Consider the following 46,758-nt stretch of genomic DNA (forward strand, 5'->3'; position numbering starts at 1 on the left):
AAGAATCGCATCACCGGCAAGGGCTTCGGCGAGGCCGAGCCGAAGGTGGACTGCGGCGAATCGTGCACCGAGGAGCAGCACGCACAGAACAGACGTAGCGAGTTCCTTATTGTGAAATAATGTAACTACATTATATACCAAAAGCCCCCGATACAACGGGGGCTTTTTTATTGTACACCGGTGGTGTCATGGTACTGGCTTTCGGCAATAGTGTTAATCGGTCATTCTTGTAAACGAGAAAGCATTTTGCTAGAAGCTTTATACGCGACTATTCTTCGACCCTTTGTCCAACAGATTCGAAAGATTATTCTTTGACGATCTTGACGACCGATTTTTTGTCTTGCGCTGTGATTTCGAGAAAATAGATACCCGATCCGCCTTTGATTTCCAGTTCTGGTTTATCGGTCGAAACATTGCTTTTCTTCCATATTTCTTGTCCATGGATGTTGCGCAGCACCAAAGAAACCCCTTCGGCATCGGGAATGCCCGCGAGGATAAATTTGTCTTTTGTAGGGTTCGGATACACACTGAAAGGGTTTTCGAATCGGTTGACCTCGACGCCCAACAGATGCGATAGGTCGTAGATCCTGACGTGTCCTGCTTCGTTTCCGTTGCCATCGTTTTGAATGGCCCCGATGGCAACGGTACCCGGGTTGGGCATCGAAACCGAATGTCCCGACTGGTCCAAAGGCGCCTCACCGTCTATATCGACGCCCACTTGCATCCAGTTTGCGCCATTCCAAGCGTAGATTCGGGTGTGGCCGGCTTGCCCGTTGTTGGCGATGGCACCGATGGCTACCGTGTTGGCATTGGGCATGCTTACCGAGTCTCCTGATTTGTCGTTTTGTGCTTCGCCGTCTATGTCTGCACCTTTTTGAACCCACGACGAACCGTTCCATTGGAATATGCGAACATGGCCCGCCTGCGGGAAGCTTCCGTCGTTGTCTTCGGCACCTATGGCGATGGTGTTGTCGTCGGGCATGCTGATCGAACTGCCTGAATAATCGGCATTGGCTTCCCCGATAATGCTGTTGCCCTTTTGGATCCATGACGCGCCATCCCATTGATAGATCTTAACCTGCCCCGTATTGCCCGTCGTACCGCCTTGCGAAGCGATGGCCACCACGTTGGCAGAAGGCATGCTGATCGCGCTTCCCGAATAGCTCGCCACAGCGCCGTTGATGGAAGTGCCCCTTTGCACCCAATCGCTGCCGTTCCAATCGAATACCTCGACCTGACCCGAGAAAATGCCGTTGGCATCATGCCAAGGGCTGCTCACGCCGATTGTATTGGCGTCGGGCATGCTCACCGAACTGCCGAACAGGTACCCGAAGAACCCGGGAGAAGCCTCGCCTTGTAATACACTTCCTTTGAGTTGCCACGCCGATCCGTTCCATGTAAATATCTTTACTTGTCCGGCATCGAGGTCGGTACCGTCGTTTTGCGGCGCCCCAATGGCTACCGTATTGGCATCGGGCATCGAAATCGTACCACCAAATAGATCGTTCGCGGCATCGCCGTCGAGGTCCAATCCTTTTTGTGTCCAGGCCGAACCAGACCAGTTGTATATCCTGACTTGGCCTGAGCTTCCGCCGTTGGCATCGTTCTGCGGCGCGCCGATGGCAATGGTGTTGCTGTCGGGCATGCTTACGGCAAATCCCGAGCGGTCGCCGGTGGTTTCTCCATCGATGTCGTTTCCTTTTTGAATTTGGGCATCGGCGAATTTGCCGCAAAGCAAAACCCCCGAAAGTGCGATGGTTCTTAAAGTTACTTTTTTCATTATGTAAGAATTTATAGATTATTTGCAAGAAACGAAGCATTTGACCAAGAGGCAATGGGTCATTTGTCCCAGATTGTGGCGTTGCACCGTGCTTGGGGTTCGAACCGCGGCGCGAAAGATTAGGTCTGCCTTTCCCAAGCATGCCATTGTTGTTCTTTTTGCTCCTGTATCCAATTTGACAGAACTTCTGTTGTAAAAAAACTGTTGTGATTTTTTTACAACAGATTTTTCACAACAAGTTTGTTTGAATATTGGTTTAGGAATACGCCAATCAAATCGTTCTTTCGGTAGAAGGCGTACAAGGAAGGGCATGCGTGCGCTAGGAAAGCCCTAAAGGCGTACATATGTCCGAAATCATAGAAACAAAAAAAGAGGCCCTAAAGCCTCTTTTGTATTGGTACCAAAAATACTTAGTTGATCACGATGTCGTCGATACGTGCGGTTGTAGTAATGGTGGTTGTCCCGACATGCTCGAATACAAAGAAGCCATTACCGGTCAAGCTTGGCGGAATGTTAAACGTCGCGTTCTGCAGAAAATCATTTTGACTTCCCGAAGCAGGATACTGGATGTTGAAGCTGGCCGTGATATCGGCAAATGTACTTACATCGAACGGATCGCCCGCAGCGTATTGATCGCCCGTGACATAGTAAACCTTTAAGGTTTGGCCGGCCATGAACCTGAACTGCGACTTAAACGTCATGGTGCTGGCCGCATCAAAATTAACAGGGACAAACAAGTAGGCCTTGGCGTTGATGCTGCTGCCGTTGGAACCAAATGACGTCATCTCGATATACTTGTTGCTCGAAAACTCTTTTACCTGCCAATACCTGTTGCCCTCTGTACGGTCGTTGACGTATTTAGGGAATTCGGTAAAGTTGGTTGCATAGCTCGTAAAAGGCTCGTTGAGCGTACTGTCGAAAGTAACAGCCGTTCCTCCGATTGGTGCATGGGGAATAAAGCGATCGCCAGCGAGTTTGATGTCGTGGATCGTACGCGGTAAGAATTGGTAGGTGCTGCCGAACTTGGTCAAAACGCCTCTGATGGTTCCCGATGCATTAGGGATGACATCGCCTGCAAAATTGGCGAATTCGCTGATACGTAAAATGACGGAGCCGCCCAAATCGTCGTTGAGCGTGTGGTTGGTTGCGCCACCGATTGAGTTCACGCTCGGGTCATAATACTTCTTGCCCACCGAGGTGCTTGAAAGTTGTACATTTTCGAATTCGATCAACTTGTTCAAATTGGCGTCGTCGAGTGCTTCGGCAATCGTCATATGGTTTACAAGGGTTTCCTCGTCAACCTTGTCGCAAGAACGAAAAATCACGTTTTGATACGTCGCGCCCGAGAGACGGCCTACGGCATCGTCGTCCGGATCATCGGGTGTGTTGCCGTTGTACAAGCCGCCGGCCTGGTAACCGTTGTTTTTGATCAAGTAAAGATCTTTGAGCTTGATGAATACTTTTCTGCCCGGCTCGTATTGCGTGTACAGGTTGTAATTGTCTACCGGGATGCTGAAGCCCATCGCGCCGTCTACAGAGACGAATGAAATCGATTTGTAAAAGGTGCCCCCTTCGTCGCTCGACGTAACATAAGCTTCGATGGTTTTGTCATCGGTATACTGAACCGGTAGGTCTGGCCAGGCAGGCAAGGCCGATGTAAAAATGTCAGAAACCGCGGCGGTCACCGGAATGGTGGTACAATAACCAGACAAATCCGGTGTATTGTAAACGTCATCGTTAACGCAGCCCGAAAAGGCAGCAACCAACGCGACAACGGGAACTATTTTAAAAACTTTCATAAGCTTATTTTGAAGTGTAAACATTTAAATCATTAATCTGGTACAAACCGTCGAGCGCAGTGTTCGATCCTGAACCGATTGCCTTGAAACCGACACTGATGTGGCTTTGTCCGACGAACGAAGACAAATCTATTTCTCCTGAACGAACCATGTCATAACCGTCATCGTCGTTGGTTGCGAATTTGGCGTCGAATTGGGTCCATGTCGCTTCTTCGAAATTGGTACCATCGAAATCAGAAGAAACCCAAAGTTCGACGCGGTTGTTTTCTGGATCGGAAACAAAATTCTGGGCAGAGGTAAACGACATCTTGATGTTGTTGTATTGCGCAACAGGAATCTGCGGCGAAATGGCCCACGAAATATTCGTAGACTCGCCATTGCCGTATGGGTTAAACTGGATGGTTCCGTCGCCGTCGAACATTTCTTCAGTCCAAAGTTCGGTGCCCACCTCTGGGTAGTTGGTCCAACCTTCAAAATCAAAGACGGTGTTGTCTACGGCTGTGTTGAAATTCTCGGAGAAAAACGCCTCGTTGATTGGCGGGATCGCGAAATCATCATCTTCCACGCAGCTTGCGAAGCCCAAAGCGAGCGCCACAAACAAAATTGGTTTTACAAATTTATTTTTCATCGTGCAATTTTTAGAAGTTAACGTAAAGGTTTACGAAATAAGTCCGTCCGTAACCGTAGAAATATTTAGGACCAAAACCACGGGTGCCGCTGGCGGTGTCCTGTACATAATCGGGGTAAGTCGCTTTTCTCGATTGTTCGAATCCGCCGCTCTTGTATATTTGGTCCAACACGTTGTTCACCGTTGCAAATACACCAAAGGTAGTGCTCTTGATTTTCCATGATTTACCACCGGTAAGGTTTACAAGGTAGAAATCGTCGAATTTTTCCTGCTGCAACGCTTTTCTCACGTTGTCGGGCGAGGCACCGTCAAACGATACGCCGTTCGGGCCGATCGTGAAATTGTCTGTTCTCAAAACGCTCGATACGTCCAAATAATTGTCGGCGAGGTAGTTTCCGTTGACGCCTACCCACCAGAATTTAGGACTTCTGTATTCTATTCCCAACGAGTAAGCCTGTTGTGGTGTTCCAGAAACACGGTAGTCTTTGATATAGGCAGGGCCAAAATCGGTAATCGCGCGGTTGCTCAATGCCAAGGCGTCGTCGTTGATCTTGAGGTTCGGGTTGTTGGTGTAGGTATATTGTCCGTAGTTGGCGGCAGCGTTGATTTCGATCGTAGGCGTAATCTGGTATTCGATACCCAATTCTACTCCGATGTTTTGTTTGTCGATACCGGTCAGCAATTCGCTGATGAACGAGTCTTCGTTGTCGGTTTCGTCCGAAATGTTTTCGGCATAGTAGAACTGCAATTCAGCCGTGTTTTGGATCTTCGAGTAGAAAGCGGTCAAACGCGCCTTGAGTTTTGGTGCACGCAAGATGTAGCTCAAATCACCCGCCGTTACGGTTTCGTCGGTTACACCTGGTGTAAAGGCGTTGTTGTTACGCGCGTTGGCGAAGGTGTTTCTAAGGCTAGGTGCCTTGGTCATGTATACGGCGTTCAAGTCGAAGAAACTTCTGCCCGACATTTTGTAGGTCAAGCCACCTTTGAATCCAAAGTTCTCGTAAGAGATTTTCGCGCCCTTGCCGAATGAAGTGTTCGGATAGTGTCCGTTGCGGAACAAACCTTCTCTCTGGTACTCCGATCTTGAATATGTTTGCGCCAAATAGAAATCAAACACGCGGTAGTTGAACTTAAACTGTGTAAAGGCATCCCAAGTGGTTGCGAACAAGTTGTAGTTGTAACCTGCTTTCCCGCCTTCGTAAACCTTCCCGTTCGGGTTGTTCAAATCGAATTGTGCTTCGTCGCCCACAAAGAAAGGATCGACGTTTAAGTAATAGTCTGCGCCCAACAAATCGGTTACCACTGCATAGTTGTGCGATTTGAGTTTACGGAACGTAGCCCCCGCGTTCAAGCTGATGTGGTCGGCCAATTGCGAAGACAAGATCGAGTTGGCCGTAAACTGGTCGTCGTCGTTGCGTTGCTCGGTAAGCATGTGGGCCGCTTCGCCCGTGGCGGTATTTTGGTTGGCCACATACATCGAACCCCAGTCTATCTGGCGGTTCGCAAACAATTTGATCAGGTTATTGTTGGCCTCAACATAGTTCGGCTGCCACTGTCCTTCGAGCGGGCCCGAAGTGGCATGATAGTTCAAGTAATAACTTGGTAATTTTCTGTAATAGGTAGGGTCTGGATTGTTACCTATCGGATTCTCCAAACGCGAGTTGGCCACGCGGCCGGTTTGGTAGGCCACATTGGTATTGAGGTTCGTGCGCGGAGAGATTTTCCAGTAGTGGCTCAAGATGTTGATCGGCTCCTCGACGTCTTTGTCACGCGAGTTGCGTTTCTCGCCACCTTGCCAACCCCAGTACGAGTTGTATTTATGTCCGAGCAAATCGGTAACTTCCTGCGTGTTCGGCGAGTTCTTGCCGCGGCTGTTTTGCGCGTAAATCGACGTGAAGTTCAAGGAGTGTTTGTCGTTGAATTTTTTCTCGACGCTCAAGAACAAAGAGTTCGCGGCATAGTCGGTACCGTCAAAGTAGCCTTCCTGTGCCCATCTTCTCGAAGCCGAAACCACAAACGCCCAACCGTTGGTGTTCATTCCAGAGGCGTGGGTTCCCATCATCCTCCAGCTGTAGTTGGTGTTGGTTCCCGAGAATGAAATCCTCGAGCCCGGACGATAAATAGAAGCGCGGGTGTTGATTTCCTGCGTTCCGAGGATACCGCCAAAGGTATAGTCTGACGGATGAGAACCCATGGTAAACTCCTGGTTTCTCGTGGCGTCGTTAAGACCACCCCAGTTGCTCCACTGCGGTCTTCCGTCGTATAGTTTGTTCATCACCACGCCGTTGATCATTGTGGTGCCGTATTCGTTGTCGAGTCCGCGGATCCTGAAACGCGCTTGGCCCCAGTTGAATGCGGCGGCCTGTTGGTAGGCATCGCGGCTGGCCTGGAGCAAGCCCGAGGTACTTTCCGATCCCGAGTTGTCGTCACCCAAGTCGTTTTCGGTGATGGTGATCAACGCGAGCTGTTGCTCCTCGGTGATGTCCTCTTCGAGTACCACCACGCCCAAATCGAGAATGTTTCCGGCAGTGAGTTCTACCTGAAGCAATTGCGCCTTGTAACCTTGTGTCTTGATTTCCATGACCTGGCTTCCTGCGGCAAGGTTGTTGAACGTGAATTTACCAGTGACATCGGTAACCTGCGTCAGGTTGGCATTCTGGATCGTAGCGACCACATTTTGCATCGGTTTTTGCGTCTTGGAGTCGACGACCTTTCCGGTAACGCCTGTTCCCGATTGCGCGAAACCAACCACAACTTGCATCGCAATTAGAATACTTAAAACAAGTTTTTTCATAAATAAAAATTAGTTAAAATTTTGAATCTTAAGTCTTAATAAAAACTTAACAGCCCGCAAATGTACATCTTTTAATAACATTACATACCTTTGGCCCGAAATTTATAGCAAAGTTCACCGTAATTTAATATACGTGTTTTTATGAGGATTAGCAGATTTATTGCCGTGTTTATTGTATTATTCGCAATTCAAGCGTCTGTTGCACAGCAAAAAAAATTTATTGTGCATACCGTTGCGTTCTACAATCTAGAGAACTTGTTTGATACGATCAACCAGTCCAACAACGACGAAGAATGGTTGCCGAAAGGGTCGCAAAACTGGACCGGCGCCAAGTACAAGCAAAAAATAAAGAACATGGCGCGTGTCATTTCTGAAATCGGCACGAGCGAAAACCCGAACAATTCGCCTACGCTTATCGGCGGAGCGGAAATAGAAAACCGCGGCGTACTCGAAGACCTGGTCAAAGACCCGCAAATCATCCGTAAGGATTACGGCATCGTACATTTTGATTCGCCCGACAAACGCGGTATCGACGTGGCTTTGCTCTACCAAAAGAAATATTTCAAGCCTACGAGCTACAAAAACATCCCGCTGTACATCTACAGCAACGCCACCGATAAGGAAAAGGAGAAAGAAAAAGAAGACAAAGACGACGAAGCCGATGACAAACCCGCTGCGCCAACGGCAGACAAGCGCGTCTACACACGCGACCAGTTGCTCGTGACTGGAATGCTCGATGGCGAAGAAATCCACGTGATCGTCAACCACTGGCCTTCGCGCTCAGGTGGCGAGAAGAAAAGCAGCCCGTTTCGTGAGGCGGCCGCGAGGCTCAACCGCAAAATCATCGACTCGCTGATCCAGATCAACCCCGATGCCAAGGTCATCACCATGGGCGATTTGAACGACGGGCCGTACAACAAAAGCGTCAAGGTCGAGATCGGTGCCAAGCTCAAACGCGACCAGCTCAAGGAGTCCCGCGACGTGTACAACCCGTTCGAGCAAATGCAACGCGAAGGGAATGCCACGCTGTTTTACCGCGACGCCGGCGACATTTTCGACCAGATCATGTTTACCGAGCCGCTCGCGCGCAAGGATTTTTCGTCGTTCCGTTATTGGAAGGCGGGCATCTACAACAAACCGTACCTGATCACGACCACCGGACAATACAAAGGCTATCCGTTGCGTCATGGGGCCAATGAAGTAGGGTACAGCGACCACTTTCCGGTGTATATTTATTTGATCAAAGAGTCGAAGTAAGTCGTAAAGTCATAAAGTCATAAAGTCGTAAAGGCGTGATGACAGTGCAAAATGAGATCGGTTCGCCGGTCTTTTTTTGTATCTTAGCGTTGACTAAAGCACCTGCTTTTTAGACTTTATGACCTTTAGACTTTACGACTTTCACCATGAAACCTTTCAACCTGAACCGCTGGATAGACGAAAACCGCCACTTGCTCAAACCGCCTGTGGGCAATAAGAACCTGTACGCCGAATCCGAAGACTATATCGTCATGGTCGTGGCCGGCCCGAACGCGCGTAAAGACTACCATTACAACGAGACTGAGGAATTGTTCTACCAGCTCGAGGGCACCATTAAAGTCATCATCCAAGAAGATGGCCGGCGCAAGGAAATGGAACTCGGCCCCGGCGACATGTACCTGCATCCGGCCAAAACCCCACATTCACCGGTGCGCTCGGCCAATTCAATCGGCTTGGTCATCGAACGCAAACGGGCGGGCAAAGGCTTTACCGACGGGTTGCTGTGGTTTTGCGAAAACTGCAACCACAAACTCCACGAGGTGTATTTTGAACTTAACGACATCGAGAAGGACTTTTTGCCGCATTTCAAACATTTTTACGGCAGCAAGCCCTTGCGCACCTGCGACCACTGCGGTACCGTGATGGATACCGATCCGCGGTTTATCGATTAGTTTTTATTTTCTTGGGCGTGCCGGCGCAACAAAATGGTCGGAATTGAGACATGCACGGGCGCAGTCGGGCTTTCCGCTCACCCGAGCGATAGCGAACCGACCGAACACCAATTAAAATAGTAAGTTGGCGAGGTAATCTTTTGCGACGGTTGAGCAAGTCGCAAAAGGATGCCGCTGTCCCCGAAGCGTCGGGGCCTCAGGCAACCGAGAAACTTAGAACGATTAATTGTCAATTGTCAATAATCGAGTACATTTGTGGAATAAATAATAAGAATAAACAATAAATAATAAAATATAATGACAATAGCCCAACAATTCGGCATGACCGAAGCACTGGCCCAACTCGGCATCAAAGCCGTCAACGAAGGCACCTCGACCGGACAAAACAACTTTGCTTCGGGCGACATCCTCGAATCGTATTCACCCGTAGACGGCCAACTCATCGGCAAGGTAAAAATGTCTACCGCCGCCGACTATGAAAAAGCCATGCAGGCCGCGACCGAGGCTTTTAAAACTTTTCGATTGATGCCAGCCCCGCAACGCGGCGAAATCGTACGCCAGTTTGGCGAAAAATTGCGCAAGCGCAAGGAAGCGCTCGGCAAACTCGTTTCGTACGAAATGGGCAAGTCGTTGCAGGAAGGCTATGGCGAGGTGCAGGAAATGATCGACATCTGCGATTTCGCGGTGGGTTTGTCGCGCCAATTGCACGGGCTTACCATGCACTCGGAGCGTCCGGGGCACCGTATGTATGAGCAATACCATCCGTTGGGTATCGTCGGGATCATTTCGGCGTTCAACTTCCCGGTGGCGGTTTGGTCTTGGAACACGGCACTGGCCTGGATCGCGGGCGACGTGTGCATCTGGAAACCTTCAGAGAAAACGCCTTTGTGTGGCATCGCGTGCCAGAACATTATTGCCGAGGTCCTCAAAGAAAACAACCTGCCCGAAGGCATTTCGTGCCTTGTGAACGGCGACTATAAAATCGGTGAACTCATGACGGCCGATACAAGGGTTCCGCTTGTTTCGGCGACCGGATCGACGCGTATGGGCAAAATCGTCGCGCAGGCCGTGGCGGCCAGATTGGGTAAATCGTTGCTCGAATTGGGCGGCAACAACGCCATCATCGTCACACCCGACGCCGACATCAAGATGACCGTCATTGGTGCGGTATTCGGCGCGGTGGGTACGGCAGGACAACGTTGTACGTCTACCCGTCGACTGATCATCCACGAAAGCATTTACGACAAAGTGAAAGATGCCATCGTGGGTGCTTATGGGCAGTTGCGCATCGGCAACCCGCTCGACCAAAACAACCACGTGGGCCCGCTGATCGATACGCATGCCGTCGATTTGTACAAAAAGGCGCTTGAACAAGTGGTGGCCGAAGGCGGAAAAATTCTCGTCGAGGGCGAGGTTTTGTCTGGCGCGGGATACGAAAGCGGCTGTTATGTCAAGCCGGCCATCGCCGAGGCAAGCAACGATTTCAAGATCGTCCAGCACGAAACTTTTGCACCGGTGTTGTATTTGCTTAAATATTCGGGCGATGTAGAAAATGCGATCGAATTGCAGAATGGCGTGGCGCAAGGGCTTTCGTCTGCCATCATGACGAACAATTTGCGCGAGGCCGAAAAATTCCTTTCGGTGGCGGGATCTGATTGCGGGATCGCCAACGTCAACATCGGTACTTCGGGCGCCGAGATCGGCGGTGCTTTCGGCGGCGAGAAAGAAACCGGTGGCGGCCGTGAATCGGGGTCGGATGCCTGGAAGATCTACATGCGCAGACAAACCAATACGATCAATTACACCACCAACCTGCCGCTCGCGCAGGGCATCAAATTTGATTTGTAGACGCAACCTTTTGGACACGTCCACATCATAGAAGCAGTTTAAAAAATTGCTTTACTATTCAAAGGAAGAACCGGCCGTCAAAAAGCCGGTTTTTTTTGCAACCTTTTTTTGTAAATTGTATCTGCAAGTAGTACAACCAAAAACAACAACCATGAGAAAATTACTGCTGCTTTTTGCCTTGACGCCACTGTTGATGGCACATACCTGTGAAGACGACGATTACCACCGCCACCATCATCCTTGTACGACCGAGGCGCGGGCGGGAATCAACGTGACGGTTACGCTAAACGGAGAGGCCATCACGACACCGTCGGGGATCGTGGTCACGGCGCGTGACGGGAACTACATCGAGGATTTGCAGCCCATCATTCCAGACACGCCCACTTTTTCGGGTGCATGGGAACGTCCCGGGTTGTATATTGTAACCGTTTCAAAGACGGGTTATCAAACGTATACATCCGAGCCGCTGCCCGTACATCGGGACGAGTGCCACGTGATTCCGGAGCACCTGACAATCAATTTGGTGCCCAACCCATAAAAAAACCCGCTTTTAAAGCGGGTTTTCTATTTTATGGAACGTTTCGGTTAAAAACCAAACGAGGCACCAATGTTAAAAACGAATTGGTTGTTGTAGGCCTCTACACCCACGACATTCTTGTCGTACTTGGCGATAGGAAGCTCGGCTTCTGTAAACACACCGAATCCGTCGCTAAAGAAGTAGCGCGCGCCCAAGTGCGTACCAAAATTGCGCAAACCGACGTGCAAACCTGGATAAACATCCACAGCCGACGGCAAGCCCATCACGCTGCCCAAATTCGCGCTGAAACGCGCCTTGGCATCGAAACGGTCCTGAAACTCGGGCGCATCGGGAACGGTAACCGGGAAACCAAAAAAGTTGTTTTCCAAACGGTACGAATCGTCGGCGGCGAGCAAATAAGTAGCGGTGAATCCGTAAGAGATGTTCTCGCCCAACCCGAAATCGGCAGAAACACGGATACCCGTACCGCCACTTTGGATGTTGGCCCCTACTTGAAATTTCTTGTCGCCCTTGCCTTTGTAGGCCTGTGCATTTACGCCCAGCGCAACGGCCAAAGCGATCAGTGTAATGATTTTCTTCATGTTACTTGTTTTTGAATAGTGCGGCAAATGTACTGTTTTTTACAAATTCCGGCCATTTTCCTCGGGGTAAAGTTGCGGCAACGGGTCGCTTTGCCAGAATTTTTTAGAATCGACGTCCATAATGGTGAGCGGTCCGTGAAAGGCGGCGCCGGTGTCTACGTTCCAAATATTGCCCCTTTTGACGGGAACGGTTTGCCCGATACGCGTCACGGGAGTGTGTCCGAGGAAAATCTCTTTGTACAACAACAGGCGTCGCGGATAGGCCAAATCGTCGGTCTTCATGGTCGGGTCGAGCGCAAGTGCCGTTTCCCAGAGTGTTCGGTCCCAATACAGCATGCGCGGAAAATGTTCGAGCGTGACGCCGTGTAGGCTCGTAAAGCCCGCGTGTACAAAAAGTCGGTTGTCTTCGTCAAGATGGTAGTCCTGTAGCGACCCAAGAAAATCGCGGTGCTTTTTGCGGATGTCGCTGTCGATGGTTTCATAGGCGGCTATGGTGACGCTGCCGCCGTGTTTGTTCCACAGCAGGTTGTCTTTGGCGCCGCCCAGCCATTGCCACAACAATTCGTCGTGGTTGCCGCGCATAAAAATACAATCGTGGGTTTTGCGGAACTCGATCAAAAAATCGAGCAATTGCGGGGTTTGGCTCCAGCCATCGGCATAATCCCCCAAAAAGATAAGTTGGTCGCTGCGGTTCACTTGAGCGCGCTCCAAAACCTGCTTGAGCGCAATCAATGCGCCGTGAATATCGCCTATGACTAAGGTGCGGTTCATCTCTTAAAGCTAGCTATTAGCAAAAGTAGGCGAAAATAGTTTAACTTTTTATACAGAAAATTAGTGCTAAAAAACCTGCGGGATCAGTCTTTTTTTTCGGCTTCTTTTAGATTCAGTTTGGCCTGCGTTGCCATCAGCGAGTTCGGATGCTTGGCGAGAAAGGCGGCCGCGCTGAGCTTGTTCCAGTCGGTGAGCTCGGTTCTGATGGTATCGACATTGGTCAAGCCTTTTTCGACCTTCATCATGTTGCACAACGCATAGACCATATCGAACATCAGGTCGAAATAGAACTTTTTGTTGGGGTCGAGCGCGCCGTATCGGCAAAAAAACTCGAGCCGGTTGACGCCTACGGTTTCTTTGAGTTCGCCATTTTCATACAACTGCGTTTTCAAATGGCCCTCGGGAAAATCAAGCTGGATGTAGGCCACGCCAAAGTAATTGTCGCTTACGCTGATACCTGTCGCCTTAGAAAGATCGATGTTTTCGGTCAAGGCCAGCACTTCGGTATCGCCGGTTTTTTTGAAGACCGCCTTAGACGCCATTCGGTCGGCAAACCATATTTGGAAATTCTCCTCGGGGAAGCTTAGCGTTTGCAGTTGGCCGCTGGCATCTTTGTAGGTCGTGCCTTCGGTCATCGCCTGCCATTTCGAAACAACCACCGACAGCGAATCGAGCGCTTCGAACGATGCCTGGGCATGTCCGACACTTGAAAAAAGCAAGAGGAGTAGCAGGCGTTTCATCAGTTGGTACATTTGGCGTCGGTACTAAAAATCCGGTAACCTTCGATGGTTTGTTCGGTGTCGAGCGAAAGATTGAGGACGTATTGTTTGCACGGCACCACAAAATTGTCCTCGCAACCAAACGAATAGCCCGATCTTGGCCGTGTAATTTCGGTAATGGCCGAGGCGCGGTCGGTATACATGATCGCGCGGAATTCGACATCGGCCCAGTTGCGCACGAATTCGGGCTCGGCCTGGTCGATGTAGACATGGATCTGGTTTTTCGGCCACGAAACCAGCGAAAATTCCTTGACGCCGCCAACGGTCATTTCCTCGCCGTATTGGTTGAGTATGAGGTTTCGGAATTTTGTATAGCTCTTGTCAGAAAACGTCAATGAAAAATATTTCGAGTTCTCGATTTGGCGAAATGAGCAAGAATACGCGTCGTGTTGTTTTTCATAAACGACGAGGGTGTCGATCTTGAATCCGTAGGTTTTTTTCTTGTTGTCGACAAACGGTACAATTTTTAGATCGACATCCTCGACAGGACCGCCGCTTTCTTTGACTTTGACCTTTCCTTTGTCGGCCAAACTGCGGTATTTTTCGATCATCGCCTGACGCGCCTGGCGGTCTTTTTCCTCCTGCGCTTTTTTGCGCGCGAGCGCTTCAGCTTTGCGTTGCTGTTCTTCCTTCCAGGCTTTTTCTTTCGCTTCGGCGTCGGCTTTTTGTTTGGCGAGCAGGGCATCGACGCGGCGTTTTTCCTCGGCCTGTCTTGCCTGGTGCTCCTTTTTTGCTTTGACCGCGCAGGCTTCGCAACCACATTCGTCGAGTGCACGGCCTTTGACGGGTGCGCGGTTTTTCGCAATGTTGTACGGGCTGTATTTGCAGCGCATGCATTTGGTGTTGTGCGTTTGCGCGATGGCAGGCGTCAGAGCCAGAAAAAACAGGAGTAAAAAGAGGTGTCGCAGCATGTTTGGGGTAAAAGCTAAACTTTGACGTCAAATATAGGGAATATCAGCGGTATACGGCGGCGCAAAACGTAGTCCGTTGGCGCCCTGCGGATTAAGTTTTAACAAAATGTACAGAAAAACTGTAAAGGAATGAAAATGGGGTGACGTAAGTTTACAGTATCAAAGCCGGCTAATTTGTTTAATCTTAATTTTTACGCCATGAAAAATTTTATTTTAGGACTATGTGCCACATTTTTGTTTTCTGTTGCCGTGCAGGCGCAGCACAACACGTACACCAAATCTGCAATGGTAGTTTTGGTCAGCGGAGCCAAAAGTACTTACACCAAAGGGATGACCTACAAGGATTGGGTTGCCAATATAGCGGGTAAATCGGCGGTTCCGTCGCCACAAGAGGACAAGGTGCTCAAGGATGTGTACGGATTTTTATCGGTCAATGCCAATCCGGAAACCATTTCAAGGAACTACAGCGGGCAATCGCTCTTGGAGCTGGCCAAGACAAAAGGTAGCCTTGGGACGTTGTCGGCGTCCAACGCAAAATGCGGATTTTGGTGCGAGTTGCTCAATGCCGTAGTCAGGGCAATCATCGACTATTTATCGGAGAATCCACCGGTTGTGAACCCTTAGTAAAAGAGAAGTCAATCTGTCCGAACTCGGCCTTGTCGGATTCGGACAGATTTAAAAATCAACGCCATGAAAACAATATTTATCTTATTTACAAGCCTTTTTACCGTGATGTTCCACGCGCAAAACAACCATTATGCGAAATCGGCAATGGTAGTCTTGGTCACCGAGGCGAACAAATCCTTCGCTAAGAATATGACCTTTGACAATTGGAAAAAACAACAACTGGGTACCGCCGCGCGTACCACCGCTGAGGATAACTTTTTGAAGGACGTCTATCGGTTTTTGGACAGCGACGCAAGCCCGGAAAACATCTTCAAGAACTATGACGGCGCCTCATTGGTAGCTTTGGCTAAGTCCACCGTCGGCCCTGGTGCGCTCTCGGTTTCTGCCGAGCGATGCGGATTCTGGTGTCAGCTCTTTGCGTATTTTTTTACAGATTATAGAAGTTATATACAAGAAATTGTCTTTCCGTAAACCAACCCGATACTTATGAAGAACCTTTGGCTGTTATCATTTTGCACCGTTTTGATTTCCTGTACCGCAGTCAGACAAATCAAAGACCAGGAAATTGTCCATAAAAAGCAATGCGAGTCCTTCGATTTGAGCGACGGGGCAATTGTGCTCAAAACAACAATCGATGGAAAAAAACACGATTTACTGGTGGACACCGGAGCAACCCTTACCATAATCAATGATACGACGGTTATTACCGATTTGTATAAAAAGGAGGTGGGTTCGCTGGGAACGGTTGTTGGTTCAGACCGGAAAAATGCGGTTGCCAGGCGCAGCGTAACGGTCGATTTTGAAACGACGCTTTTCGAGAGCAAGAACAAAGTCGTGACTTTGATTTCGAAACCTCAGTCAAAGTGCGGGTCTTCGTCAATAAAAGGGATTATTGGGACCGACTGCTTTTTTGGGCAGGAGGATCCATTGTTTTTGAATTTCACGGATGGCAAGATATGCCTCATCGACCAAGCGCAAATGCAAAGCCGATTGGAAAACAAAGGATACAGGGAGGTTAAGTCGACGTGTAGTTTGGGTAAGGTATACATCTATTTGACTGTTGCCGGAACCGAGCATAAGTTTACTTTCGATACGGGCTACACAGGCCAGATTGTGATGCCCTACGATGAAAAATTAAACTGGGACAACTACAACCGAATGGAATTGGATGGGTCGGCGTTTGCAACGGCCATTTCGCAAACGCAAGGAACGGAGACATATTTCGAAAAAGTCCCGGTTTTAATCGCGGGTCACAAATTGAACGCAAAACCTATTCTTTCAGGCACGATCAAATCGCAGGTCGTCGGCATCCAATTCCTAAAAGGGTTCGATTGGATCATCGATTACAGCAATAATAAAGTTTACGCCAAACGCAATCATCTTAAAATTGAGGACTTGTTTTTGCAAAGAGTCCAATACCAAGTGACGGCCAAAGACAAGCTGCTTGTCACGCTCAAGGAACGAAAACAAACCCGATACAACCTCGGCGACGAAATAGTTTCGGTCAACGGACAAAAAGTCACCCCCGAGAACAATTGTGAGTGGCAGGCGTTTTTGAACAAGACCGAGGATTGGAGCGCCATCGATTTGCAAGTAAGTCCTGTGGTGAAACCCTAAGAAATGACACACCATGAAAACACAGCGGTATTGGGTTGTACTCTTGCTTTTGCAGGTCCATCTGTCGTTTTCAAGACCGAATACGTCCGATCCGGGCCAGATCATGCGCGAGATGCACCAAGCGATCCACAGCACGAATTGGAATTATGCGGCGTTGCGGTTCGACAAACAAATCGAGCTGAAGCAGGTGTGCGGACGCCTGTATTTTGCCCAGACCACCGAGGCGAAAGTCGAACTGTTGGCGCATCGGCTAAAAATCATGGACGAAATGACGGCGTTGGCCGACGAGAACACCAACGAAGTTTGCAAGATCCGGTACCTCAAAGGTTTGCAGGTGATCAAGTCGTTGTATGAAAAAGTGCTCGGGCTCGACCATCATTTTGCTTCGGTAAGGACGCTGAGCGAGATCAACCGCATCTCCAACCCGAACCAGTACCCAGAGTACACCAAGCTCAAGGAAGTGGTTGCCGCCAAAAAGGACAAAAAGTTTGCCGTCGATTTGACCGGCGTGCTCGGCACCAACACCATCGTGTCGCTGGTACAGACGTTCACCAACATGATCGGATCGGCCCTGACCAAAGAAGAAAAGGAAAAAGAATTGGCCCGCGTGGAATGCATACTCGATTTTACGTTGCGCATGCAAGGCGACCTCAATACGATTTATTTCGAGACCGCTTTTTTGCAGACCAGCAACAACAAAGTCAAGGAAGATATCGAAACGTTGTTTCGCGACTATACCAAGCCCATCGGCTACATGCCCTCGCTCGAGGAATGTCGAAAAAATGACGACTGGGAAACCGTCACCCAAAAAATGAACGAGTATCTGTCGCGTATGAAAAACGAAAGCGGCAGCGCGCAATACAGGATGCAGGTGAACGTCGAGTTTCCGATCGATCGGTTGTTGCAATTCATCAACCAGTACAATAGTTTCATAGACCAAGGGGCCAAGTTCTACGAGAAATTCAAGATCATCCTCGACAGCTATGAAAACCAAAAACAGTGCGAAAGCCAGCTGCCGCACGAATACAAAAAACTCCGGTCGGACATCGAGCTGGCCATCCAAAAATTCAATACGGCCTACAAACCCGTAGAAATCAACGGGACCAAGATGAAGGAAATCCTTTATGGGCTCAACGAATTTGAATAGCTACGTTCTTATTTGATCATAATTTAGTGAATTTGGGTAGGGGAGGCCGCGTCGGTCTCCCTTTTTTAAAACTTTACGCCATGAAAACTTTTTTATCCGCCTTGTTGGGTTTGTGCAACAGCGGCCTGTTTGCGATTCACATCCACAACGTACAGATTACGCCCATCGATCTGCAAACGGTAAACGTCAGCCTGACCACAGAAGCCGAGGAATTGTATTATTTCGATTCCTGGAATTATGTGCTCGCCGGAAACGTGCTTACCGTAAACGCTTTTTTTATCGAAGGGTTCGGGTCTACGATCGCCTATTTGAACAACAATTTTGCGGTTCCGCTATCGGTTCCGCAGCAGTACACGGTGATCATCAGGGTTTTTTACACCAATACCGTTTATGCGTTCAAAACCTTGAAAGACATGGTTCGCATTCCTTACCGGCATCCAAGGCGGCTGCCAGAGGTATTACGCGGATAGTTCGGCCAACCGCTGCAAAAAATCGTCTTTCCTGCGCGTAGAAACGGGCAGTTTGGAATTGTCCTTGAGCACCACAAAGCTGTTCTTGCCGTTTTCGAATCGTTTGACATAATCCAAATTGACCAAGTGCGCGCTGTGGATCCTGAAAAAGCCGTGCTTGGTCAAGATCTCGTCGTATTTTTTGAGCGTACGCGAATCCTTGAGCGGTTTGCGGTTCTTGAACGTAAAAATGGTGTAGTTGCCGGCCGCTTCGCAATGGACGATGTCGGGGATGTCGAAAATTTCTTTCCCTTCAGACGTTGCGACCGTGAGCTTGCCGTTCTTGAGGTTTTGAAAGTGGTCCGAGGCAATCTCGAACGCGCCGGTCGATGGTTCGGCGGTGGTGCGTTGCGAAAGCCTTTCGACCGTTTGCACAAAATCGTCTGGATCGACGGGCTTTAGCAAATAGTCGATCGCGCTGAACCGAAAAGCCTGGATGGCGTACTGCTCGTATGCCGTGGCGAACACCACCTGAAAATCGATTTTTTCGAACCGTTTTAGCAAATCGAAACCCGTCTGGTCGTGGATTTGTACATCCAGGAAAATACAGTCGGGCTTGTGGACATTGATGGCGGTGTAGGCCGCGTCGATGTCCGATGCGGTGTCTACAATTTCGATAAGCCCCGGCGCATAATCGGCTACCAGTCGCTCGATACGGCTTGTGCAATGGGCTTCGTCGTCGATGATGATGGCCCGGATCATACTTCGGATTCGTTTAGCGGCAACAACACTTCGACGCGCGTTCCTTTGTCGAGGTCGACCAAATGCACCGATGCGTTGGTGTTTTGCATTTTGTTGAGCAATTCGATCCGGTCCTTGGTGATTTTCACACCATAGGACTTGCCGTCTTTCTTGGCCGTGTTTTTTCGGCCCGAGCCGTTGTCTTCGACTACGCACTGCAGCATGTCGTTGCGGCGCGTGGCTTCGATGGTTATTTTTCCGGGCCCTTGGTTGTCGGTCATGCCATGCCAAATGCTGTTTTCGACAAAAGGCTGCAGGATGAGCGGCGGAACCAAGGTCGTTTCGGGATCGATATCGGGGTCTACCTTGAACTCGAACGTAAATTTTTGGTTCAAACGCACCGCTTCGAGTTGCATGTACAAATCGAGCATCTTGAGTTCGTCGGCCAAAGGAATGGTGGTTTCCTCTGAATTTTCGAGCGTGCCGCGCATGAGTTTCGAGAATTTGGCCAAATAATAGTCGGCCGATTTGATGTCGTTCTTGCCGATGTAGTCGCTGATCGAATTGAGCGAGTTGAAAATGAAATGCGGATTCATCTGCAACCGCAAAACCCGCGTACGCAAATTGGCCACGGCCGCGCGGTGCTCCGACGATTGACGTCGGCGGTAGCCCGTAAAAAGCAAAAAGCCCGACAACAGCAAAACCGCGCTGCCCCCGATGGTTCCGTAGCGGATGACTTTTTGACGTTCGATTTCGGCTTCGGCCGCGGCCTGTTTTTTGTCGGCTTCGAATTGCACTTCCTTGCGCGCGATTTCTTCTTTTTTCTCCGATCCGATGATGCTGTCGCGTAGTTGCGCAAAATCTTTGTATGTCGTATAGGCGCGGTCGTAAATCTTGAGGTGGTTGTAGGTTTCGGCCAGGATCCCGAGTGTCTGGTATTTGAGCGAACCCAAATCGATCGCCTTGGCCGTTTCGAGTCCGCTTTCGAGGTGTTCGCGTGCCTGCGCATATTGTCCGCTGTAGTAGTAACATTCGCCGAGCGCGATGGTGATTTCGGCGACCATGTCGGCTGCGCCGAGCTTCTGGGCCAGATCCAGCCCTTGTTTGTAGAACGCAATCGCCTCGGGATATTTTTTTTGCTGGTTGCGGATGTTACCCTTGTTGCTGAAGTAATACAGATACGCAATGATGTATTCCGTTTTTTGCGCCAGTCGGTAGGATTCGTCGATGGTCGATTCGGCCAACTTGAGATCGCCGCTGTCCATATAGGCCGACGACAGGTTGATGTACCCACCCGCGAGCATTCGGTCGTCGCCCATTTGTTGGAACAACGCGATCGCTTTTTTGTTGGCGGCAATGCTTTTGTCGAACATGCGCATGCGGGTGTAGCAAATCGCGAGGTTATTATAAACCGTCGCCTTGCCAAGGATTTTTTTCTTCGGATCGGCTTTGACTTTTTCCAGGCTGGTCATCGACTGCAGGTGTTTTTCGATCGCCTTGTCGTAAATTCCGAGGGCAGCATAAATCGTCCCCAGCTGACGCAAACACGAAAAAACGCCGCGTTCCCACTGCAGTTTTCGGCTGAGGTCTGTGGCTTGTTGCGTGATGGCCAACGCTTGTTTGGCGTCGGTGCGTTGCAACAGGTCGCCTAGCGCAATCATGTTTTCGGCGCGTACGGTATCTTGTTTTGTGTGTTGCGAAAGATCGGTGCGCAACGAATCGATCATCTTGTCCATGGGCTGTTGCGCAAATACAGATGGCGTGACAAAAAAGATCGCCACAAGCGCTATTTTCTGAAACATAACGGTCTCGGATTATACGTTTTAACAAATATAGGAAAACATCTCAAAGTTGTACAGATAATCAACCGCATAGCGCGCGCAATCAAAAAGGCGTGCGTGGCGCGACCAACCGCTACATCTTGCACAAAAAAACCAAGACCATGACCGTAATCCGAACCCTAAAGGCAATCGTGTGCTGGAATGCGCTGGGGACTTTCTTTTTTGATTTTGTGACGGTCGATAACCGCAGACAGTGTGCTTTTACCGGACTCGATTTGGTTTTCGGAAGATCGATGGCATGTATGGGGCTGTTTGAGCTCGAGCCCAACCTGTGGGGAATTTTGTTGCTGGCCGTTACGGTTGCGGCACTATTTTGCGCGATGGTGCACCGTTGCGGTAAAGGGATTTCGATGCTTTTTTCGGCCATGGGCATCGTGATCCTGGTGTTGCTTCAGCTTTCTTTCGTGGGCAAACCAGCCATTGAAACGATGCAAATGGCGTTTGGTTATTGGCTTTGTTTCGGGTTGTTTTTCGTGCTGGGTTTGCTGGGCTTCTTCGAGGCAAACGGCAAAGACAAACGGCAAAACGACGCGACGGTACACATCAACATCTTTACCAACGGGTCACGGAACCCAGGCCGGGACATGGGATAAATGTCGTATTTTGAGATAGATAGCGTCGGAGTGTGCAAAAAAATCATATATTGCTTCACGAAAGCCCCTTCACTTACACGTTTCCGCATCGCATGCCTCCCCAATCGACTTTTTCCGCTTTACTGATCGGGTATGCTATTGCCCAATTTTGATGCCGCCGCACATAATCAATGAAAATGGGCAGGCACTCAACCGATTGGTTGTGGGTGGAAGCTTTGGGATAGATTTGAATTAAATTAACATTAAAACAAAACACAATGAGAACAATTACTTTTTTGGCTTTCCTGTTGGTCATTTTTTCAGGTAATGCCCAGCCGCGCAAGTGGCGCGTAAACAACAACCCTTCGTACAACATTGCGCAAAATGGCGTGACCGTATTCAATGATTTGCAACAGGCCGTAAGTACTGTACAGTCGGGCGACACGCTTTATGTAGAGGCTTCGGCAATGGACTACGGCAATGTGATCGTGCAAAACAAGGCCATTCACTTTGTGGGCAGCGGGTACTTCCTCAACGAAAATCCGAGCACCCAACACAATACGCTCGCGGCGCGTATCAGAAGGATTACTTTTGATGTGGGTTCAAGCGGATCGAGTGTATCGGGGTTGGAGCTTACCGCGCAAGGATCTGTGGCAAGCATCGTTTTTACAAACACCGATTTGAGTAATATCACAATCCGTCGTTGCAACTTGGAGCAAGAGCTGGACTTTAACAACAACGCCGATCATTTGATAACCAATATTTTAGTTGAGCAGAGTTTCGTTAACGACATTGCAGTATTTGTGGGGCCAGTAACGAATGTCGTTCTTACAAATAATTTCTTCCCGAATTTGACGATTCCAGAACATTTTATCGCTGTAATATCACAAAATGTATTCGGGAATATTGTCAACATCCAAGGCCAGCCGTTCTACAACAATATTGTTTTGGGCAGTTCGATCAACCAAAACAACAACAGCATCAACAACATCCACCACAATTTGTTCGATTTTGCGCAGCCTGCGTGGCTCAACGGCGGCACCAATGTGTTTGGCGTACCACAAGCGAACATTTTTGCCGATCTCAATGCGTCGAGCGACAAAAAGTACCAACTCAAGCCGCAAAACGAATGTCCAGGCTGTTACCAGGGAACCCCGGCGGGGCAGCAGGTGGGCATGTTCGGCGGATCTTCTCCGTACAGGATCAGCGGCGTTCCAGCGATTCCTGCAATCTACAACATTCTGTCACCAACCGGCGTTGCAGCCGGCGGACAACTCAATGTCACTTTGAGCACGCGCGCAAACAACTAAGCCATGAGAACAATTGCAATTTTTTGTGCGCTTCTGGGCTCGTTGTCGGGCTTCGCGCAATCGATGGTCAAGATGGAATATTTTATCGATTCTGATCCGGGCTATGGGCAAGCCACGACGCTTATGCTACCCGCTCAAAATCAAGTGGCCGATTTCGGGTTCAGCATTCCGATTCCAGCAGAAACAGAGATCGGTCTTCATGTGGCCGGGTTTCGCACTTGCGATTCGAATGGTGTATGGGGACAGACGAACTTTCATACATTTCAAACCATAGATGCTGCAGTCCCTGCGATTGTTGGTATGGAGTATTATTGGGACGCCGATCCGGGGTTTGGCAACGGTCAGTTTCTCTCTGTAAACAATGAGGTTCAGCCGCTTTCGATTTCGGCACCGTTTGATTTGACGCCGGGCCTGCACAACGTTTTCTTTCGGGCCATCGACAGCAACGGGCGGTTTTCTCATACCAATTATAAAATTGATGTAGAAGTTTCGGAGAATATGGGAATCGCCGAACTCGATAAGATGGGCATTAAGGTATACCCCAACCCCATCCAATCCGAACTCAACATTCAACTCGATTCCGGCAAATCACGCCTGATCATCCACGACATCCACGGCAAGCAAATGCTCGATACCGTGGTCGATCAAACCGCAAAGATTGATTTGTCGCATTTGTCGGCGGGGATTTACACCGCTTACTTTTGGAAGGAAGCCAATAAAATTTATGTTGTTAAACTAATCAAACAATAGTCATGAAAAGAACAGTCGCAATAGCTCACCTTTTTGTTGCTTGTGCACTCGCCGCCTTGCCATTGGGCTGCAGCGGTGACGATTCGAGCTTAGCTAACCCAATACCACCAACAACACAAATGGGCAACACCATGAAAGTGCGCGAAATCTCAACAAGCGGCAGCCATACGTTGGCGATCCAAACCGATGGTACGCTTTGGGTCTGGGGAAACAACTCCTCTGGCGGTTTCGCCAATGGCGTCAAGAATGGCAGCCAGTTAAGTACACCCATACAAATCGGACTCGACAACGATTGGAAGCTCGTGGTGGCCGGTAGTCCGTCTTTTGCGATCAAGAACAACGGGACGCTTTGGGGTTGGGGCCAAAACAACAACGGACAACTCGGCATCGGCAACCAAACCGACACCTATGTGCTTACACAAATCGGTACCGACAGCGATTGGAAGACCGTCGATTCAGGCTCCAACATGACCATTGCCCAAAAAACCGACGGCACTTTATGGGGTTGGGGCAGCGGTACTTCGCTAGGCATGGGAACCCAGTTCGCACTCGATAATCAAAATGTGTTGACGCCGTTTTTAATTTCGACGGACACCGACTGGAAGCAATTTTCGGCCAACCTCCATGTATTAGCGGTAAAAAACAATGGTGAACTGTGGGCTTGGGGCAATGACTTGCTGGATGTGTTTGGTAATCCGGGTCAATTGATTACACACGATCGCGTTAGGGTTGGAACCGACAGCGATTGGTCGCAAGTAGCGGTGTCACAAGGAATGTCTATGGCCATCAAATCCAATGGCGCTTTGTATACTTGGGGGTCGGGGCAAATGGGAAGCCTGGGCAGAGCAGGAAGTGGCGACACACCAGGGCAAGTAGGAACCGATTCAAATTGGATTTCGATAGCCGCCGGGTATTACAGTTGCCTCGCATTAAAATCTGACGGGAGCGTTTGGGCCTGGGGTTTACGGGCTAATGGCGGCGGAGCGAACAATTTATATGATGCCGCGCCGGTCCAACCCAATACAGATACCCATTGGACCAAAGTAGCCATGGGCGGCGGGCTTTGCTATGTCGTTAAATCAGACCAAGCCCTTTACGGATGGGGTGCCCGCTATCATTTGTTCGGCTACGCCAACGACCGTCCGGCCGACAACCCCGTTCCCATGCATTGGCCTTTGTAAAAGCTAAAAAACCAAAATCATGAAAAAAACAATCTTAATCCTGCTGCTCGGCATCGGCCTGTCGGCCAACGCCCAGAAAAGCAATACCCAAGCCTACGATCTGATCCTCAAACTGATCCCCGACGCGGGCAAAACCACATCATGGCAATCTGCAAAAGACGCGACCAAAGGATTGGTCACCTGGACAAAAGCGACGCCGAGCAAAGAAATAATAGAATACAACATCATCGGACAAGCGATGCTGGGTTACGATTCCCAACAAATAAAATGCGATGGAAAACCATGTGAAACTAGTGTGACACTGTCAGGCCCGACCACCAAGACCTACAATTTGATTGTATTGGAGTTGCCTCCCGATGGGCTTCCCGCCATCCAGCTCGAAAAGTTGTTTGGGAAAAAGCAATTTACCGCCAAAATAGTCAAGAAAGAAATAGATGAGGGTCTGGGTGGTGTAATCTACTATGAGGTGCAGTTTCCCGGGAAGCCGTTGGTTTGGATACAGACGTCTACTTTTCCTGCGTACCGTGAAGAGCAATCGAACGACTTTTCAATTACAGTATTCCTATCGAAAAAAGACATGCTTTCCCGTATGTAATTGCACTTACTCAACCTGTTTTTAGGACGAGACAAACTAATCAAGTTTAACTAACAGAATAAGAATGATGAAAACAATTAAATTATTTGCGATGTGGACGCTCTTCGGGTCGTTAACCATCGGACATGCGAACAACATTGCCATTACCGGTATTTCGTCCGGAACACAAAATACCGCAAACCATACGTTGCCGGTCAACCTGAGCATCAGCTGGGAAAACAGTTGGCGCACTTTGACCAATGAAAGAAATTACGACGGCGCATGGATCATTATCAAATACAAAAAGGGCGGGTCAGATATTTGGCGGCATTGTACCCTGAAAACTTCAGGATTTACAGCAGCGGCCGGAAGCGAAATAAAAGTTGCGCCCAACCCCACAGACAATACACGCGGAAAAGGGGCATTTCTTTATCGCGCGGAAAACAATACCGGCATCGGCAACGTGGCGTTCAATAACAACCAATTCATTTGGGATTACGGGATAGATGGCGTGGCCGATAGCGACACGGTAGAACTCAAGGCTTTTGCGCTGGAAATGGTCTACATCCCGGCGGGGGAGTATTGGTTGGGCAGCGGGGGGCAAGAATCCAAATGTTTCACGGGCGTGGGGTCGACCAACGGCGCGTATCTTGTAACCGGTGACCATCCGATAGTAATTGGAAATGCTGATGGGAATCTCAATCTCAACGGCGGCGGAACGGGAACATCAATTCCGGATACTTTTCCCAACGGATTCAATGCTTTCTGGATCATGAAATACGAATGTAGCCAGCAACAATATGCCGATTTCTTAAACAACATTGAAGCCACTCAAGCCGCAAACATGAATGCATCGACAAGTGCTAATTTTGCAGGAACGTCTCATCCTAACTTCCAGCCGATGGTTCCCGACCGCGCCAACAACAATCTCAATTATGGGGAATTTGCCTCGTTTGCAGATTGGTCTTGCCTTCGGCCGATGTCCGAGATGGAGTTCGAAAAAGCATGCCGGGGCGTCATCGAGCCATTTCCCAATGAATTTGCATGGGGTACAACAGCGTATACACAACTGACAGCCATAAACAATATAGGACAACCCATTGAATCGGTTGCGACAGAAGGTGCCAATTGCCACATCAAAAGCACCAACGGTAATTTTCCTTTGTCGCTTCCAACGCGTGTCGGTATTTTTGCAAGACCATCAGGTTCCACCAGAGCGTTGAGCGGTGCCACCTACTACGGCGTGATGAATATGTCTGACAATCTTTTGGAGTTTACGGTATTTGCTGGAACCCCGGAGGGACGTGTCATTACAGATACAGTGCATGGAGACGGCGCACTAACTGCTAGCGGCAATACAGACATTTCTGCCTGGATAAGTCCCGAGGCACTCGGCGTGCGCGGCGCGCGCTTCAACGGTGGGGCAGGAGAACTAGAGAGAGGTAGGATTTCCGATAGATATTATGCCAATACCCCTACAATAGGCAGTGGTCATGTGTCGAGAGGTATCCGTTTGGTAAGGACTGCGCCATGATTTCAAAACTAGTAGATATGAGAGCAATTATTTTTGCAATAGTGTCGCTTCTTTCTGTTGGAACGTATGCGCAAAACGCACCAAACAACGCTATTTTCGACGGCGGAATTGGCGACGGCTGGTCAACAGCGATGTATTCGCAAACCGCCAACAACATTTTTACCGGAGGCCAAGGCGATGGTTGGGCGGCGGCACTTTATGCACAGCCCGGAAATAATATATACAATGGCGGTGTAGGTGACGGCTGGGCTTCGTCAGAGGTTTGGTCAATCGAATTGCTTAAAAAGGAAGCATTCGATTTTGGATCGGCGTTCAAGGTATATCCCAATCCGAGCCAAAGGATGCTATACGTAGAATTAGGACAACCTTATGACTCAACAACGATAAACATTATCAACGCAAATGGGCAACGGGTTTGGTCTAAGAATTACGGCCCTTCACAAATACTGGAAGTCGATTTCGAAAGTCCGGCAGGTGTTTATTTTATGCAAATCAACGCAGGTCAAAAAAGAGCATCTGTCAAACTAATCAAACAATAGTCATGAAAAAATTAACTTTAATCCTGCTGCTCGGCATCGGCCTATCGGCCAACGCCCAAGCCCCCAAAATTGAGCTCTACGATCTTATGTCAAGCCTGATTCCCGCCCAAGGTCAAACCGCTTGGGCACAAACTGGGCAACTGAACCCGAAGCTCAAATTTTCGAAAAAGAAAATCGATTCCTTCACCAAAAAGCACACACAGTCTGCGGCTGCGGTTGTCGCGGTCCAGGGGGAAACCATCGACTGCGGCGGAAAGAAGACCTGTACTTGGGATGTAGAGCTAAGCGGCAATGCAAAGTCGGTCAACCAGTTTGTAATCAGTTCGGGGTTGAGCAACGATTTGATGGATATGGACGAATCAACCGATTATACCAACCCGAAGTTTTTGTTCAAAGGCAAAAAAGTCGAATCGAAAGTCTTTAAGGACTGCGAAGACGGAAATGTGTTTTATGAACTGAAATTTCCGGGAAAGGTTCCGGTTTGGATGAAGATTTATACCGAGGGCGGCGCGCACGGCGTGTCTTTGTGGATTGAATGTTACCTTGATAAAAAGGACATCCAATGTTTCTAGATCGACTTTTGTCGGGCATTTAATCAGTCAGGCGCCACGTCTACTCAAAACAGCCCCCGTATGGTTGGAAATAAACAGACATTTGAATCAAATAAAAAAGCATTATCAACTTTAAACCATATTCTTATGTCATTTTCAACCCAACCCAAAAAAGGCAACATGTTCACCACTTCATTTTTTACTGGAACCGTGGCCCAAGCCTCCAAAAATATGGAAACCAAAGTGCACGGCGGTGGCGGTGGCGGATTCACCTACAAAGGAACCGGTGCCAGTTCGAACGTCAAGATTACATCGACCACGGTGGTGCACGACGAACTGTTTTTGATTGCCGAAGACGGATCGGAACGCGCCTTTCAACTCCAGGACATCAACATCGCCTGTCGTGAAGGCAACCGCGTGACGGTGGTCACCGCGCAAAACGGATCCAAGACACAGTATGTGGGCGTAATTAACCACAGCACCGGCAATGCACATTACAACGACAAAGTACTGATCAAGTTTTTTGTCAGCACCGTGACGCTGGTTTTGTGTTTCGCTGTACTTTTTGGCGGATTGATTCTCATCATGACCATCATCGCGCCTATCGCGGCCGGGGTTTTCATTTACTGGATCAACAAAGGCATTAAAGAAGAAATGCGACAGTACAAAGATGCGGTACGGCAAAAGCTGACGGCGGCGTAAAGGCTCCGACCGAAAAGAAGAACACCGATTTTTGCTTGGACATTTTAACAGGTCATCGCCCTACAAGATACCATTCCATTTTCTTTGCTCGGCGTGCGCTTGTTCCGATCGTTGGCGAAAAATCAAAAAGGGCATACAAACAATTTTAATCAAGAAAATTATGAGAAATATACTATTCGCAGTGCTTGTGGGTGCTTTGTTTTCGTGCAGCAGCGACAACGACAACATGCAAATTCCCATCGTGCAACCGCCCGACCAGGAAAACTATTTTGTCAAGTTTAAGTTGAACGGCGAGCCGATCGAGTTGTCGGACATCACCTACGCCAGCATGGACATGGCGTTTACCGAAGGTACGCAAACGTGCTATTTTGGCGGCGGATTCTACGACCCGTCGCAAGTAGAAAGCATGTCGTTCCGAACATACACCTATGGCGCGGTAGCTACAGGCGTGGAATACAACAGCGACCATATCTTTGCGCCGACGACACTGCCCGAAACCTATGGCGTGTACAAAAACGCCGATGGAAAAACCTTTACCAGCGCGGCCAATTCGTTGTCGATTTATCCGTTCAGGCTCACTTTGACCTCGCGTACCGATACCGAAATCCAAGGAACGTTTGAAGGCACCTACAAATCGACCTCGGATTCCGAAACCATCGAAATCACCGAAGGTAGTTTCAAGATCGATACCACGTCTTGGCCTTAACCCACATCGTATTTCATCTTCCGCAAAATCCGCATCGCTTCCTTAAACGCGACATAAGCTTTCGGGAACGGTTTGAGCAGCAATTTGGCGTCGATGAGTTTTTGCTTGGCTTCGTCAAAACCGTTGAGGTAACAAATCATGAACGTCGACGGCAGGTTGTACAAATCGCGCAACTCGCGCTCCGAGAGGTCAAACCCTTTCTGGAGTTTGTCGATCAGGGCCTGGTTCGAGTTGTAAATGTGAAACAGCATCTTGCGGCTGTATTCGGGCGGCTCGAACAACATCTGCCGGTCAATTTTGTAATACCCGTTGTCAAAAAACCGGATGGTTTGCTTTTCTAAAGGATAATAGCTCGTCTGGTCGTTCAAACCCAACGGCACATATTCGATGATTGTAAACGTGTCGTCGTTGTACTCGATTGTCACATCGTCCTGCGCCGAGTAAAACAGCTTGATCTGCTCGTTGATCAGCGCAATATCGACACGTGACAAAAACGTCTGCTCGCGCACCTTGCGCTTGGTTCCGGCCCAGCAAATCACGAACAATTCCTTGAACACCTTGTATTTGGGCGAAATGTCCTTGTGTTTGACATTCATGAAGTCGATCACACCGTCGAGCGTATAGGCAATCGAATTGCGCGAATTGTTCTCGATCCCGATCACCGTTTCGGTGTTCTGGTAATTTTTCTCGAACGGCCCGTCCAGCGGCATCGAATTGCTGCCCACGCGCACAAAAACCGTATCGGGCATAATGTTGTAGATGCCTTTCTTGAAAAACGACACCTTGTTTTTGGGCCGAATCGTCACCAGCCCCACCACGCGGTCCTTGGGCAAATTTGGGAACGGCACGTTCTCGTACTGAATTTTAGGGGGATTCTCCAAAAAGGCATTCACGAGGTTCTGGATGCGGCTGTCGTCAAAAAAATCGTCGCCCACAATCTCGTTGTCCTGGTCCTCGACGCCCACCACGATGTACGAATTGTTCGTCGGATTCGAATTCGACAACGCGCAAATGTGCTTCAGGAATTTTGCCTTGCCTTCCTTGGTGTGCAGGTTCAACTGCCGCTTCTTGTCATAAAAACTGCTCTCGTCGTTGTGCGCGAGCAGGTTTTTGATAAGGAGGCGTTTGTTGATCACCGATTATTCTTGATTTTTTATTGTTATTTTTTATTGTCGAATTTAGGACCGAGACGTTTGGAGGATTTTAGATAATTGATGAATCGGGAAATTTGTTCATTGATGTTTTGAGCCGATTGGTTCAAACTGGCGAATTTTGTTTCGTCGATGTGCCGGCGGTCGAAAGCACGCCTCAGCTGCGACCGATATTCACAGCAAGATCCGCGCGAGTAACTCAAGAAAGCAATGAATTCCTTGTTTCCGCCGCGGCCAAAACCTTCGGCGATGTTATCCATAATCGAGCCAGAGGATCCATTCATCTGGTCCTTTAACCTAAAATCCTTAGACAACGGAGACAAAGTCATAATTTCCCAAGTTTCCTCGCACAAACGGTGTGCTAATTTGTAAATCTCTAATTCTTCGAATGATTGATATTGCATGGCGTGTAAAATTTTGAATGGCTAATAAATAATAAAAATAAAAAATAATCAATCTTTTTTAACGATAGTAGCCGTAGCCTGCGCCGTCGGCGTCACCACCAAATCACCAATGTTCACATGGTACGGACGCGTCACGACAAACGCAATGATATCCGCAATATCTTCGGGTTTCAAGGGTGTAAAAGACTGGTACACTTTTGCCGCGCGCTCCACATCGCCCTTAAATCGCACTTCGCTGAATTCGGTTTCCACCATGCCCGGATGTATCGCACCCACGCGAATCCCGTGCTGTACCAGATCGATCCGCATCGCCTTGTTCAACGCGTCCACCGCATGTTTGGTCGCGCAATACACGTTCCCGTTCGGGTACACCTCCTTGCCCGCAATCGAACCCAGGTTGATGATGTGCCCGCTGTTGCGCGCCACCATCCCCGGAATCACCGCACGCGACACATACAACAGCCCTTTGACGTTGATGTCCATCATCGCATCCCAGTCGTCCAGATCGCCCGTTTGTATTGGGTCGAGCCCGTGCGCATTGCCCGCGTTGTTGATCAAAATATCGATACTGGAAAAATCGGCAGGCAAACCCGCGATCGCATCGGCCACGGCCTGTTTGTCCCGCACGTCAAAAAGCAAGGCATGCGTCGGTGTGGCCAATTCGTTTTGCAGTTCCGTCAAACGGTCTTGGCGGCGTCCGCACAAAATCAGTTTATAACCCAATTTGGCGAAGGCGCGCGCCGTTTCCCTTCCAATGCCGCTGGTTGCCCCGGTGATTAATGCTGTTTTCAATTATTATTTATTATTTATTGTTCTTATTTATTGGGGCGTTGCGCTGGCTGGGAAGTCTGTCTACATTTGAAATTTATTCAAGCCAGCGCCGGGCTATTCGCTGCAATCTTTTTCAATTCCGCTACGCTCCATCAAAAAAGGATTTTCGCTGCTATCCCTAACGCAGCATCTCGAAACGACAACGATTTATTTTTATCACGGCACTTTCTTCCCCATGCTCTCGGTCCAAATCGCAAACCAATCTTCCAGGTCGAGTTTGATGTCGTCGAGTTTTTTGAGGTATTGTATGCGCGCCACGTTCACCGTTCCCGCCACCGGAATGACACCTGCCGGATGCTGCAAGATCCACGCGAGCAAAATCAAATCAGATCCGACGCCGTATTTCTGGACCAAGTCGGCCAGCAGTTTCTTGAGCCGACGCGTTTGTTCGGTATCCTCGCGAAAAATGGTGCCTAGCGGGTTCCACGCCATCGGACGGATGTTGTGCGTTTGCATGTGATCAAGGCTGCCGTCGACCATGGGCGCAAAATGTGTGGCCGAAAACTGGATCTGGTTGTAGTCTACCTGCGTGAACTTGCGGATCAAATCGGTTTGTGAAGGCGTAAAATTCGACAACCCAAAACTTTTGATCTTGCCTTCGGTCTTGAGCTTGGTCACGGCCACGGCGATTTCCTCGGGAATCATGAGCGGGCTCGGGCGGTGCAACAAAAGCACATCGAGGTAGTCGGTTTGTAGGTTTTTTAGCGATTGTTCGACGCTCCAAACAATGTAATCCTTCGAATAATCGTAGTGTTTGAGCGCAATGTCGCGCGCGCCGCCGGGGTTTTTGATGCCACATTTCGAGATGAGCTGGATTTTCTCGCGACCGATGTGGCTTTGCGCAAAAGCACGCCCAAACTCGGCTTCGGTGGTGTACCCGCCGTAAATGTCGGCATGGTCGAAAGTAGTAATTTGGTTCTCGACGCAAACGTGTATGAGTTGCGCCATTTCGGGAGTGCTCAGTTTTTTGTCCCAGAGCCCCCAATTCATGGTGCCCGCGACGATTTTGGATAAAGACATCTTGTTGGCTTTTAGTGTGGTATAAAGTTACGGGCAAAAAACCAAAACGACAATTTAAAAAAAGCGCATTTTTGGCCGCCGCGAATCGGTCTTAAAAATATAAAAACGAAATCACAAATCATCCTTAAAACCAAAGGCTTCACGGATATTTTAACCATTTTTTAACATCTGATTTTTAAAAAAAAATTCAATTTGCACCCTCGAAAATAACCAGCAAACAAAAGCACACCATGGAAGAAAACTCGGCCACTCTGGACATCAGGGCGATCAATGAAAAAATAGAAAGGGAGAGTGCGTTCATCGAACTGCTCAACATGGAAATGAACAAGGTCATCGTGGGCCAAAAACACATGGTCGAGCGTTTGCTCATCGGGCTTTTGGGTCAAGGGCACATTTTGCTCGAGGGCGTTCCGGGATTGGCCAAAACCTTGGCCATCAACACGCTTTCGCAGGCGGTGCACGGCAGCTTCAGCCGTATCCAGTTCACGCCCGATTTGCTGCCCGCCGATGTCATCGGAACCATGATTTACAACATAAAGGCCAACGAGTTCTCGATCAAGAAAGGCCCGATTTTCGCCAACTTCGTCCTAGCCGACGAGATCAACCGTGCGCCGGCCAAGGTGCAATCGGCTTTGCTCGAGGCGATGCAGGAAAAGCAAGTCACCATTGGCGACACGACTTTTAAACTGGACAAACCGTTCTTGGTATTGGCCACGCAAAACCCGATCGAGCAGGAAGGAACCTATCCGCTGCCCGAAGCGCAGGTCGACCGTTTCATGCTCAAGACCGTCATCGATTACCCGAAACAGGAAGAAGAACGACTGGTCATCCGTCAGAATCTCAAAGGTACATTCGACAAAGTCAACGCCGTGATTTCGGTCGAGCAGATCGTGGCCGCACAGGCTGCCGTCCGCGAAGTCTACATGGACGAAAAAATCGAAAAATACATCCTCGACATCATTTTTGCCACGCGCTACCCAGAGAAATACAAACTCGAGCACCTCAAGCCGCTCATCGGTTTCGGCGCCTCGCCACGTGGCTCGATCAACCTGGCCACCGCCGCCAAGTGTTATGCATTCATCAAACGCCGCGGTTATGTGATTCCCGAGGACGTTCGCGCCGTAGTGCACGATGTGTTGCGCCACCGTATCGGCGTGACGTATGAGGCCGAGGCCGAGAACATTACGTCGGTAGACATCATCAACAAAATCGTCAACGAAGTCGAAGTGCCGTAATTTTTGTTTAAAAGTTTAATGTTTCAAGTTCAAAATTATCACGTTGCGCCAGAAACCTTAAGCCTTAAACTTTAAACATTTAAAATGGATACGAAGGAACTTCTCAAAAAAGTACGCAAAATCGAAATCAAGACCCGAAGGCTGAGCGATCACATCTTCTCGGGCGAATACCATACGTCGTTCAAGGGCCGCGGTATGACGTTTTCGGAAGTGCGCCAATACCAGTACGGCGACGACATACGCGCGATCGACTGGAACGTGACGGCGCGCTACAACGAGCCGTACATCAAGGTTTTTGAGGAGGAGCGCGAACTGACCATGATGCTCATGATCGACGTGTCGGGGTCGGAAAGTTTCGGGACCCAAAACCAGTTCAAGAAAGACATCGTGACCGAGATTGCGGCGACGCTCGCTTTTTCGGCCACACAAAACAACGACAAGATCGGGCTCATTTTGTTCTCGGACGAAATCGAACTTTACATACCGCCTAAAAAAGGCCGTTCGCACGTGCTGCGCATCATCCGCGAACTTATCGAATTCAAGCCCAAAAGCCAAAAGACCGACGTGGCGCAGGCGCTCAAGTTCCTGTCGGGCACGCAAAAAAAGAAGGCGATCGTTTTTGTAATTTCGGATTTTATGGCCGACGATTACGAACAAACGCTCAAGATTGCGTCCAAGAAAAACGACATCACGGGTATCCGCGTGTATGACATCCGCGAAGAGAAAATGCCGAACCTGGGCATGGTGTCGATGCTCGATGCCGAAACCGGACAAACCCAACTCGTGAACACGGGCGCTAAATCGGTACGCACGGCCTATGAAAAATACTACCAGGAAAAGGTCAAATATTTTAAGGAAACGTTCAGCAAATCGGGGTCGGGCGTGGTGAGCACGCGCGTCGACGAAAGTTACGTGACCAAATTGCTCGGTTATTTTAAATCGAGGACTTAGCATGAAGAAATACGTTTACATCCTTGTTCTTGCGCTGGTTTCGGCGATTGGTTTTGCCCAGCAAAAAAAGGTCACGACGGCCATCGATTCGACGCGCAAGAAAATCGGCGCCGAATTCAAGCTCACGCTCAAGACCAATGTCGATACGCTCTCGAAAGTAACCTTTCCGGCGTTCAAGAACTTTGGCGCGCTCGAAGTCATCCAGGAATACCCGACCGATACCATTGCTCAAGGCGACCGTTACGAACTCGTCAAAAAATATGGGCTCACGCAGTTTGATTCGGGCCGGTACATGGTGCCGCGACTGCCGGTCATCATCAATGGCAAGCCGCATTTTTCGGACAGCATCCGCGTAGAAGTGGCCAATGTGGCTGTCGATACACTCAAGCAAAAAATGTACGACATCAAGGACATCGTGCCGGTCAAGGACGAAATCGGCGATTGGTGGATTTACCTGTTGTTGCTGATTGCTATTGGCGCGGGCGGTTATTTTCTGTACCATTACCTCAAGAAAAAACAGGCGCTCAAAGCCGATGAGTTTGCCTACAAAACGCCGATAGAAAAAGCAACGATGTTGTTACAAACGCTCGAAAAGAAAGAGCTTTGGCAAAAAGGCGAAGTCAAAACGTACTACAGCGAGCTCACCGACATCGCCCGAAATTACATCGAAGAAGCGATCCACATCCCGGCCATGGAGAGCACCACCTCTGAACTGATTGTGGCCCTGCGCGCCGCATCGGTACAGAAAAAAATGTCGCTTACGCCCGAGACGGTCGAAAACCTCGAACGCGTGTTGCGCCAGGCCGATTTGGTCAAATTCGCCAAATCAAAGCCGCTCGATTTCGAGATCACCGAAGACCGCAATAAAATCGAAAAAGTCATCGTCACGCTCGACAAGGCCATCCCACAGGAAGAAGAGGAAATCGACGATTTGGCCTATAAAAAAGCGTTGCACGAAAAAATGCTGCGCCGTCAGAAACGCAACCGCATCCTGGCGACGGCCGGTTTTGTGGTGCTTGCGCTGGTGGGCGTTACGGCCTATTTCGTGATCACCAAAGGATTTACGTATGTCAAGGACAACGTCATCGGCAGCCAGACCAAGGAACTGCTCGAAGGCGAATGGGTGTACAGCGAATACGGCGATCCGGGTGTCAAGCTCGAAACGCCGCATGTGCTCAAACGCCAGAAATCGTCGGATGCCGTGCCCAAGGATGCCATGGCATTTCTCAAAGACATGACGATTTTCTCCTACGGAAGCCTCGCGGGCAAATTCTATTCGATGGTCTCGACGATGAAATTCGCCAATGAAACCGAGCTCGATTTGAACCAATCGTACGAAGGGGTTTTACAGACGCTCGAGATGCGCGGCGCCAAAAACATTTTCATGAAACCCGAGGAATTCTCGACCCAGCAAGGCATTACGGGTATCCGAGGTTATGGCACGATGATGTTCCTTGACCCGATCGCGCAAAAAAGCTACAAGGTATATTGCGAAATCCTGTTGTTCAAGCAGGACGGCGGATTGCAGCAGGTCATGGTGGCTTATGAAGAGGGCGATGCGTACGGCAAGGACATTTTGTCGCGCATCATCAATTCGGTTGAACTCAAAAAAGCCGCGCCATGAAAGAAGTGACGTTTATGTACCCGCAATTTTTCTGGCTGCTCGCGCTTTTGCCGTTGGCCGCGGTGTGGTTTTTTTTGAGACGCAAACAACAATCGCCGAGCCTCAAGATGAGCTCTACCAAGGGATTCCAAGGCGCGACGTCGATTTTACCCAAACTCAAGCCCATGCTGTTTGTGTTTAGGTTGCTCGCGTTGGCCTCGCTTGTGGTAGCGATGGCGCGTCCGCGGACGGTAGACATCAGCAACGAAACCAAGACAACCAAGGGCATCGACATTGTGATGGCTGTGGACGTTTCGGGCAGTATGCTCGCCAAGGATTTGAAACCGAACAGGATGGAGGCGCTCAAACGCGTGGCCGCCAAGTTCGTCGAAGATCGTCCTAATGACCGCATCGGACTCGTGGTTTACGCCGCCGAAGCCTATACCAAGACGCCCGTGACAAGCGACCAGCCTCTGGTGCTCGAAGCCATCAAAAGCATCAAATACGACAATGTGCTGCAGGACGGTACCGGTATCGGGATGGGACTGGCCACGGCCGTCAACCGTTTGAAGGACAGCAAGGCCAAATCGAGAATCATCATTTTGTTGACGGACGGTGTCAACAATTCGGGTTTTATCGAACCCGAAACGGCGTCGGACATCGCCAGACAGTACGGCATCAAGGTATACACCATCGGTATCGGGACCAACGGCATGGCCGAATTCCCGTATGCGATTGCACCCAACGGACAGTTTTTGTTCCGCATGATGCAGGTAGAAATCGATCAGGAACTCATGAAAAGCATCGCGCGCAAGACGGGCGGCAAGTATTTCCGGGCCACGAGCAACGACAAGCTCAAGGAAATCTACAACGAGATCAACAAGTTAGAAACCACCGAAATCGAGGAGCTGCGCTACTACGATTACGACGAAAAATACCGACCGTTCGTATGGCTGGCCCTTGGGCTGGTCCTGGCCGAAGTCGGACTCAGAAATACAGTTTTTAGAAGTTTTATTTAAGATGTACGAATTAGATCAACCCCAGTATTTATACCTGCTCGCCGTCGTTCCGGTGTTGGTGTTGGTGTACCTGTACATCCAATTCTGGAAGCGCAAAAAGCAGCGCGAGTTTGGCGATTTGGATTTGGTCAGGAAACTGAGCCCCGAAAAATCGAACTTCAAGCCCGCGCTAAAATTTGGCGTCGTTTTGCTCGGATTGGCCGCGATGATCCTCGGATTGGTCAACCCCAAAATCGGCACCAAGATGGAGACCGTCAAACGCGAGGGCATCGACATTGTTTTTGCCATAGACGTTTCGAAAAGTATGTTGGCCGAAGACATTGCGCCAAGCCGACTCGAAAAAAGCAAGCAGGTTGTTTCGCAAATCATCAACAACCTGGGCAGCGACCGTATCGGGATCGTAGCCTACGCCGGCAGCGCGTTCCCCGTATTGCCGATTACGACCGATTACAGCGTGGCCAAGATGTTTTTGCAAGGTATGAATACCGATATGGTATCGTCGGTCGGGACATCGCTCGAAGATGCGATCAAATTGTCCGAAAGTTATTTCGACAAAAAGAGCAAGACCAACAAGCTCATCATCCTTATTTCTGACGGCGAGGACCATGAAGGCGGTGCCGAAGATGCAGCCGAAGAAGCCACAAGTGCGGGAATTAAAATAATTACGATTGGCGTGGGCACCGAAAAAGGCGGCCCTATTCCGCTCAAGCGTAACGGCGTGGTCGAAAGTTTCAAGCGCGACCAAAACGATGAGGTGGTCGTGACCAAGCTCAACCAGCAAAGCCTGCGCGAGATTGCAAAGGCCACCAAGGGCGGCTACGTTTACGGCGGCAACACCAAGGAAGTGCTCGAATATGTCAAAAAAGCGCTCGACAACATCGAAAGGACCGAATTCGAATCGACGCAAATGGCCGATTTCCAATCGCAATTCCAGTGGTTTTTGGGGTTTGCGTTTTTGCTGCTGCTCATCGACGTGTTTTTGCTCGAACGCAAAACGGGGTGGATCAGCAAACTCAATCTATTCAACGAAAAAGAATGACGAAGCAATTGCTCACATATGGCCTGATGTTGATTTCATTTGCTATTTTCGCGCAGCAAAAAGACAAGTTCCTGCCGCAGGGCAACGCGTCGTTTGCCGAGAAGAAGTACGCCGATGCCGAAGCCGATTACCGCGTTTCGCAGTCCAAGACGCCCAAGTATGCGGTGTCTTCGTACAATTTGGGGAATTCAATCTATAGGCAAAAAAAGTCGTCCGAGGCGAAGTATCCGTACCTGAAGGCGATCGAAAACGCCAAGACGCGTCCGCAAAAACACAAGGCCTTTCACAATTTGGGCAATGTGTACATGAACGAAAAGAATTATGAGGCGGCGGTAGAAGCGTATAAAAATGCGTTGCGGAACAACCCCGAGGACGAGCAAACGCGCTACAATTTTGCGTTGGCCAAGAAGATGCAGAAGGAAAATCCGCAGCCCAAGGAAGACGACAAAAAGAAAGACCAGAAGGACAAAAAGAACGACCAACAGGACGATAAAAACGATCCGAACAAGGACAAAAAGGACGGCGACAAACCGAACGACCAGCCGAAGGACGGACAAGATAAAAAGGACAAAGGCCAGCCCAAGGACGACCAAAACCAAGGCCAGCCCAAGCCGCAACCGGGCGACATCCCGAAAGAGCGATTGGAAAATCTGCTCGATGCGGTAAACAACGAAGAGAAAAAAGTACAGGACAAAGTCAAAGGCAAGGAAATGAAAGCCGCGCGACCAAAGCGCGCCGAAAAGGATTGGTAAGATGAAACGATTGCTGTTGCTGTTATTGTTGTGCGCGCAAGGGCTGGTGGCCCAGGTGCAGTTCGAGGCCAAGGTCAGTAAGACGACTTTGGGGCTCAACGAACGCCTGCGCGTAGATTTTACGATGAATGGCGACGGTGACAATTTCACGCCGCCGTCTTTTGAGGGATTCCGCGTGGTGGGCGGGCCGAGCCAGCAGGTGAGCCAGTCGTGGGTCAACGGACGAAGTTCTTTCCAGAAAGCCTATTCGTATTTTTTGCTGCCGCTGCAAAAAGGCACGCTGGTATTGCGCCAGGCGACGGTAGAAATCAACGGGCAGGTGTACAAAACCAACCCGATCAAGATCACGGTGACCAATGCCGTCGATTTGCCCAAGGACCCATACAACGCGCCGCAGGTGTCGGCCAACGATGCGATCCATTTGGTGGCCGAGGTCTCGAAAGCCAATCCGTATGTGAACGAGCCGATTACGGTGGTTTATAAATTGTATTTCGGCAACATCGTCATCAAAAACCAGCGCTCGCTCAACAATCCAAAGTACAACGATTTTTGGAGCCAGAACATCGAAATCAAACAAATCGTTACCGAAGAAGGCGTATACAACGGCCAACGCTGTAATGTCGCGGTATTGAAAAAAGTGGTGCTCTATCCGCAAAAATCGGGTAAGCTCGAAATTGAGCCTTTGTCGATTGATTTCGATTTGCAATTGCCTACCAACCGACGCGATTTTTTTGGACGTCCGTACCTGGTGGACGACAACAAACGCGTAACGGCAGGCGCCAAGACCATCAACGTAAAACCGCTTCCCGAAAATGGTAAACCGGCCGATTTTTCGGGTGCCGTGGGCAAGTTCAACTTCAAGGTTACGCCGAGCAAAACCAACCTCAAGAACGGCGAATCGCTCGATTTGAAAGTCGCGGTATCGGGAACAGGGAACTTAAAGTTGTTCGATATTCCAAAGCCCGTCGTGCCCAATTCTCTCGAGATGTACGATCCGGTACACAAGGAAAACGTGAGCACGCCGCTGTCGGGCATGAACGGTGAGATTTCGGACACCTACACCATCATCACGCAATTCAAAGGGAAATACCCAATCAAGCCGATGTCGTTCAGTTACTTCGACCTGGGCAGCAACAGCTACAAGACGATCACTTCGCCAGAGATCATGGTCAACGTACTCGACGGTCCGGGCGCGCCCGAAGCCAATGACGTGGCGGCCAATACAGGGGTTTCGAAAGTCAAGGTATCGGCCAACGAGCAGTTCCATTTCATTGCGCTCAAGACCGGTTTGGTATCGGCCAAGCGAAAGGATTTCCTGGGCTCGGGGTTGTTTTATACGTTGCTTTTCGCACCGCTGTTGATCATTCCGATCGTCGTGGTGTTGCGCAAAAAGAAAGAAGCCATCGATGGCGATGTGGTAGGCAACCGCATCCGTCAGTCGAACAAACTGGCCAAGAAGTATTTGTCCGAAGCCAAGAAGCAAACGGGCAACAAGGAACTGTTTTACATCGCGCTCGAAAAGTCGCTGCACAATTTCCTGAAGGCCAAGTTGCACATCGAAACCTCGGAGATGAGCAAGGACCGTATCCGCGAAATCTTGTCGGATAAAAATGCCCAGTCGCAAACTATAAACGATTTTATCCAACTCACTGAGAGCTGTGAATTTGCGCGGTATGCGCCATCGTCGTCGGTGTCGATCCAACAGGATTACGAAAAGGCCGTTTCGATTATTTCTGAACTCGAAAAACAACTGTCGTCATGAAGAAAATTGCACTGATATTGATTTTGGTCGCGCAATCGATTTGGTCGCAGACGGGCTTCGAAGACGGTAACAAGCTGTACGAAAAAGAACAATATGAACAGGCGGCAACTGCGTATGAAAACGTATTGCGAAGCGGCAAACATTCGGCCGAGTTGTATTTCAATTTGGGCAACGCCTATTACAAGCAAAACAAGGTGGCGTCGGCCATTTACAACTACGAAAAAGCGCTCGTTTTGAGCCCGGGCAACGCCGAGATCGAGACGAATCTGAAGTTTGCGCAAAAAATGACCATCGACGAAATCAAGGAGGTTCCCAAGGTCGGTTTTGAAAAGCTGCTGCGCGATTTCACGGGAAGCCTGCATTATGACTCTTGGGCTTGGGCGGCGGTGTGGTTGGCCTTTGCCTTCCTCGGATTCTTCCTAGGCTATTATTTCTCAAGGACGACGCTTTCCAAACGCATTTTCTTTGTCGGCATGTTTGTGCTCGTCTTCGCGATTCTGGTTGCGGTACTGGCCGCGCTTTTTGAAAAATCGTACTATGAGAACGAACGTCCGGCCATCGTTTTTGCCGAGATGACCGTGGTCAAATCCGAACCGCGTACCACGGCCAACGACGTATTTACGCTACACGAAGGCACGAAAGTGATGGTGCTCGAGCGAACGGCCAATTGGGACAAAATCGAATTGCTCGACGGATCGGAAGGCTGGATCGAAACCAGCGCGATCAAGGAAGTCAAATAAAAACTATCTTTGCCACTTGAACAGCAATTATGTCAAGGGATATACAACTCAAAGAACGTTGGGAAAAGCTCGTCCAACTGTTGTCGGATAAATTCTCGCAGGGCGAAGACCTCGACCTCGACGCCATCATCTACCTTATTGGCGTACAGGAACTCGGCCAGGTACACAAAAAATACAAAAAAGACGAAAAACTCAACCTGATGCACATCGGGATTTGCCGACTGCTCGAGCCATATGGTTTTTACGCATTCGATTATGTCGACAGCGACGGCTGGCCGCATTATGTCGTCAAAGAGGAATTGCCGCCGCTCAAGGCCGGTGAGCAATCGGTACTCATGAAGGAGGCGATCGTGAATTATTTTTTGGAGAAAGGGTTTATTGATTAAGATGAAAAAGACAGTTCTTTTTGTATCGTTGTTGGCGGTTTTGTTCGGGGCGTGTTCGGAAAGTGATACGGCGAACCCGAACCCAGCTAACGAACAGCCATTGGTTCGTAAGATTAGCTACACCAAATTCAACACCGGTGGCGGAATCGACGTTCAAGCGCATCAGGACTTTTTTTATGTGAATCGTGTTCTGTCGCACACCATCGATTACCGAGCTGATTCTGCTGAATTTTTTAGGACAGACTATACTTTCGAAAATGAGAAACTGCTGACCATCAAGACTACGCAGAGCGACCATCCTGAAGCGGGCGGCCTCTCAACTTTGATTTATGAAGGCGACAACCTGCAACGCATGGAAAGTGTCGCATACGCAATGCCGTGGTATACACGAACAGATTTTGAGTACCAAGGCGACAATCTCATCCAGAATTTATATGGTGCGCCCAAAGGACAAACCGAACCTATGGAGCTACTGAATCGGAGAATCAAACAGTTTGATAACGGGAACATCGTTACGACAAATTTCGAACAGTTTGCTTTTCCTCCGTTGTCTTTCACCGATCATTATTCGTATGATAATTCGAACAATCCGTTCAAGAATATGAACCGATATTTTAGAATGACCATAAATGTGTCGAATATTCATCCACTTTCCAACAATAACTACGTTACGGAGGCCGACGATTCCGGTGTGATTTGGTATGATTTTGAAGTCATTTGCAACCAGCAGCAATATCCTGTAAGCATCAAACGCTATTTGCATCAGGATCACAGGTTGGTCGAACAAACCGACATCGAATATTTATAATCCTACCGCAAAATTCACTAAATTTGCCCCTCAATTACCCAAAAATGATCGATCAAATTAAACAACATATCCTCGAGGCGCAAGCGTTTGACACCAATGAAAAGGACACGCTCGAGGCATTCCGCATCAAGTATTTGGGCAGCAAAGGCTTGCTCAAGGACATTTTCGCCGAATTCAAAAACGTCCCGAACGACCAAAAAAAGGAGTTCGGACAAATCATCAATACGCTCAAGCAAACCGCCGAGGAAAAAGTTGCCACAATCACCGAACAACTCGAAAGCAAAGCCGAAACCAAAGGCATCTATGGCGATTTGACGCGTCCGGCCGAACCTTTTACCGTAGGTTCGCGCCACCCGATTTCGATCGTCAAAAACCAAATCATCGACATTTTCTCGAACATCGGATTCAACGTGTCCGAAGGTCCGGAAATCGAAGACGACTGGCATAACTTTACCGCATTGAACCTGCCCGAATACCATCCGGCGCGCGACATGCAGGACACGTTTTTCATCCAGACCAATCCCGATGTGCTCCTGAGAACCCACACTTCGTCGGTGCAAGTGCGTTACATGGAATCACACAAACCGCCCATCCGTACGATTTCTCCGGGACGCGTGTTCCGCAATGAAGCCGTTTCGTCGCGTTCGCACTGCATTTTCCACCAAGTAGAAGGATTGTACATCGACAAAGACGTTTCGTTCGCCGATTTGAAGCAAACATTGCTCTATTTTACCAAGGAAATGTTCGGCAAATCCAAGATCCGCTTGCGTCCGTCGTATTTCCCGTTTACCGAACCAAGCGCCGAAGTCGACATCTATTGGGGCCTAAAGACCGAAACCGACTACCGCATCACCAAAGGTACCGGTTGGCTCGAGATCATGGGCTGCGGCATGGTAGACCCGAACGTCTTGAAAAATTGTGGCATCAACCCCGACGAATACAACGGATTCGCCTTTGGGATGGGCATCGAGCGCATCGCAATGTTGCTTTATCAAATTGGTGACATCCGTATGTTTTATGAAAACGACGTGCGTTTCCTCGAGCAATTTAAAGCGAGCATCTGATAGTCATAAAAGCCAAAAGTCTTAAGGTCTTAAAGGCGTTCCGGACCGGAGTATCGATGGGCTTTTATGACTTTACGACCTTATGACTTTATGACTTTCAAAAATGAGAAAAGACATCACAATCCCCCAAGTCAAAAACGTCTTCATGGCCGCGGTCAAGGAATGGAATGACGATTTCCTGGCCGATGTCTGGAACGTTTACTTGGTCAACGACTCAGACGACGATTTACACGACATCATGGTGGTTTCTAAAGCGTTCGGCACGCTCGACGGCGAAATGCGCAAAACCTCTCTGATGCGCCACGCGCTCGTGGAAATGCCGGCCGTTTCTGCGGTCAAGATCGAAATGATCGAAGACAGCGTCTTGGCGCTCAACAACGAATTCATGCTGACATTTTTTATCGGCAATACGCTATACGACCGTAAATACTTTTTCACGGCCAATTCAATCAAGGACCAAAACACCGAAGAAGTCCCACATTTGTGGAAGCCAGGCGTGATTACGGGCCGCGATTGATCGTCGAATGGTCACAAAAACAAAAGGGATAGATTCTAATCGAATCTATCCCTTTTTTATGAGGTTTGTTTGGTTAATCGAGTTTCTCGGTCAGTTTTTTGAACACTTTGCGCGCTTCCTTGCCTTCGTACAAAATGGCGTGCACGGCGTCGATGATCGGGGTTTTGGCGCCGTGTTTTTGGTTGAGTTCCCAGGCGCTTTTGGCGGCGTAATACCCTTCGGCCACCATACTCATCTCCATCATCGCCGATTTGACGGTATAGCCCTTGCCGATCATGTTCCCGAACATTCGGTTGCGCGAAAACACCGAATAGCCCGTCACGAGTAAATCGCCCAAATAGGCCGAATTGTTGATGTTTCGCTTCATACGATGCACTTTGCGGATGAATTTTTTCATCTCGCGAATGCCGTTGCTCATGAGTACCGACTGAAAGTTGTCGCCGTAGCCAAGCCCGTGCGCGATGCCCGCAGCGATGGCATAAATGTTCTTGAGCATGGCCGCATATTCGGTGCCGATGATGTCGTCAGAAATTTTGGCCTTGATGTAATTGCCCGACAAATGCGCCGCAACCACTTTGGCCTTGTTGGCGTCGCCGCATGCGATGGTCAGGTACGACAGGCGTTCAAGCGCGACTTCCTCGGCGTGGCATGGGCCGGTGATGACGCCGATGTTGTCATAGTCGATGCCGTAAACATCGTGAAAATGCTCGCCCACAATCAAGCTGGTTTCGGGTACGATGCCTTTGATGGCCGAGAAAATCACTTTGCCCTCGAGGCTTTCGGTCATCTTGGCGAGTTCGGCGCTCAAAAATGCCGACGGGATCGCAAAAATCACATAGTCGGCATAGGCAATCGCCTCGTTGATGTTGCTCGTGAGCTTGAGTTTTTGGATCTGAAACTCCACCGAACTCAAATAGTTGGGGTTGTGGTGGTGTGTCTTGATGTGGTCGATGGCGTCCTGGTTACGCATGTACCAGGCAATTTCGGGCAGGTTTACGCACAGCATCTTGGCGATGGCCGTGGCCCAACTTCCGCCACCGATGACGGCAAATTTTGGATGGTTGTTCATGGTTTACGATTTGGCCCTAGCCCGGATGGCAGCGGCATCCTTTTGCGGCCGAGGGACGAGGACGTAAAAGATACAGCGGACAGCCGGAAAAAGCTCCTGAAAATAAAAGTCAAAAATACACATAAAAGCCCAGCAAAAAACGATTGCGGGCGAGAACCGCGTGTTGTTAAAAATAAATTTAACGTAAAATTGGCAAACGGCAAGGCAATGCGCGCCGCTTTCGCGCGTTAATCTGCTATACAATCGGGACAACCCGATTGGTTAGTTAAGTTTTGTTTTGGGGTTATTTGATAAAGGCGTTCTGGATTTGCTCCTGAACGCCTTTTGATTTTTGGTTTAACCGTTTTTAACCGCAAAGTGCGCTGAGATTTTCGCAAAGTGTACAAAATTAATGGGTTGTTAGTTTACGCGCTTATTGCTAAACTACAACGCTTTGAGTCCTTTGCGCCAACTTCGATTGCTTTGCGTTTAAAAATCACTTTTTGTACAGGTTGTTGTGATCGATGTAACCCCAGACTTTTTCGGACAAAAGCGGCCGAATGTTCTTGTTTTGTTTGATGCAATCGCGGATAAATGTCGACGAAATTTCGACTACGGGCGCATCGATCAGATGTATTTTGGGATGGTTTTCGAATTGCACATCGACAACGTCCGACGACAAACGCGGATACACAAAAATATCGTGTTGCGCCAAGATGATGTCGTAATTTTTCCACTTGTGCAGCGATTTCAAGTTGTCTTCTCCCATGATCAGGGCAAATTCATGCTGCGGGAATTTTTCCTGCAAATGCGCGAGCGTATGCACGGTGTAATTGGGTTGCGGCAAGCGGAATTCGATGTCCGATGGTTTTATTTTCGGATAGTCTTCGGTGGCTTGAAAAACCAGTTCGAGCCTGATGTTGTCGGCCAGCAGCGTGTCTTTTTTCTTGAACGGATTGTGCGGTGTGACCACCATCCAAACCTGGTCCATACCGGTAAACTCGACCATGTGGTTGGCAATGATCAGGTGCCCGACGTGGATGGGGTTGAACGTTCCGAAATAAAGTCCTATTTTCATTTTACCGCAGCGTTTACAAAGTTTTTCTAAATACTCTTATTACCGCAAAGTTTTAATTTTTTGCGTGTATTGCGATTTGCATATTTTTCACCGCAAAGGTCACAAAGTTATTCGCAAAGCTCCACAAAGCTTCGATTTCTTTGCGTGTGCTT

The 46,758-nt window shown here is 49.2% G+C and carries 47 protein-coding genes; 31 read left to right on the forward strand and 16 right to left on the reverse strand.

Annotated elements, in window-relative coordinates; translation table 11 throughout:
* Nucleotides 1–304 precede the first annotated feature (304 nt).
* The 4 genes from BLP55_RS07890 to BLP55_RS07905 all read right to left on the reverse strand — a co-directional run bounded on the left by BLP55_RS07890 (nt 305) and on the right by BLP55_RS07905 (nt 7,001).
* Entirely contained in the window at nt 305–1,780 is a 1,476-nt protein-coding gene (locus BLP55_RS07890; protein ID WP_091141809.1) for a T9SS type A sorting domain-containing protein, read from the reverse strand.
* A 410-nt stretch (nt 1,781–2,190) separates the two neighbouring features.
* On the reverse strand, nt 2,191–3,579 hold the full coding sequence (locus BLP55_RS07895; RefSeq protein ID WP_091141810.1) for a DUF5689 domain-containing protein: 1,389 nt from the start codon (nt 3,577–3,579) through the stop codon (nt 2,191–2,193).
* A 4-nt stretch (nt 3,580–3,583) separates the two neighbouring features.
* Nucleotides 3,584–4,207 carry a DUF5017 domain-containing protein gene (locus BLP55_RS07900; RefSeq protein ID WP_091141811.1) on the reverse strand — a complete coding sequence of 208 codons (624 nt, stop codon included), beginning with the start codon at nt 4,205–4,207 and terminating at the stop codon, nt 3,584–3,586.
* A 10-nt stretch (nt 4,208–4,217) separates the two neighbouring features.
* Nucleotides 4,218–7,001: a carboxypeptidase-like regulatory domain-containing protein gene (locus BLP55_RS07905; protein ID WP_091141812.1), complete on the reverse strand. Its 2,784-nt coding sequence runs from the start codon at nt 6,999–7,001 to the stop codon at nt 4,218–4,220.
* A 141-nt stretch (nt 7,002–7,142) separates the two neighbouring features.
* Here BLP55_RS07905 and BLP55_RS07910 point away from each other — a divergent pair, with 141 nt between their 5' ends.
* From BLP55_RS07910 to BLP55_RS07925, 4 genes are all read left to right on the forward strand, one after another.
* A complete protein-coding gene (locus BLP55_RS07910) occupies nt 7,143–8,258 on the forward strand; it encodes an endonuclease/exonuclease/phosphatase family protein (RefSeq protein ID WP_091141813.1) in 1,116 nt (371 codons plus the stop codon).
* A 146-nt stretch (nt 8,259–8,404) separates the two neighbouring features.
* Complete coding sequence (locus tag BLP55_RS07915) at nt 8,405–8,929, forward strand: 3-hydroxyanthranilate 3,4-dioxygenase (RefSeq protein ID WP_091141814.1); 525 nt, start codon at nt 8,405–8,407, stop codon at nt 8,927–8,929.
* 294 nt (nt 8,930–9,223) lie between these two features.
* Nucleotides 9,224–10,777, forward strand: a complete 1,554-nt coding sequence (gene amaB / locus BLP55_RS07920; RefSeq protein WP_091141815.1) for an L-piperidine-6-carboxylate dehydrogenase — start codon at nt 9,224–9,226, stop codon at nt 10,775–10,777.
* Between the two features lie 151 nt (nt 10,778–10,928).
* Nucleotides 10,929–11,315: a carboxypeptidase-like regulatory domain-containing protein gene (locus BLP55_RS07925; protein ID WP_139149624.1), complete on the forward strand. Its 387-nt coding sequence runs from the start codon at nt 10,929–10,931 to the stop codon at nt 11,313–11,315.
* 47 nt (nt 11,316–11,362) lie between these two features.
* On the opposite strand, the gene BLP55_RS07930 is transcribed toward BLP55_RS07925, so the two are convergent.
* The 4 genes from BLP55_RS07930 to BLP55_RS07945 all read right to left on the reverse strand — a co-directional run bounded on the left by BLP55_RS07930 (nt 11,363) and on the right by BLP55_RS07945 (nt 14,357).
* A complete protein-coding gene (locus BLP55_RS07930; RefSeq protein ID WP_091141817.1) occupies nt 11,363–11,896 on the reverse strand; it encodes a DUF6646 family protein in 534 nt (177 codons plus the stop codon).
* A gap of 39 nt (nt 11,897–11,935) precedes the next feature.
* Nucleotides 11,936–12,667: a metallophosphoesterase gene (locus BLP55_RS07935; protein ID WP_091141818.1), complete on the reverse strand. Its 732-nt coding sequence runs from the start codon at nt 12,665–12,667 to the stop codon at nt 11,936–11,938.
* Nucleotides 12,668–12,750: 83 nt separating this feature from the next.
* Nucleotides 12,751–13,407, reverse strand: a complete 657-nt coding sequence (locus tag BLP55_RS07940; protein ID WP_139149625.1) for a hypothetical protein — start codon at nt 13,405–13,407, stop codon at nt 12,751–12,753.
* On the reverse strand, nt 13,407–14,357 hold the full coding sequence (locus BLP55_RS07945) for a hypothetical protein (protein ID WP_091141820.1): 951 nt from the start codon (nt 14,355–14,357) through the stop codon (nt 13,407–13,409). The genes BLP55_RS07940 and BLP55_RS07945 overlap by 1 nt, the downstream gene beginning before the upstream one ends.
* Before the next feature lie 198 nt (nt 14,358–14,555).
* Here BLP55_RS07945 and BLP55_RS07950 point away from each other — a divergent pair, with 198 nt between their 5' ends.
* The 5 genes from BLP55_RS07950 (at nt 14,556) to BLP55_RS07970 (ending at nt 18,218) form a co-directional block, all read left to right on the forward strand.
* Complete coding sequence (locus tag BLP55_RS07950; protein WP_091141821.1) at nt 14,556–14,981, forward strand: hypothetical protein; 426 nt, start codon at nt 14,556–14,558, stop codon at nt 14,979–14,981.
* A 66-nt stretch (nt 14,982–15,047) separates the two neighbouring features.
* A complete protein-coding gene (locus BLP55_RS07955; RefSeq protein ID WP_139149626.1) occupies nt 15,048–15,455 on the forward strand; it encodes a hypothetical protein in 408 nt (135 codons plus the stop codon).
* Between the two features lie 15 nt (nt 15,456–15,470).
* Nucleotides 15,471–16,601: a pepsin/retropepsin-like aspartic protease family protein gene (locus BLP55_RS07960; RefSeq protein WP_091141823.1), complete on the forward strand. Its 1,131-nt coding sequence runs from the start codon at nt 15,471–15,473 to the stop codon at nt 16,599–16,601.
* 13 nt (nt 16,602–16,614) lie between these two features.
* The gene (locus BLP55_RS07965) at nt 16,615–17,748 is read left to right on the forward strand and encodes a hypothetical protein (protein ID WP_139149627.1); all 1,134 of its coding nucleotides are present in this window, start codon (nt 16,615–16,617) and stop codon (nt 17,746–17,748) included.
* An 80-nt stretch (nt 17,749–17,828) separates the two neighbouring features.
* Nucleotides 17,829–18,218, forward strand: coding sequence for a hypothetical protein (locus tag BLP55_RS07970; protein WP_091141825.1), 390 nt, complete (start codon nt 17,829–17,831; stop codon nt 18,216–18,218).
* Here BLP55_RS07970 and BLP55_RS07975 read toward each other — a convergent pair.
* Both BLP55_RS07975 and BLP55_RS07980 read right to left on the reverse strand, forming a co-directional pair.
* Nucleotides 18,207–18,959, reverse strand: coding sequence for a LytR/AlgR family response regulator transcription factor (locus tag BLP55_RS07975; RefSeq protein ID WP_091141826.1), 753 nt, complete (start codon nt 18,957–18,959; stop codon nt 18,207–18,209). The genes BLP55_RS07970 and BLP55_RS07975 overlap by 12 nt on opposite strands.
* Nucleotides 18,956–20,740: a tetratricopeptide repeat-containing sensor histidine kinase gene (locus tag BLP55_RS07980; protein WP_091141827.1), complete on the reverse strand. Its 1,785-nt coding sequence runs from the start codon at nt 20,738–20,740 to the stop codon at nt 18,956–18,958. Before BLP55_RS07980 ends, BLP55_RS07975 begins: the two co-directional genes overlap by 4 nt.
* Nucleotides 20,741–20,880: 140 nt before the next feature.
* Here BLP55_RS07980 and BLP55_RS07985 point away from each other — a divergent pair, with 140 nt between their 5' ends.
* The 10 genes from BLP55_RS07985 to BLP55_RS08035 all read left to right on the forward strand — a co-directional run bounded on the left by BLP55_RS07985 (nt 20,881) and on the right by BLP55_RS08035 (nt 29,198).
* Complete coding sequence (locus tag BLP55_RS07985; protein WP_139149628.1) at nt 20,881–21,372, forward strand: hypothetical protein; 492 nt, start codon at nt 20,881–20,883, stop codon at nt 21,370–21,372.
* A gap of 257 nt (nt 21,373–21,629) precedes the next feature.
* Nucleotides 21,630–22,661 (forward strand): hypothetical protein, encoded by a 1,032-nt coding sequence (locus tag BLP55_RS07995; protein ID WP_139149629.1) that lies wholly within the window; start codon nt 21,630–21,632, stop codon nt 22,659–22,661.
* 3 nt (nt 22,662–22,664) lie between these two features.
* Entirely contained in the window at nt 22,665–23,411 is a 747-nt protein-coding gene (locus BLP55_RS08000) for a T9SS type A sorting domain-containing protein (RefSeq protein WP_091141831.1), read from the forward strand.
* Between the two features lie 2 nt (nt 23,412–23,413).
* A complete protein-coding gene (locus BLP55_RS08005; protein ID WP_091141832.1) occupies nt 23,414–24,592 on the forward strand; it encodes an RCC1 domain-containing protein in 1,179 nt (392 codons plus the stop codon).
* Between the two features lie 19 nt (nt 24,593–24,611).
* Nucleotides 24,612–25,187: a hypothetical protein gene (locus tag BLP55_RS08010; RefSeq protein ID WP_091141833.1), complete on the forward strand. Its 576-nt coding sequence runs from the start codon at nt 24,612–24,614 to the stop codon at nt 25,185–25,187.
* A gap of 64 nt (nt 25,188–25,251) precedes the next feature.
* A complete protein-coding gene (locus tag BLP55_RS08015; protein WP_139149630.1) occupies nt 25,252–26,700 on the forward strand; it encodes a formylglycine-generating enzyme family protein in 1,449 nt (482 codons plus the stop codon).
* Complete coding sequence (locus BLP55_RS08020; RefSeq protein ID WP_091141835.1) at nt 26,697–27,239, forward strand: T9SS type A sorting domain-containing protein; 543 nt, start codon at nt 26,697–26,699, stop codon at nt 27,237–27,239. Before BLP55_RS08015 ends, BLP55_RS08020 begins: the two co-directional genes overlap by 4 nt.
* Nucleotides 27,240–27,241: 2 nt before the next feature.
* Nucleotides 27,242–27,811 carry a hypothetical protein gene (locus BLP55_RS08025; RefSeq protein ID WP_091141836.1) on the forward strand — a complete coding sequence of 190 codons (570 nt, stop codon included), beginning with the start codon at nt 27,242–27,244 and terminating at the stop codon, nt 27,809–27,811.
* Nucleotides 27,812–27,937: 126 nt separating this feature from the next.
* Complete coding sequence (locus BLP55_RS08030) at nt 27,938–28,492, forward strand: hypothetical protein (RefSeq protein WP_091141837.1); 555 nt, start codon at nt 27,938–27,940, stop codon at nt 28,490–28,492.
* Between the two features lie 160 nt (nt 28,493–28,652).
* Entirely contained in the window at nt 28,653–29,198 is a 546-nt protein-coding gene (locus tag BLP55_RS08035) for a hypothetical protein (RefSeq protein WP_139149631.1), read from the forward strand.
* On the opposite strand, the gene BLP55_RS08040 is transcribed toward BLP55_RS08035, so the two are convergent.
* The 4 genes from BLP55_RS08040 to BLP55_RS08055 all read right to left on the reverse strand — a co-directional run bounded on the left by BLP55_RS08040 (nt 29,195) and on the right by BLP55_RS08055 (nt 32,604).
* A complete protein-coding gene (locus BLP55_RS08040; protein ID WP_091141839.1) occupies nt 29,195–30,334 on the reverse strand; it encodes an ATP-binding protein in 1,140 nt (379 codons plus the stop codon). The two genes, BLP55_RS08035 and BLP55_RS08040, sit on opposite strands and share 4 nt — an antisense overlap.
* 23 nt (nt 30,335–30,357) lie before the next feature.
* The gene (locus BLP55_RS08045; RefSeq protein WP_091141840.1) at nt 30,358–30,753 is read right to left on the reverse strand and encodes a four helix bundle protein; all 396 of its coding nucleotides are present in this window, start codon (nt 30,751–30,753) and stop codon (nt 30,358–30,360) included.
* A gap of 48 nt (nt 30,754–30,801) precedes the next feature.
* Nucleotides 30,802–31,545 (reverse strand): SDR family NAD(P)-dependent oxidoreductase, encoded by a 744-nt coding sequence (locus BLP55_RS08050; protein ID WP_091141841.1) that lies wholly within the window; start codon nt 31,543–31,545, stop codon nt 30,802–30,804.
* 195 nt (nt 31,546–31,740) lie between these two features.
* The gene (locus BLP55_RS08055; protein ID WP_091141842.1) at nt 31,741–32,604 is read right to left on the reverse strand and encodes an aldo/keto reductase; all 864 of its coding nucleotides are present in this window, start codon (nt 32,602–32,604) and stop codon (nt 31,741–31,743) included.
* 230 nt (nt 32,605–32,834) lie between these two features.
* Here BLP55_RS08055 and BLP55_RS08060 point away from each other — a divergent pair, with 230 nt between their 5' ends.
* From BLP55_RS08060 to BLP55_RS08115, 12 genes are all read left to right on the forward strand, one after another.
* A complete protein-coding gene (locus BLP55_RS08060; RefSeq protein WP_091141843.1) occupies nt 32,835–33,839 on the forward strand; it encodes an AAA family ATPase in 1,005 nt (334 codons plus the stop codon).
* Between the two features lie 84 nt (nt 33,840–33,923).
* Entirely contained in the window at nt 33,924–34,790 is an 867-nt protein-coding gene (locus tag BLP55_RS08065) for a DUF58 domain-containing protein (protein ID WP_091141844.1), read from the forward strand.
* Between the two features lies 1 nt (nt 34,791).
* Nucleotides 34,792–36,414 (forward strand): phenylalanine--tRNA ligase subunit alpha, encoded by a 1,623-nt coding sequence (locus BLP55_RS08070; protein ID WP_091141845.1) that lies wholly within the window; start codon nt 34,792–34,794, stop codon nt 36,412–36,414.
* Nucleotides 36,411–37,412 carry a vWA domain-containing protein gene (locus tag BLP55_RS08075; protein ID WP_091141846.1) on the forward strand — a complete coding sequence of 334 codons (1,002 nt, stop codon included), beginning with the start codon at nt 36,411–36,413 and terminating at the stop codon, nt 37,410–37,412. The genes BLP55_RS08070 and BLP55_RS08075 overlap by 4 nt, the downstream gene beginning before the upstream one ends.
* Nucleotide 37,413: 1 nt before the next feature.
* A complete protein-coding gene (locus BLP55_RS08080) occupies nt 37,414–38,451 on the forward strand; it encodes a VWA domain-containing protein (RefSeq protein WP_091141847.1) in 1,038 nt (345 codons plus the stop codon).
* On the forward strand, nt 38,448–39,203 hold the full coding sequence (locus BLP55_RS08085) for a tetratricopeptide repeat protein (protein WP_091141848.1): 756 nt from the start codon (nt 38,448–38,450) through the stop codon (nt 39,201–39,203). Before BLP55_RS08080 ends, BLP55_RS08085 begins: the two co-directional genes overlap by 4 nt.
* Nucleotide 39,204: 1 nt before the next feature.
* Nucleotides 39,205–40,965 carry a BatD family protein gene (locus tag BLP55_RS08090; protein WP_091141849.1) on the forward strand — a complete coding sequence of 587 codons (1,761 nt, stop codon included), beginning with the start codon at nt 39,205–39,207 and terminating at the stop codon, nt 40,963–40,965.
* Nucleotides 40,962–41,705, forward strand: coding sequence for a tetratricopeptide repeat protein (locus BLP55_RS08095; RefSeq protein ID WP_091141850.1), 744 nt, complete (start codon nt 40,962–40,964; stop codon nt 41,703–41,705). The genes BLP55_RS08090 and BLP55_RS08095 overlap by 4 nt, the downstream gene beginning before the upstream one ends.
* A 29-nt stretch (nt 41,706–41,734) precedes the next feature.
* On the forward strand, nt 41,735–42,091 hold the full coding sequence (locus BLP55_RS08100; protein ID WP_091141851.1) for a hypothetical protein: 357 nt from the start codon (nt 41,735–41,737) through the stop codon (nt 42,089–42,091).
* 1 nt (nt 42,092) lies between these two features.
* Nucleotides 42,093–42,899, forward strand: coding sequence for a hypothetical protein (locus tag BLP55_RS08105; RefSeq protein WP_091141852.1), 807 nt, complete (start codon nt 42,093–42,095; stop codon nt 42,897–42,899).
* 44 nt (nt 42,900–42,943) lie between these two features.
* Complete coding sequence (gene pheS, locus BLP55_RS08110) at nt 42,944–43,963, forward strand: phenylalanine--tRNA ligase subunit alpha (protein ID WP_091141853.1); 1,020 nt, start codon at nt 42,944–42,946, stop codon at nt 43,961–43,963.
* A 103-nt stretch (nt 43,964–44,066) separates the two neighbouring features.
* Nucleotides 44,067–44,480: a hypothetical protein gene (locus BLP55_RS08115; protein ID WP_091141854.1), complete on the forward strand. Its 414-nt coding sequence runs from the start codon at nt 44,067–44,069 to the stop codon at nt 44,478–44,480.
* A 73-nt stretch (nt 44,481–44,553) separates the two neighbouring features.
* On the opposite strand, the gene BLP55_RS08120 is transcribed toward BLP55_RS08115, so the two are convergent.
* Together BLP55_RS08120 and nadD are read right to left on the reverse strand one after the other, a co-directional pair.
* On the reverse strand, nt 44,554–45,549 hold the full coding sequence (locus tag BLP55_RS08120; protein ID WP_091141855.1) for an NAD(P)H-dependent glycerol-3-phosphate dehydrogenase: 996 nt from the start codon (nt 45,547–45,549) through the stop codon (nt 44,554–44,556).
* A gap of 475 nt (nt 45,550–46,024) precedes the next feature.
* Entirely contained in the window at nt 46,025–46,606 is a 582-nt protein-coding gene (gene nadD, locus BLP55_RS08130; protein WP_091141857.1) for a nicotinate (nicotinamide) nucleotide adenylyltransferase, read from the reverse strand.
* Nucleotides 46,607–46,758 lie beyond the last annotated feature (152 nt).

Origin of the sequence: Flavobacterium caeni (genome assembly GCF_900101895.1) — a bacterium.
GTDB classification, from domain to species: domain Bacteria; phylum Bacteroidota; class Bacteroidia; order Flavobacteriales; family Flavobacteriaceae; genus Flavobacterium; species Flavobacterium caeni.

Excerpts from the sequence above, each read along its gene's own strand:
- BLP55_RS07890 (WP_091141809.1), bottom strand. The coding sequence starts at position 1,780 with ATGAAAAAAGTAACTTTAAGAACCATCGCACTTTCGGGGGTTTTGCTT.
- BLP55_RS07895 (WP_091141810.1), bottom strand. The coding sequence starts at position 3,579 with ATGAAAGTTTTTAAAATAGTTCCCGTTGTCGCGTTGGTTGCTGCCTTT.
- BLP55_RS07900 (WP_091141811.1), bottom strand. The coding sequence starts at position 4,207 with ATGAAAAATAAATTTGTAAAACCAATTTTGTTTGTGGCGCTCGCTTTG.
- BLP55_RS07905 (WP_091141812.1), bottom strand. The coding sequence starts at position 7,001 with ATGAAAAAACTTGTTTTAAGTATTCTAATTGCGATGCAAGTTGTGGTT.
- BLP55_RS07910 (WP_091141813.1), top strand. The coding sequence starts at position 7,143 with ATGAGGATTAGCAGATTTATTGCCGTGTTTATTGTATTATTCGCAATT.
- BLP55_RS07915 (WP_091141814.1), top strand. The coding sequence starts at position 8,405 with ATGAAACCTTTCAACCTGAACCGCTGGATAGACGAAAACCGCCACTTG.
- BLP55_RS07925 (WP_139149624.1), top strand. The coding sequence starts at position 10,929 with ATGAGAAAATTACTGCTGCTTTTTGCCTTGACGCCACTGTTGATGGCA.
- BLP55_RS07930 (WP_091141817.1), bottom strand. The coding sequence starts at position 11,896 with ATGAAGAAAATCATTACACTGATCGCTTTGGCCGTTGCGCTGGGCGTA.
- BLP55_RS07935 (WP_091141818.1), bottom strand. The coding sequence starts at position 12,667 with ATGAACCGCACCTTAGTCATAGGCGATATTCACGGCGCATTGATTGCG.
- BLP55_RS07940 (WP_139149625.1), bottom strand. The coding sequence starts at position 13,407 with ATGAAACGCCTGCTACTCCTCTTGCTTTTTTCAAGTGTCGGACATGCC.
- BLP55_RS07945 (WP_091141820.1), bottom strand. The coding sequence starts at position 14,357 with ATGCTGCGACACCTCTTTTTACTCCTGTTTTTTCTGGCTCTGACGCCT.
- BLP55_RS07950 (WP_091141821.1), top strand. The coding sequence starts at position 14,556 with ATGAAAAATTTTATTTTAGGACTATGTGCCACATTTTTGTTTTCTGTT.
- BLP55_RS07955 (WP_139149626.1), top strand. The coding sequence starts at position 15,048 with ATGAAAACAATATTTATCTTATTTACAAGCCTTTTTACCGTGATGTTC.
- BLP55_RS07960 (WP_091141823.1), top strand. The coding sequence starts at position 15,471 with ATGAAGAACCTTTGGCTGTTATCATTTTGCACCGTTTTGATTTCCTGT.
- BLP55_RS07965 (WP_139149627.1), top strand. The coding sequence starts at position 16,615 with ATGAAAACACAGCGGTATTGGGTTGTACTCTTGCTTTTGCAGGTCCAT.
- BLP55_RS07970 (WP_091141825.1), top strand. The coding sequence starts at position 17,829 with ATGAAAACTTTTTTATCCGCCTTGTTGGGTTTGTGCAACAGCGGCCTG.
- BLP55_RS07975 (WP_091141826.1), bottom strand. The coding sequence starts at position 18,959 with ATGATCCGGGCCATCATCATCGACGACGAAGCCCATTGCACAAGCCGT.
- BLP55_RS07980 (WP_091141827.1), bottom strand. The coding sequence starts at position 20,740 with ATGTTTCAGAAAATAGCGCTTGTGGCGATCTTTTTTGTCACGCCATCT.
- BLP55_RS07985 (WP_139149628.1), top strand. The coding sequence starts at position 20,881 with ATGACCGTAATCCGAACCCTAAAGGCAATCGTGTGCTGGAATGCGCTG.
- BLP55_RS07995 (WP_139149629.1), top strand. The coding sequence starts at position 21,630 with ATGAGAACAATTACTTTTTTGGCTTTCCTGTTGGTCATTTTTTCAGGT.
- BLP55_RS08000 (WP_091141831.1), top strand. The coding sequence starts at position 22,665 with ATGAGAACAATTGCAATTTTTTGTGCGCTTCTGGGCTCGTTGTCGGGC.
- BLP55_RS08005 (WP_091141832.1), top strand. The coding sequence starts at position 23,414 with ATGAAAAGAACAGTCGCAATAGCTCACCTTTTTGTTGCTTGTGCACTC.
- BLP55_RS08010 (WP_091141833.1), top strand. The coding sequence starts at position 24,612 with ATGAAAAAAACAATCTTAATCCTGCTGCTCGGCATCGGCCTGTCGGCC.
- BLP55_RS08015 (WP_139149630.1), top strand. The coding sequence starts at position 25,252 with ATGATGAAAACAATTAAATTATTTGCGATGTGGACGCTCTTCGGGTCG.
- BLP55_RS08020 (WP_091141835.1), top strand. The coding sequence starts at position 26,697 with ATGATTTCAAAACTAGTAGATATGAGAGCAATTATTTTTGCAATAGTG.
- BLP55_RS08025 (WP_091141836.1), top strand. The coding sequence starts at position 27,242 with ATGAAAAAATTAACTTTAATCCTGCTGCTCGGCATCGGCCTATCGGCC.
- BLP55_RS08030 (WP_091141837.1), top strand. The coding sequence starts at position 27,938 with ATGTCATTTTCAACCCAACCCAAAAAAGGCAACATGTTCACCACTTCA.
- BLP55_RS08035 (WP_139149631.1), top strand. The coding sequence starts at position 28,653 with ATGAGAAATATACTATTCGCAGTGCTTGTGGGTGCTTTGTTTTCGTGC.
- BLP55_RS08045 (WP_091141840.1), bottom strand. The coding sequence starts at position 30,753 with ATGCAATATCAATCATTCGAAGAATTAGAGATTTACAAATTAGCACAC.
- BLP55_RS08055 (WP_091141842.1), bottom strand. The coding sequence starts at position 32,604 with ATGTCTTTATCCAAAATCGTCGCGGGCACCATGAATTGGGGGCTCTGG.
- BLP55_RS08060 (WP_091141843.1), top strand. The coding sequence starts at position 32,835 with ATGGAAGAAAACTCGGCCACTCTGGACATCAGGGCGATCAATGAAAAA.
- BLP55_RS08065 (WP_091141844.1), top strand. The coding sequence starts at position 33,924 with ATGGATACGAAGGAACTTCTCAAAAAAGTACGCAAAATCGAAATCAAG.
- BLP55_RS08070 (WP_091141845.1), top strand. The coding sequence starts at position 34,792 with ATGAAGAAATACGTTTACATCCTTGTTCTTGCGCTGGTTTCGGCGATT.
- BLP55_RS08075 (WP_091141846.1), top strand. The coding sequence starts at position 36,411 with ATGAAAGAAGTGACGTTTATGTACCCGCAATTTTTCTGGCTGCTCGCG.
- BLP55_RS08080 (WP_091141847.1), top strand. The coding sequence starts at position 37,414 with ATGTACGAATTAGATCAACCCCAGTATTTATACCTGCTCGCCGTCGTT.
- BLP55_RS08085 (WP_091141848.1), top strand. The coding sequence starts at position 38,448 with ATGACGAAGCAATTGCTCACATATGGCCTGATGTTGATTTCATTTGCT.
- BLP55_RS08090 (WP_091141849.1), top strand. The coding sequence starts at position 39,205 with ATGAAACGATTGCTGTTGCTGTTATTGTTGTGCGCGCAAGGGCTGGTG.
- BLP55_RS08095 (WP_091141850.1), top strand. The coding sequence starts at position 40,962 with ATGAAGAAAATTGCACTGATATTGATTTTGGTCGCGCAATCGATTTGG.
- BLP55_RS08100 (WP_091141851.1), top strand. The coding sequence starts at position 41,735 with ATGTCAAGGGATATACAACTCAAAGAACGTTGGGAAAAGCTCGTCCAA.
- BLP55_RS08105 (WP_091141852.1), top strand. The coding sequence starts at position 42,093 with ATGAAAAAGACAGTTCTTTTTGTATCGTTGTTGGCGGTTTTGTTCGGG.
- pheS (WP_091141853.1), top strand. The coding sequence starts at position 42,944 with ATGATCGATCAAATTAAACAACATATCCTCGAGGCGCAAGCGTTTGAC.
- BLP55_RS08115 (WP_091141854.1), top strand. The coding sequence starts at position 44,067 with ATGAGAAAAGACATCACAATCCCCCAAGTCAAAAACGTCTTCATGGCC.
- BLP55_RS08120 (WP_091141855.1), bottom strand. The coding sequence starts at position 45,549 with ATGAACAACCATCCAAAATTTGCCGTCATCGGTGGCGGAAGTTGGGCC.
- nadD (WP_091141857.1), bottom strand. The coding sequence starts at position 46,606 with ATGAAAATAGGACTTTATTTCGGAACGTTCAACCCCATCCACGTCGGG.